Raw genomic sequence first — 57,671 nt, forward strand, 5'->3', positions numbered from 1 at the left:
GTTACGCTGTCGCTAACGCACCCTACGTATCTTTTCAAAAATCAAATACTAGTTCTATAGAAGCTGAACTTGATAAATTAACTTATGACATGCCATTGTGAGTGAAGCAAAGCAATCCCAACATTCTTGTGATTGCTTCGCCTCGCTCGCAATGACAAGCTTTTAACTGTACGTGATACAAAAGAATCGTTCACGAGTATCAAAGCTTCGTTCACGAGTATCAAAGACTCGTTTACGAGTATCAAAGCCTCGTTCACGAGTATCAAAGACTCATTTACGAGTATCAAAGACTCATTTACGAGTATCAAAGACTCATCTGAGCTTAACTATTTGTCACCCAGTATTTTTATTTACCAAAGCGACGTTCTATATCATCTGCTTGGGAACCGCCGCGAACTGAGTTAATCCGTAACGAAGTTTTATCTTTAGAAATGTTATACGTTAAAGGCTTTGTCTTAGATATTCGTGCTTCACCCTCTTTAACCAAAGTCTGGGGTGGATACTTAATAATTAAAGCTTTAATTGCCTCAATCCGTTTGGGTACTGCTGGATGAGTTGTATCAAATTCAGAACCAGGAGTTTGAGCCAAAACCTGCATGACTCTCAAACATCCTTCTGGTTCAAAGCCTGCTTTCACGGAAGCTATGTAGCCAATTTCATCAGCTTCAAACTCTTGTTGTCGTTCTTGTTCTGCTAACCGCTGTTCTAACTCTTTTTTCTTTTTCTCGACAATCTCATTGATGCGTTGCTGTGATTCTACTTGTCGTTGAGTACCTTGATTGCCAAGAACGGAACCTAGGAAACCACCGACATTTCCCCCGATTACACCACCCAAAACGGCACCGCCAACAGTAGCAGCTGTTGACTCTTGGTTTGCAGTTTCTCTTTCTCCCAGTACTTCTTTGGTTGCTTCTTCCTGAATTTTGGCAATCAACTCAGTTCTTTGAGCTGCGCCAACAGCGATGTGACGCTTGGTGTGATGTCCCATTTCATGAGCAACTACACAAGCTAATGCTGAGGAATCACCAGCTAACTGGTCAAGTATGCCATCGTAAATCGCAACCAAATTAACGTCACTTGCAAATGCATTGACATCATACTTGGGAACAGCCACAACTCGCCAAGGACGATTATCTAATTCGTTGGCACGTGCTATTCTATCTATGACGCGATAGAGAGTATAAAAATCTTCAGGTAATTCTTTTTTAGCTTGCTGGTAAAATGTTGTGGCTGTGGGTGCTGGTTTCTTCTGTTGGACTGGTTTAGCCTGGACTGGCAGCATTGCAGAGAACAAAAGTAGGCATAAGGAACTAGTAGTTAGCAGTGTTCTGTCCCAGTTAAGCATTATTGTTGATACCGCTCTAATACAAGGATGATTTTTATACAATAATGCAAAATAGATTTTGTGTAAATTTAAGATTTACAAAGGTACTACAAAACAAAGTCCACTCAGGAGGACTTCGGTCTGTTGGCGTTAGCGACGGTAGCCATGTCAGTGGCACAGCGTAGGCATAGCCTGTCGTAGACATCGCTACTCAGAGATAGAAGTTAGAATACACTTACATCAGACTTAGGTAGCTATTTACTGCTTGTGCAGGCGTAATTGCTCTACTATATAATCTTCTAGTTCCTGCCTTTCTCTCTTACTGGCATTTCGTTGATAAGTTCTTCCGGTTTCTTGCATAAACCTGCGTTTTTCGCTTGGAGAAGATTTGAGTTTACCTCCGGTTCCTTGCAGCTTTTGCTGTAATTCTTCCCAAGTCTTTTCCCCCACACTTTCACCTACTTTGACTAGTACCTTTGGTAGTAATATTTTTGCCTCTCTTTGAAAATCTTCTTCTGTCTCAAGGGAAGCTAAATCTATATTGCTGAAGTCGATATCAATTTGAAACTTACTCATAGAATTGTCTTTGTTCTTCCAACGATTATTACTACAATTGGGGTCTATTGAGATTACTTTCTAACTTTATTATTGTCAGATTATAAGTATCAGAATCGAAATATAGCGGTTCTCGTTTACGTGAAGTAAACCCGTAGGGGCACGGCAGTGCCGTGCCCCTACACCTAGCGATATAATGTTATACCGCATCTGAATGGGAACCGCAATATATCAAATTAATTATCAGTCTGCAATTCACCAAAATCCTCAAAATTACTATTTTTGCTTTGTGTATCTTGGCTCAAATCATGGTTATATCTCAGATAATCATTGATTTTATCGATTTTTAAAGAATGATTTAAGACTTTTATATCCAAAGGAATATATATCTAGTTAATGCGAGCTTAAGCAGGTTACGAGTATTAAAAATGCTATCTTAAGGGCAAAGGTCATTTGCTCAATTTTTGAGGAAAACGCTATGACTACAACGCTCATAGAGGCTACTTCTATAGAGTCATTGCTAGGTAAAGAGGCAGAAGACCTGCTTACCTACAAAGCAAAAGTTTCTCGTGATTTACTACATTTGCCTGGGCCAGACTTTGTAGATCGCATCTGGATCAACAGCGATCGCAACCCTCAAGTATTGCGTAATCTCCAACTACTTTATTCTACTGGTCGTCTTGCATATACTGGATATCTGTCTATTCTACCGGTGGATCAAGGGATTGAACACTCAGCAGGTGCGTCTTTTGCACCCAATCCGATTTACTTTGACCCAGAAAATATTGTCAGGCTAGCGATCGCTTCAGGTTGCAATGCAGTTGCTACCACTTTGGGGACATTAGGTATTGTTTCGCGTAAGTATGCCCACAAAGTTCCCTTTATTGCCAAAATCAATCACAACGAGTTGCTGACTTTCCCTAATCAATTTGACCAGGTATTGTTTGCTGATGTGGAACAAGCTTGGAATTTAGGGGCAGTGGCGGTAGGTGCGACAATTTACTTTGGTTCAGACCAGTCTACTAGACAAATTCAAGAAATTAGCAAAGCTTTTAAACGCGCCCATGAACTGGGGATGGTCACAATTCTCTGGTGCTATCTGCGGAACAACGCTTTTAAACAAGATAAAGATTACCACGTTGCTGCTGACCTCACCGGACAGGCAAATCATTTGGGTGTAACCATTGAAGCCGACATTATCAAACAAAAGTTAGCTGAAAATAACAATGGTTACGGTGCAATTGCCAAAGCCAGTGGTAAGAGTTACGGCAAAACAGATGAGCGGGTTTACACAGAGTTGACAACTGACCACCCAATTGATTTAACTCGTTACCAGGTACTAAATTGCTACTCTGGGCGGGTCGGGCTGATTAATTCTGGTGGCGCGACTGGTAAAAATGACTTCGCTGAAGCAGTTCGCACCGCTGTAATTAATAAACGGGCTGGTGGTTCGGGATTAATTTCTGGGCGAAAAACATTCCAGCGTCCCTTTGAGGAAGGTGTGAAGCTATTTCACGCTATTCAAGATGTTTACTTGTCGTCGGATGTGACAATAGCTTAGGGAATGGAGAGTGGGGAAGAAGCAGGGGAGCAGGGAGCAGGGAGCAAGGGAGAAGAATTTTCCCCTCTGCCCCCTGCCCCTCTGCCTCTTCTCCATGCCCAATGCCCACCTTACTTTTTATATATAGATAACCAACCTAGGGGAAGACGTTCACTCCATAACAGTTCTCTAATATTTAATCGTTTGTTAAATATTGAGGAGCGAATATCTCCAATGTTGGAAATCCAGAGAATATTTAATCAATTGCGCCGCAAAATTGCGATAGTCATGCTGGCAAGTTTAGTGTGGCTCATTAGCTTACCTGCTACTTCAGTTCAGGCGGAGGGTTATTATTCGGAAAAAAACCACAAGGTAGAAGTAAATAAACCTTATTACACCACCAAAGACCGACGGGTAGCACAAACTGAATCTTCCAAACCTTATTACGCCACCAAAGAACGTCAGAAGGTAAAAGTTAATATACCAGCAACTGGCGATGATTATATCGATAGTGGAAGGCGTGCAACAGAAGGGATTCCTAGAGACTCGGAAAGTGAAAATCGGCCAAGAAATTCCAGAAGTTATGCTGAACCGAGGCGGTGAGGAAGCAGTTAATTTAGAGCGAAAGGCTACGATCGCAGTAATTTTGAAAAAGAAATTACCCAAAATAAAGCCGAGCCGCTAAAGGGGATTTTGATTGAGTCACTTAACTTCGCTACAATCCAAATCCAACAAAAATAATTATCCTTACACTCTACCTCCAAAGAAGGCTTGGTGAGATTGATGAGCCTAGCTGTGTGCCCTTGCATCTATAGACACTTAGCTGCTATGTAAAATTGCAAATCTTGGTTAACTAAACCAGCGAAGGAATTCTGAGAAAGCAAATCTTGGTAGGGATTCTGGGATATCCTTAGATAAGTGAAAGATTTGCCAAAAAAAAGTAAGAATGAAGCTGGCAGCAAGAGTAAGTCAGGTAACACCTTCATTAACCTTAGCGATCGCAGCCAAGGCTAAGGCACTGAAGGCAGAGGGAATAGATGTTTGTAGTTTTAGCGCTGGAGAACCAGATTTTGATACCCCAGCGCATATTAAAGCCGCAGCAGTCAAAGCTTTGGATGAAGGCAAAACCAAATATGGTGCAGCAGCCGGAGAACCAAAGTTAAGGGAAGCGATCGCCCATAAGCTTAAAATTGATAACGGTCTTGATTACAAGTCTGAGAATGTCATCGTCACCAATGGCGGTAAGCATTCTCTGTACAACTTGATGGTGGCGCTGATCGATCCAGGTGATGAGGTAATTATCCCCGCACCCTACTGGCTAAGTTATCCCGAAATGGTAACCTTGGTCGGTGGAGTTCCGGTGATTGTGCCTACAGATGCAACGACGGGTTATAAAATTACTCCCGAACAACTCCGTAAAGTAATCACCCCCAAGACAAAGTTATTTATCCTCAACTCCCCATCTAATCCCACTGGAATGGTGTACACGCCAGATGAAATCAAAGCACTGGCGCAGGTAGTAGTTGATGCAGATATCTTTGTCGTCTCTGATGAGATTTACGAAAAGATTCTCTACGACGGTGCAGAACATATCAGCATCGGTTCGCTTGGGAAGGAAATTTTTGACCGCACTTTGATCAGTAATGGGTTTGCAAAGGCTTATTCCATGACTGGGTGGAGACTTGGTTATTTAGCAGGGCCTGTGGAAATTATTAAAGCAGCCAGTACCATCCAAGGGCATAGTACATCTAACGTGTGTACCTTTGCCCAATATGGTGCGATCGCGGCTTTAGAAAGTTCTCAAGATTGTGTCGAAGAAATGCGCCAAGCTTTCGCCAAGCGGCGACAAGTTATGTTAGACAGACTCAACGCCATTCCCGGATTGAGTACCGCAAAACCAGATGGCGCTTTTTATCTGTTTCCTGATATCAGCAAAACCGGTCTAAAATCCTTAGAATTTTGTGACGCTTTGTTGGAAAAACATCAAGTTGCAGTCATTCCCGGAATTGCTTTTGGCGCTGATGACAACATTCGCCTTTCCTACGCCACAGATATGGCGACGATTGAAAAGGGAATGGATAGATTAGAGAAATTTGTCAAGTCGCGTATTTAGTTAGTTGTCATTTGTGAGGAGAATTTATCAACTCTTCAACTTATTAGCTCCACCTTTTCAACTCAGAACGGGTGGAGTTCATTTTTAAACCTGAAGTTCCGAGTTCTGAGCTAGAAGTTCCGAGTTCTGAGTTAGAAGTTCCGAGTTCTGAGTTAGAAGTTCCGAGTTCCGAGCTAGAAGTTCCGAGTTCTGAGTTAGAAGTTCCGAGTTCTGAGTTAGAAGTTCCGAGTTCTGAGTTAGAAGTTCCGAGTTCTGAGTTAGAAGTTCCGAGTTCTGAGTTAGAAGTTCCGAGTTCTGAGCTAGAAGTTCCAGACGCTTTTAGTAAAACATCACTTGTTTAATTGGCTCTAATCCATCTAAAGACAACTCACGGGATTCAAGATAATATAAGATTGCTTCAATAGGGTCTAGTGCTTCAATTGGGTAATGCCTATGCTCGTATGCTTCCACAAGCGTAGTTAAAACTTTCAAGCGGTCAAACTCTGGTGTATTTAGTTCTGCATCAAACAATCTTTCAATTTCATCAAGTGCAGCACGATAATCAGCTTTGGTGAGGATCGGACAGGGTTCAAGCATAGTTATTACTGCCTCAAATATTTATTAAATCTACCTTGTCGGATTTTTTCTGTTTTTAATATAGATTTGACTGGTAACTTTGATGCAATATAAAAAAATAAGTATATTTTGTTCTCAAAATACTTCTATTTAAAACTTATCAAACGTGGAAAAGTCCTGACTAGGACAACTCCTCCAACCAAGGCAAAAATTGATCCTAAACTGGTAAACATAATAGGTAAAAACCATAAACTTAACCAAGAGTTGATCATGGCAGAATTTGGCTTTTCAGGACTGTATAATATTTCTACCTGCTGACCTTTAGTAAATTCTGGTGGGTTGCTGCCTGAATTTGCTTCAAAAACTGTTGGTTCACCAGAACGAGTGGTAAATTCCACCACTGGATAGTAGACATAAGAGGAACGGCCCTTACTATCAGTTGATAAACGTTGCACCAAATCGATTATTGTCCCTTGTGCTGGTACTGCGGTGCCCACAAAGGAACGAGTATTCAGCCCAATTATTATGCCCGTGACGGCAATTATGCTGCCAACACCGCCGAATATTGAACCAAATATCCGAAAGAACTTTGTATCTTCATTCATAAAATTTTCAAAAGTTCGATATAGCCAAAAGTTTTGATTTCAACTTTTAGGTCGATATTTTTAGATTAGGTAACAATCGGGTAGAACTAGGGGAGACAAGTCTTGAAACTTTTGTTATTCTCCCCAATGCCTTCTTAAATCTACATCAACTCCATCTCCCGCAACCCCTGGCGTAGTCTCTTCGCCTCATCGGGATTATACCTTTCATGAAGAGCGATCGCTTTTTTAAAAGCTGTTAAACTATCTTGATGATTGCCAGCTTTGAGCAACACTACGCCTAAATTTTGATACGCTTCGGCATAGTTGGGATTTAACGCGATTGCATTTTGGTAACATGCGATCGCATCTGTAAATAAACCCAAAGCCTTAAATATCATCGCCAAATTATAATGTCCAACAACAAAAGTAGGGTCAATTTTCAAAGTTGTGGCGTAAGCAGCTTTTGCACCGTTTAAATCTCCTGCTGCTTTGAGTAAGTTACCCAAATTATTGTATGCTCCTAATTTGAGCATGGGGTAAATTGGCAATTTGATGGCAGTTTTATAGTGAGAAATAGCTTGTGGAAATTTTTGCAACCGACTGTAGGCAATGCCTAAATGATAGTGGAGTTCATATAAAATATCGTAGTTTTCTTCAGCAGCGCTGATTCCTCGTCTCAGCAACTCCATACCTTGGGAAACTTTCCCAGTTTCCACATACAATGCCCCTAATTTACTGCAAACATAGGGATCATCAGGATGAGTAGCGAGAAACCCTTCCATCGCCGTAGCTGCTTTGGCATATTTGTTATTTTGAGCGATCGCACTTTTTTGATATCCTACGTGTGAAAGTGCCACCCCTGGTAAATAGCCCACTTGCCAATGAGGTTCTTTAGTTAAAATTTCTGACACGCTATCATCTACCAAAGCATGATAAGGACGGTCAAAATGAATATCTGGATGATTGCGGAACAGCCTGGAAACCAGAGAATAGGGAGATTGTTCTGCACCAATTTCGTGGCGGACGAGGTTGATGAGCAGGTATTCGTCTCTTGCGATCGCCTCTCGCACTTGCGGTACAATTCCTGGTGTCAGAGTTTCATCAGCATCTAATACCAGAATCCAATCTCCAGTGACATATTTGAGAGCCGCATTGCGGGCAGCACTGAAGTCATTACACCATTTAAAATGATGGACTTTTGCACCGAGTTGTTGGGCAATATTGGGAGTGCGATCGATTGAGCCTGTATCTAAGACTACCATTTCATCGACTACTTTTCTGACACTGTTCAGGCATTTAGGCAGTGTTGCTGCTTCATTTTTCACAATCATGCACAGACTGAGTTTCATATTGCCAATAAATTCTGGATTCAGATTTTTTTGCTTGCTTTAGTGACCAACTTTTATTTTGTGCCGATATAGCATCAAATCATCATATGGCGAGTTTTTAACAAAGCACAGCATAAGGATACTTGATTTGCCATCAAAAATCCTCAAGTTGTACTTCTTAGACAAGCTTACTGAAACTAACTCAAGATATATACATCTTAGGACTTCCGCAGAACACATCCCCCAATCCCCTAAATAAGATCCATCCCTTTTTTAGGGGTGCGCTCCCTTCGCGCAGCGTCTGGGGTCTCCCCCAAGTCGTGGATTAGGAGCGATCGCGTTAAATCTCTCAAGAGCGATCGCAGCCAACTCTTACTTTTATGAGTAATTTTAACCAGCCCCGCCACAGTACCTGGATACCAACGGGTTTATTATGTCGATGTTCTAAGTAACCTCTATATCAAGCGATGTCTAGCGACAAGCCGCTTCTCTAGGAGACGCTCTGCGAATGCGTCTACACTTCCATAGCCCAACTAACTGTTAAGTTCATATAAACTAATTCCTCAGATCACCAACTCCAAAGTGGCTATCGTATACACTGGATACAAAAATGCCATAATTTTTTCAGAAAATTACTTAATTCTTGAAGAAGGTTTTGTAGCTCAAAATGACTAAAATATGCACAACCAAGTAACATTAATTGAACATCCATTGATTCAGCACAAACTAACGCTGATGCGTAAAGCTGAAACCAGCACAACTAAATTTCGTACTCTCCTTAAAGAAATTAGCCTTTTGTTAGCTTATGAAGTCACAAGGGATTTACCACTGAAATATGAACAGATTAAAACACCATTAGCCCCAATGAATGCACCAATGCTTGCTCCTGATAAAAAGTTGGTGCTAGTTTCTGTGATGCGCGCAGGACAAGGAATTTTGGATGGTATACTGGAGTTGATGCCATCAGCACGGGTAGGGCATATTGGTTTATACCGTGACCCAAAAACCCTAATTCCTGTTGAGTATTATTTTAAAGTTCCTCATGATGTTGACCAGCGAGATATGCTAGTGGTAGACCCAATGCTGGCGACTGGTAATTCGGCTGTGGCAGCTGTGGAACGGCTGAAATCAACTAATCCCTTATCAATTAAGTTTGTCTGCTTACTCGCTGCACCAGAAGGTATCGAGCATTTTCGTGATGTACATCCTGATGTGCCGCTGTATACTGCCGCCATTGATGATCATTTGGATGAACATGGTTATATTATTCCTGGATTGGGAGATGCAGGCGATCGCTTATTTGGCACAAAATAAGCTGATTAACCATGAGCAAATGATGATAAATGCAGTAATTAACTGGACACTGCACGAATACTTGATTCACAACTTTTACATTCGTAAAAGTTGATAAATTTCTAAAATAAAATCATAGCAAATACATCAAATTGATAAACTAACTTCATATAAAATATTGATTTTCTCGGACTATATAAGCATCTATATAGTATTGGATATTTAAACTAATAGACTCGAACGTTAAATATTACATTGTAGATGATTATGGAAAAATCGACTTTTGGACAATTAGAAATAGAAATATCACAGCAAATCATAAAATTATATAGTGAGAGACTAGGCAAGTCTCCTAGCCTAATTATTTGCCATTTTTTTGATACTGAAATTGTAATTTCTATAGAAAACTCTGTGACCCAAGCAGAACAAACTCTACTGAAGGGAGGTTATGCGATTTTAGCTGAACAAATACGATTATATTTAGACAAAATAATTAAACCAGAATTGAAAAATTTGATTGAGGAAATTATTGGTCAACCAGTCCTAGAACTTATGTCCAACACAAATTTAGCAACAGGTCGTACTGGAATTATTGTAGTTTTCAATCAATTACCTGATCTGTGTAATGTTGAATTTATTCCCAAGGGGAATGTAAAGAACTTAGCTGACTGATGTGGCGACTGATTACCACTTCTAATTGAATAAAATCATAGGGTTTAGTAATGCAATCATCAAATCCTGTGAGCATCGCAGATTCATAATGTCGCGCCATTGTTAGAGGTGTTATTGCAATGATTGGGATAGTAGCGGTTTTTGAGTCGTGTTTGAGGTAATTAATAACTCGGTTCGCACTCAAATTAGTTAGCATCATATCTAGCAGGATTAAATCTGGTTGATGAGTTTGTGCCAATATCACAGCCCTCACCCCTTGCTTGGTACAAATGCATGAAAAATTTAATCTTCGTAGATGAGAATTAAGTAGTTCTAAATCATGTAGACTCTGTTCTACAACCAAAATTAAAGGCTGTCCATTCATCAGCAGTTAGTCCTGTCCAAGAAAGGCTAGGCATAAAGACTCCGCCCATCAGGAAAACCTAGAGGTCTTTTTTTATTATAAATGCTTAAGCAAATGTACTTAGGTAGTTTCAGGCGACTAACTAGGACATGAAATGAATAGGCTGATGTATAATCCATTAGGTTGTTTATCTGCGCTAAATTTTAGGTAAGAGCATAAAGTCATGATAGCAAGCAGATAGTAGCATATTTGCTACAGTATACTTGCAATAATTGACCCAATGATTTGTATCTGGCGTAGCGCGTCTCTAAACTTACACTAAAGTTTTCCTTTTATACTTACTTACCTGCTGTCCTCTGTTGTAACTGACGTGCAAAAGCGATTGCCTCTGTTGGTGTTGAGACTTTCCCCTCAGCTTGTGCTACGCCAATTTCTGTCAACATTTGGCCGATGATTGGCGAAGCTGGAATATCTAATGCTATAATCAACTCCTTCCCGCTTACTAGTGGAGTGGGATGAGCGACCAGATCATCAGGGTTAAGGTAGCGGTTGATCAAAGGTGCCCAAATAAGGCAGCATCTTGCTTTGGTTTCCACTGCTGTGTGTAGTGGCTTGTCACCAGACATCGCCTCTACCAAATTATCAAGTGCTACAGCGAGTACTACCGTAGCGGGAAAGACAATATCTGCGTCATGGAAAAAAAAGTATTGTTCTCGCAAGGACATATCGACTACTTGAAGCTGCGGTAACAGTTTTAAAGCAGTGGTTACACCCCGGATTTCGGCACGACTATAAGTTAGTTGATGTAGCTCTATTTCTGCTAATTCTGGATCTGGGTTGACAAGACAAGCAAGTTTGGCAATACCTAACCAAGTAGTTTTGATACTATCGCGGACATATTCTTGCAGTTGTGCCCCTAATTGTTGCCAATTTTGGGTGAGCAAGGCAGCTGCATTGTCAACTGCTGCTAGTTTGATCAAGCTTTCACGGGTGGTGTTTTTGAAGAAAGGGGCAAGTAAACCATCTTCCCAAGCACTTGTGATCCAGCGAGTACCCTGAGAATTTGCCAGTAGATAGCCAATTTCTACCCTAACTCGTTCGGCTGCAACTTTGCTGATATGTGATGCTAAAGAACGAATTGCGGCTTGGGTAGCTGGCTCAATAGTAAAACCTAGTTGGGCGGCTTGGCGATAACCTCGCATTAACCGCAAAGGATCGTCTTCTAAGTTCGCGGGTGATACCATTCGCAAAATGCCCTGTTGTAAATCTGCATAACCTTGCAGAGGATCAATGATTTCTTGGGTATGGGGATTATAGGCGATCGCATTTACTGTAAAGTCCCGTCTGTGCAAATCAACTTCTAAACTATCTCCTTCCTGTTGGGCAAAGTCAGCTGTGGCGTGAGGAAAAACCACACGAGCAATTTGCCGTTCGGCATCGAGCAACACAAAACCAGCTTTGTAATGATGAGCGATCGCTCTTGCTACCTTTACCGCCTTGGATGGTATAACAAAATCTAGATCCAAATATTCGCGAGTTCTGCCAAGGATAGCATCTCGGACAGCGCCACCTACCATGTAAGCAGGTTGTGGCAGTAATTCCAAGCTAAAAGGCCAATTTTCGGGAGCTAGGGTAGAAGGAATTGATTCGTGCATTGTAATAAAAATCAACCCAGCAACTCATGAATAACAGTTGGGCTTAAGTTAGATTAACAATAAAGGCCCCTGGAGTTGGTTCTATTATGTGTATTTGCGTGAACTGCCACTATGTAGACCGATGTGTTACCTATCATGCCGTCGAAGGACAGCACCAACAGCCTCACTTGACCGAAACACCAAATTTTGACCCGAATGAACCTTCTATCAATGTCAACATTCGGACTAAAGAGGATGTAATTGAAATGGAATGGGATGTTGTTGGTTGTCTGAGCTTCAAACGGGAAACGGGTAAGTGGTCGAAGTTGCGTCCTGGTGAATTAGTGCCGACTTGATAGAAAATGATTGGTGTATCTTACAGCTATTTTCTGGTAAATAGACCACTCGGTAGGGGCACAGCATTGCTGTGCCCTTACGACAGATGTGCTTCAAATACATGATTTCTGCTGTAATGAGATTTTGTTTATCTAAACGATCGCGAATTTATGGTATGGGGAAGAACAGAGAAAGTGAACAGCAAGGGAAGATTTGCGATCGCCTACGGCCGGCGCTTGCGCCATCGCGTTCTGATTTTGCTCAAACAGTAAAACATTTACCCTAAGACTTCTGTGCAAAGCATAAGAAAAGAAATGTAGTCTATTCAATTAAGAACCGCTATGTTATATGCTTGAATAAATCACGTTAACTTTATAAAAATAGATATTTTAAGTAACTTTGACAACGGAACTAGAAGACCTTGTAACAAATAAATACGCTTTGGCACTACATACCACCACACCAGAATTAGGTTTGGGAATTAGTAATTTTGCTGGTGAAACTCGCTCTCAGGTTTGGAATTTGGGACGTGATTTATCTAGCTTAGTACATCAATATTTAATTGAATTTATCAAACCGCAAACTTGGGGAGATTTGTCATTTATCGCAGTTGCAAAAGGGCCTGGCGGCTTTACAGGAACTCGGATTGGTGTTGTTACTGCTCGTACTTTAGGGCAACAGTTAGATATTCCTGTATTTGCGATTTCAACTTTGGCTGCGGTAGCTTGGTCAGAAGCAAGCAAAAGTCAAAATCCAACAACGATTGCTGTGGAAATGCCAGCCCAACGAGGTCAAATTTTCGCTGCTATTTATCAGTTTGAGCCAGATGCTTCTAAACTCAAAGTGTGTTTGCCAGACAGAGTGTTCACACCAGAAGCATGGCAAGAAACTTTAGCGAATTGGAACACTAATTATCAGTTGATTCAAGCCCAATCTGGTCTAGCAGCGACAGTGACAAGTATTTTGGAACTAGCTAATCTCGATTGGCAAGAGGGCAAGTGTCCTAATTGGTCAGAGGCTTTGCCATATTATGGGCAACATCCTGTAGAACTTTAACTGATATGCGTCAATTCCTTCGCGTCACAGTACATAAATCTAAAATTAGAACAGCCACAGCCAAACTGGGAGAGTAACCAACAATACTATAGCCCCAGTAGCTAAAGCAGTAACCGCCAAATCGCGGTCGAGATTGAATGTCTCAGCAATTACCAGTGTGCCGAAAGCTGGGGGCATAGCCATTTGTAAGAGAATTACCTTTGCTGTGGAACCAGTTAATCCAAACAGTGGCAATATACTGCCCAATATCAAGGGAACTAACAACATTTTGATTCCCAAACTCATCCCTGCTTGTGGTAGGCTACGCCAAGATTTGAGCAGTCCTATTCGCATTCCTATTAACACTAGAGATAAAGCTACACTACTCCAAGCCAATTTCTCTAAGCAGAATTCTACTACTGTGGGAATTGTTGCTTCTCGAACCAACAAGCCAAATCCAAAACTCCATAGCGCAGGATTAATTAAGATGACCCTCGCAGTCTGCCAATGATTCTGGACACCGCCGCCAAAACGGGCTGCTAGTAGAACACCCAAGCCATAAGTTCCTGGGAATGAACCTAATAAATCGTAAAATAACGCCCAAGCAAAGTATTCTTTGCCTAATATTGCTAAGGTGATGGGAAAGCCAAGATAACCTGTATTACCCAGCGTTGCCGCTAGGATCAAGCTAGCCTGGGTTGGTGCTTGGGGGACAGTCTTTCTAAAATAGGCTTGTGCTTTAATCCCTAACCAAGCTAAAAATGCTCCGAGTAAAATGGCTAGGTAAGCTATTCCAGGTGCAATCCAAATTTGCCCTGATAAACTAGATTGACGCAAAAAAGATACTATGCTTATGGGTACTCCCACCCAAAAAAGATACTGTCCCAAACGTGTAGGAACTGTTACAGGTAGTTTGCGTCCGAGAATAAAACCTACCAGTACTAATCCTCCCAGCTTGACGTATAGTTCTAAAAGGTTTGTCAAGATTGCGCCTAAGAACCACAGATGTAAAATGCTACCTGTTACGTTTACTTTTGTCCAGTGCAAAATCTGTTATGGCTATCCCACAAAAACAGGAGTTTACCCTTGAATAAGGCTGGGTTTTCTGGAAAACCGCAAAACTCATCGAATGACCTTGGTGATGATATTCCAGTGGCTGTACGCGATACCCCTGTTGCAGCACCTAACATCTGGTTGCAACCCCGAATTATCCTTATTGGGGGAGTTGCGGGATTTGTCTTACTGGCTTTAATTAGCGGTTTTTTGTTTTTCGTCACTGCACCCAAAAAAATCGCTGATTCTCAACCCTCGGTCACTAGTTCTGCACCTACATCAACTACAGAATCTGATAATGTCAATACTTTGTTAGGACATCTGGCATACCCGGAAGCGCCTGAGTCAGAACTAGTAACCATCTCCGCAAATAGGGGCATTAGAATGCGAAAATCTGCTGCCCAAAAGTTTGAGGAGATGGTAGCAGCAGCGCGGAGTGCAGGTGTAATTTTAGTACCAATTTCTGGCTTTCGCTCAGTCAAAGACCAGGAGCCATTGTTTTTTGGTGTCGGTGCCCAGCGAAATCAAACACCAATAGAACGAGCTGCCCTCAGCGCTCCTCCTGGTCATAGCGAACATCACACAGGTTATGCTGTGGATGTTGGAGACGGATCAGTACCAGCAACTAATCTCCAAACTAACTTTGACAATACCAAGGCTTATCGGTGGCTGCAAGCAAATGCAGCACGTTTCAGCTTTGAAATGTCATTTCCTAAAAATAATGCTCAAGGTGTGAGTTATGAGCCTTGGCACTGGCGTTTTGTAGGCGATCGCAATAGTTTAGAAATGTTCTACAAAGCCAGAAATTTGAAACCCGCTCAAATATCACCATAGGAGACTGGAGTCAAAATAATTCGTAATTCGTAATTCGTAATGACGCTCCTGCGTCGCTCTAAGCGTTGGCGCAGCCTCTCGTAGAGAAGGCTTTACGCTGCGTTAACGTAATTCGTAATTATTACCCCAGGCACGCCACTTGCTGTACTTGGGGAAATCCCAAGACCGCAGTCGCTTATAAATGTGCTTGGTCTGTAATATGCGACTAATCATAGCGGTTGCATCAAAGATAGTAATGTCGCTCTAGCTGATGTTAATTAAGGCAATATACAGGTTAGATTTAAGATTAATTAAGTCTCAGATTTAAGAGCTTAAAAAACGGTAGATTGTTGATTTATCTACCGCTTTTTATGTATGTTGAATACGGTACTCAAAAGTCAAGTAATATTTTTCCTTGCTTTCATATCAAGGTGAATTTTGAGTATTTATTTCTCCACAGGTGTTAGTTTTAAAGGGTACAATGGCTCAGATCCATTTAATTGCCAAATTCTAAATACCAATACAGCAGCTACAGTTAGCCATACACAGGAAAATGATAAAGTCATTCCCGCTATAGGATTAGTTTGCCAATAAATTGCCGTCACCACTACAGCAGATAACCAAGGGCCGAAAATAACTACAGGTACAGCAGCACCTAATCTCCGTTCTACAGTAAAAATCGTATTCCAAGTATCACCTAAAGCCAGATGAACCACAAACAAAATTAAAGGCAGCACTAAAAATTGGTGATTCATTTGCTGCCAAAGCAATACAGAAGAAATTACCCGCAAAACGGCAATTATCATCCAAACTATGGGAAATACTAAAGGTGGAGGAGACCAGCTTGGTCTGATCACCTGGTCATAAGTCTGACGAGAACGAGTATTATCTAAAAGAGAAAAAATTCGTGAACGGATACTTAATATAGCAAAAAACAATCCAGTCAATAAAGTGCTAAACCAACTGGGAAAAGAAGAATTGCTATCAATCAACATTACTAATTTTTCCATTCCCAGCAACACAAGAATCATAACTACTATTTGTAGGATAGTCCCTAGTGTATAAACTAAAACTGCTCTGATATCTAGTTCTTGTGTAGTAGCTATTGATGTATGTGGAAACTGTTGTTGATTAAGAGTTTTTACCCCCATCACTGTATTGACAAACTGTTCAAGTATTCCACTATTATTGGATTGATTCATAATTAAGAGATTGTGCGTAGTTTGTAATTAGTACTGCGATCGCTTCTTCTAGCGAAATGCTCCATTGCTCCACCAGCATGATTATCATAGTCGTCAATCACGATTGACCTCATTGTTATTTGGCGATGGGAAGAAGCAAGGGAGTAGAATTTTCCTCTCTGCCCCTTACACCCCGCCCCTCTGCCTCTTTTCAATGCCCCATGACCAATTTCATCTGCTGTTTCCTGGGTTCACAGGCACTGGTTTCTGATACTTACCTGGATACTTGCGCTGAAAATATTCCTCCATAATTTGTAAGATCATCGGCGCAGCAATGCTACCACCACCACCGCCGGAATGTTCAGCAAATGCCACAATCAGAACTTCTGGTTGATCAGCAGGTGCATAGGCTCCAAACCAAGCGTGATTTTGCTTAACACGGCCCTTCCACGCTTCAGCAGTGCCACTTTTACCAGCGACTGGGGGAACTGTTGGCTGCTTCAAAGCCTTACCCGTGCCTTCAGCTACTACTTTTCGTAGTCCCTGACGGAGAACACTTATGGTTGTCGGCTTCATATTTAAAGATTCTCGCCAGCTTTTTGCTTCTTCGTTGTCTTTAAGCAAATGTGGCTGGACTCGATAGCCACCATTAGCAGGCACGGCAAACATAACGGCGACTTGTAAAGGTGTAGTTTGTAAAGCACCTTGACCAATTGACATATTAATGCTGTCACCTACAGTCCAAGGTATCTTCCAAGCTTTCTGCTTCCATGCCTCATCTGGCACTAAACCTTTTGCTTCTTCGTTGCCAAACTCAAAGCCAGTTCTTTTACCAAATCCATACTTGCGAGTCCATTCAATTAAAGTTGGGCCACCGACTCCCCGACCAATTTGATAGAAGAAAGTATCACTACTCCATTGCAATGCACCGACAAAACCCAATGGGCCAAATCCAGCGTGATTCCATTCACCAAATCGGGTACCGCCAAAAGTTAAGGAACCGTAGGTTTGCAAAACTGTGCTAGGAGAGAATTTACCTGATTCTAGACCGGCTGTGGTGGTGACAATTTTGAAGGTGCTTGCAGGTGGAAAAGCGCTGAGGGCGCGATTTACCAAAGGATGGTCGGCACCTTGGACAGTTTCCCAATCTTTTTGGGTGAGTTTCTGCTTCGAGAAAATATTTGGATCAAAGGTGGGGTGAGATACCATTGCTAAAACGGCACCATTCTTTGGATCAAGTGCCACGATCGCACCGTCGCGATCGCCCAAAGCTTTTTCTGCTGTCTTTTGCATATCCACATCTATAGTTAGGTGCAAATCGTTACCAGCTTTTGCCTGCTTTTCACCTAAAACCCGGAGCGGGCGACCTGCACCATCAACTTCTACCTGCTGACCGCCCCATTCGCCCCGCAGATTTTTCTCATAAGCTTTTTCAACTCCCATTTGACCAATCACATCACCCAATCTGTAGCCTTCCTGCTTCTTTTCTTTTAACTGGTCGGCGGTTAGTTCTCGCGTATATCCTAATACATGTGCTAATTGCTTACCGTGGGGGTAGTAGCGAACCGCTTCTGTATGAATTTCTACGTTTTGGAGTTCAGTTTCATACTCTTTCAATGCGGTAATTTGTGCTTCGTTCAAGTCACGGGCAATCCTTATGAGTGAAGAAGAGTTAGCGCCTGCTTCTTCTAGTTTCTTTTCCATTTCTTCTTGAGGAACGTCAAGAATTTCAGATAGACGTGCTCCCACAACCGACCACGCAGGTTTAGTATGTGCCATCGGCCACAAATATACAGAGCGAGGATAGCGAGTACTGGCTAAAAGTTTGCCATTGCGGTCAAAGATGTTGCCTCGTTCTGGTTGTTTAGGGATCATCCGAATTCGATTTGACTCGGCTCGTTTTCGGTGGCTTGCTCCTTCAGTAATTTGCAAATATGCCAAACGAACACTGATCCCAGTCATCATCAGTAGAGTAAATATAATTAAAAATATCGGCTGGAAACTCCGTCCGACTGTACGTGTATTTTTTTGTCCGCCAAGTGGAGATGGGTTGAATAAAGTCATAAGACAAAGAGGATTTCAAAATTAAGATTATTTGTAAACAATTCTGCTAAATTCCTAGCAGGGATTTGATAGCAAATTAATCGAGAGTGATTAATTATTTTTAATAGATACCATAAGCTCATATCTTCGATTTCGTCACCCAAAGGCTTTTTGAATTTTAAACTCCGCACACTATTACATAACAGCAGAAATAAAAATAGCATTGAAAATGCTTAAAATGCCTAGAAATAGGGAATTTTTAATTTTTAATTTCCCACGCTAGTAGTCCCCCAAAGAAACTTTACGGGGTTTATGGTAAGAAAATTAATTTCTTTTCTCCCCTTGTCTACTTTCACTCATCATTTTTGGGTTGGTCGAGTACTAGTCTCCAGTGCCATGTCCTGAATTATGAGTTTTTGCTTCTGATGGCTCAGGCTGAGGTTTTTGATACTTACCTGGATATTTATGCTGAAAATAAGCTTCTAGCACTTGTAAAACCATCGGCATGATCGCCGGAGTTTTCACCAAAAGCCACAACCACAATTTCTGGTTTATTACTGGGAGCATAAGCACCAAACCAAGGCTGAACTCGATACCCGCCATTAGCAGGGACAGAAAACATAATCGCTGATTGCAGGGGTGTCACTTGCAAAGCACCTTGACCAATTGACATATTTCTTTTCCATTTCATCTTGCAGGATGTTGAGAATTTGTGCTTGACGCGGGTCAACTACAGACCAGAAAGGCTTAGTATGTGCCATCGACCACAAATATACAGAGCTAGGATAGCGAGTACCAAGAGCGGTATTATCTGTATACAATTACCCTAAACTCATGCCCAATAATGGGTATAAAAGAATCGGGCAAGTATATTCTTGAACAATTGTTTTTGGCGGATACAATAAACCAAAGTGTCAAATCTAGTCTGCCCAAAAGACTACTGACAAAATTACGTAATATCACGGCATTCTACTCAGAACTATGGCTCAAATTGTCATGCAGAATCAGAGGGGGATAACAACTTTTCAGCCACTTGATGTTGAACTGCGTAACGTGTTCAAGTTTTTTAACCAAGAACCAGCAGTACATGGAATAGATTTGGATGTCAGACAGGGAGAATTTTTTAGTATTTTAGGCCCCTCCGGTTGTGGTAAAACAACAACACTGCGCTTAATTGCTGGGTTTGAAATCGCTGACGCTGGCAAGGTTCTGATTCAGGGCCAGTCTATGACTAATGTGCCGCCTTACCGCCGACCCGTCAATACTGTATTTCAAAGTTACGCTCTATTTAACCACCTGAATGTTTGGGATAACATCGCCTTTGGACTACGGTTAAAAAAAATCCGCAAATCGGAAATTGAAGCTAGAGTTCAAGAAGCTTTAAAGCTAGTAAAAATGGAAAGTTTGCGATCGCGCTTTCCCAATCAACTTTCTGGTGGTCAACAGCAGCGAGTCGCTTTAGCAAGGGCCCTAGTCAACCGTCCCACCGTCGTACTACTGGATGAACCTTTAGGGGCGTTAGATTTGAAACTACGTAAGGAAATGCAGGTTGAGTTATCAAATTTACACAAAGATTTGGGAGTGACCTTTGTGATGGTGACACACGACCAAGAAGAAGCATTGTCTTTGAGCGATCGCATTGCCGTGATGAACCAAGGCAAAATTGAACAAGTTGGCACTCCCAGCCAAATTTACGAACGTCCTCAGACATCTTTTGTTGCTGATTTTATTGGCGATACTAATTTATTCAGCGGTGAAATCGTAGCGGTAGACTCGTCTAATGTTAGAATTTCGACCAAAACGGGTCTATCAATTGTCATTAGCCGCGCTGAAGATACACCATCTGAATTATCGCAAGCGGTGGTAGTCAGCATCCGCCCAGAAAAAATACAGCTTTCGCTTTATCCACCCAATTTGCCAGCTAACTGCTTTGAAGGACGGCTGATCAATGTTATGTATTTGGGCACACACGTTAATTATGTTGTGGAATTAACAAATGGTATTAGCATAAATGTGTTGCAACCTAATACTTTTGGCCCTTTAGCAGACCGCAACACGCCTATCTACGCTTGGTGGGCAGAAAATGATTGTTTGGCTATTAGTCAGTAGAGTTATCAGAATCTGCCCTAAAGGTTTATCAACCAACTATCCCATCGTACCAAAAGGGTAAAATATCCTTGTGCGATCGCTACTGATATGATCTCAATTAAATTGTTTAATTGTTTGTTCTGCTGACAAACCACATTGGCTATTCTTAATTACATTATTGATGGGTAAAGTTTAATGGTAACTATGATTAGCTAAATAGGTAAATATAATGGAAGGTAAAAGATTTATCCATACCTTGCGATTAAAAAACTTCATTTCCTATGGAAGTGAGGGTGAAGAAATTGAACTGCAACCGCTCAATGTTTTAATTGGGGCTAATACTTCGGGTAAATCGAATTTAATTGAAGCAATGGGTATTTTACGCGCAACACCCACAGATTTACCAGCACCTTTTCGTCAAGGGGGAGGCATTAGCGAGTTTCTGTGGAAGGGTGGACAGGAAACTCCGGTAGCTAAAATAGAAGTAACTTTAAATTATCCTCAAAGACTCCAAAATTTGCGCTATTACGTTAATTTGACTTCGATTGGTCAAAGACTAGAGCTAGTAGACGAAGCTGTAGAAAATGAACAAAGATATCACGGTGAAAGCGATGTCTATTTTTACTATCGTTACCAAAGTGGTCGTCCAGTTTTAAATATCACCAAGATAGAGAACGATGGAGAACCATTCAAACGCTCTCTTCGCCGAGAAGATTTGATTCCAGATCAGTCAGTTTTATCTCAGAGAAAAGATCCAGACCTGTATCCAGAGCTTTCTTATCTCAGCACACAATTTTCTAATATTGGTTTATATCGTTACTGGCAGATGGGGCGATATTCAGAACCAAGAAATGCTCAAAAAACTGACTTACCTGAACATCCTCTACTAGAAGATGGCAGTAATTTAGGTTTAATGTTAAATAACTTACAACACCAAATAGGGAATAGAAGAGTTATTGAAAAACTGAAAAAGTTTTATGAAGCAGCCGAAGAAGTGAGTGTAAGAATATATGGTAGTACAGTACAGATATTTATTCGTGAAGAAGGACTTCTTGAACCAATTCCTGCAAATCGTTTATCTGATGGTACACTCCGTTATTTATTTTTAATGACTTTACTGCTTGACCCAACTCCACCACCACTTATATGTATTGAAGAACCAGAGATTGGTTTACATCCAGATATTTTACCTACTATTGCAGAAATGTTAATCGAAGCATCAGGGCGAACTCAAATAATAGTTACTACCCATTCTGATGCTTTAGTTTCTGCTTTGAGTGAATATCCTGAATCAATACTGGTGTGTGAACGCAATGAAAAAGGATCTCATCTCCGCCGCCTTGAACCTGATAAACTGAAAAATTGGCTTGAAAATTATACTCTTGGCGACCTCTGGCGGATGGGTGAAATTGGGGGCAATCGATGGTAGTAGAGGTTAGAATTTATATAGAAGGTGGTGGAGATGGAAAGAATACGAAAGCTTTAATTAGACAAGGATTTAGTAACTTTTTAAAACCACTTGTAGAAATAGCTAAAAGTCAAAAAATTAAATGGAATATTACTATCTGTGGTTCTCGTAATAACGCTTTCCGTGATTTTAGGAATGCTTTAAAATCTCATCCAGAAGCCTTTAATGTGTTGCTTGTTGATGCAGAAGCATCTGTTACCACACAGTCTCCTTGGAAGCATCTGAAGTTTAGGGATAATTGGGATGCACCATCAGGTGTTGATGATAGTCATTGCCATTTAATGGTACAAGCAATGGAAGCTTGGTTTATTAGTGATATAGCAACCCTAAAAAAATTTTACGGGCAGGGATTTAAAGAAAATGCTATTCCCAAAAATGCTAATGTGGAGATTATTGACAAAGATAGTTTAGAACCAAGCTTAAAAGCTGCTACTCGTTCTACTAAAAAAGGTGAGTACCAAAAAATCAAACATGTCTCGAAACTTTTAGAATTATTAGATGTGGACAAAGTACGCAAGGCTTCGCCACACTGCGATCGCCTATTCACCACACTAACAACAAAAATGGGTGTATCAACCAACAACCCTAATGAAGAGTAAAAAATTCTTGAGCGATCGCAATTCACCTCTAACATCAAGCTATCATCGGATATTGTGGAATTTCTGTGCGTAACCCAATAGCATCTATGACCGCTTCTCACTCTGAAACTCCATCTACTAAACCCGACGCGAGTACTTTTATTTCCGACCATCGACAGGTAGACCGCAGCAAGTTAAGTCAAATGTATCTGCACTATGTCGAGACGAAGGATAAATATCCTCACGCAGTATTGCTGTATCGGGTAGGAGATTTCTTTGAATGCTATTTCCAAGATGCTGTCAAACTAGCCCAAGAATTAGAATTAGTCCTCACTAGCAAGCAAGCTGGGGAACAGGGACGAGTGGCGATGTCTGGTGTTCCACACCACGCTTGGGAACGCTACACCACAATGCTGGTAGAAAAAGGCTATGCAGTGGTAATTTGCGACCAAGTGGAAGATGCTTCAGAAGCTGCTGGTAGATTGGTACGCCGGGAAGTAACGCGCATCTTAACTCCTGGCACTTTGCTAGAAGAGGGAATGCTCAAATCTAGTCGTAATAATTACCTTGCAGCAGTAGTAATTGCCGCAAATCATTGGGGTTTAGCTTATGCAGATATCTCCACAGGGGAATTTCTCACCACTCAAGGTAGCGATTTAGAACATTTGACACAGGAATTAATGCGCTTGCAACCTTCAGAGGTGTTAGTTCCGACAAATGCGCCCGATTTGGGTAGTTTGCTGCGTCCAGGAGAAACTTCGCCACATCTCCCCCAGTGTTTGCCACCATCATTTTGCTATAGTTTGCGATCGCAAGTACCCTTTTCCCAAGGCGAAGCTAGACCTAGATTATTGCAGAAATTTAAGGTGCGATCGCTCGAAGGACTCGGTTGTGATCATCTTCCCCTCGCTGTTCGTGCGGCTGGTGGCCTTCTAGAATACCTGGAAGATACCCAAAAAGAAAACCCAGTTACCCTCCAAAGACTCCGCACCTACACTGTCACCGACTACCTAATTGTTGACAATCAAACCCGCCGTAACCTGGAAATTACCCAAACTGTCAGGGATGGAACTTTTCACGGTTCCCTACTCTGGGCATTGGATAGAACTAGTACAGCGATGGGTGGGCGTGCTTTGCGGCGGTGGTTGTTACAACCATTACTCGATATTAAAGGCATTCGGGCACGTCTTGATACCATCCAAGAATTGATGGAAAATACGCCCCTACGTCAAGATTTACGGCAGTTGTTACGCCAAATTTATGACCTAGAACGCCTGACGGGAAGGGCAGGTTCTGGTACAGCTAATGCCAGAGATTTAGTAGCTTTGGCAGATTCCCTCTCACGTTTACCAGAATTATCCCACTTAGTAACTGAGGCGCGTTCTCCATTCCTCAAGGCTTTGCAGAAAGTTCCAAGTGTATTGGAAGAATTAGCACAAAAGTTACATGCGCATCTTGTGGAGTCGCCACCCATACTAATCAAAGAAGGCGGATTGATTCGCCCTAGTGTAAATCCCCTCTTGGATGAAAGGAAGGCGACTGTAGAAGCTGACCAACAATGGATTGCCAACTTGGAAGTTGATGAGAGAGCTAAGACCGGAATTTCGACACTGAAGGTAGGATTTAACAAAACTTTTGGTTATTATATCAGTATTTCCCGCAGCAAATCTGACCAAGTACCTGCTAATTACATCCGCAAGCAAACCCTGACAAACGAGGAACGTTACATTACCCCAGATTTGAAGGAAAGAGAAGCCCGGATTCTCACGGCGCGGGATGATTTAAATCAGTTGGAGTATGAAATTTTTACGTCGTTGCGGGAAGAGGTAGCACAAGAGGCGGAAGTAATTCGCAATCTTTCTCGCGCAGTGGCGGCGGCGGATGTGTTGTGTGGTTTGGCTGAGTTGGCGGTGCATCAAGGTTATTGTCGTCCAGAAATGTTGCCAGGAAGGGAGATAAATATTGTTGATGGCCGTCATCCGGTGGTGGAACAGTCTTTACCTGCGGGTTTCTTTGTGCCGAATTCGACTCAATTAGGAAGTAGTGAAGAAGAAATTTCCCCACTCCCCGATTTGATTATTCTCACCGGGCCAAACGCTAGTGGCAAAAGTTGTTATTTGCGTCAGGTGGGATTGATTCAGTTAATGGCGCAGATTGGTAGTTTTGTACCAGCTAGGTTTGCAAAATTAGGAATATGCGATCGCATTTTCACCCGTGTAGGTGCAGTGGATGATCTGGCAACTGGTCAATCTACCTTCATGGTGGAGATGAATGAAACGGCAAATATTCTCAACCATGCCACATCTAGGTCGCTGGTTTTATTGGATGAAATTGGCCGGGGAACGGCAACTTTTGATGGTCTTTCTATAGCTTGGGCGGTGGCAGAATATATAGCAGTGGATATTCGGGCACGAACGATTTTTGCTACTCATTACCATGAATTGAATGAACTAGCTAGCATTTTGCCGAATGTGGCTAATTATCAAGTGACGGTGAAAGAATTACCCGACCAAATTATCTTTTTGCATCAAGTTCAACCGGGAGGCGCTGATAAGTCTTATGGAATTGAGGCGGGAAGATTGGCAGGTTTACCAGCCGTAGTTATTCAACGAGCAAAACAAGTGATGGGGCAAATTGAGAAGCATAGTAAGATTGCGATGGGGCTGCAAAATCTGGATTAACTTGTGTCGGTTGCCAAATTATTTGTCTGCGTTGACAGATTTTAAAGGATAAGGAAGCCCGTGCTTTATTCAGAAAATGATTAAGATTTGAAGAGCGAATTCTGATTTCCACCTCAAATGTCCATGCGACACCAAATAGGTATAGGTGTTGTCCTACTTTGGCCAAGCTTGCAACGCTGTCTCCACAACCCGCAATAGTTCCGTCCGAGTGGCTCCGGTCGCCGCCAAAACTGACATTCCACAATTGACTGTCACCACCAAACGGGCGAGAGCGGCTGGGTCGGAATCGGTCGGCAAGTCGCCCTCCAAAATCGCCCGCTCGAAACGCTTACACAGGTCGGCTTCGCTTGAGGCTCGGCGTGCAGACAATTCCTGCCGGAGCGGATTGGCCGGATCTCCGCATGAAAGTGTGCCATGAACCCAGAGACATCCCGGTGGATTGCCCGGATCGGTTCCCAGTTCAACGACCCCGTGCATCATCCGCTCGGCGACCTGGCGCGCGGTCGGCTCTTTCAAAGCCTCACGAATATAGGCTGACGGCCCATCGGCATAGTGATCAAGTACTTTGCGGAACAAAGATTCTTTGTTGCCAAAGGCGGCATAGAGACTTGGGCGATTGATGCCCATAGCCTCAGTCAGATCGGAAAGGGATGTCCCCAGGTAGCCTTTGCGCCAGAACACATGCATTGCCTGATTCAGCGCGTCATCGGTATCAAACTCGCGGGGTCGGCCCATGGCCGCAGTGGTTTTTTCCTGTTTCATACTTATCAGTATAATAATTTCTTGACAGGCTTGCCCCCATGCTTTATATCTATGCCAGACGATACAAAATTGTATTGTAACGACAAACTCCAACGACAAAAAAATATTATGAGCACCAAAAAACTCACAGGTAAAGTGGCATTGGTCACTGGCGGCTCACGCGGTCTGGGGGCAGCGATCGCCAAACGTCTCGCGGACGATGGTGCAACTGTTGCTCTCACCTACACCACCTCGCCGCAAAAAGCCGACGAGGTGGTGCTTGCCATCGAAGCGGCAGGTGGGCAAGCCTTGGCTATACGCGCCGATAGTGCCAATGTTGAAGCGGTGAAAAACGCTGTCGCCGAGACTGTGAAAGCCTTTGGTCGCCTCGACATCCTCGTGAACAATGCAGGGGTCGCCGCTTTGGCCCCGATCGACGAGTTTTCAATGGAGGATTTTGATCGGCTGATTGCGGTTAACGTGAAGGGTGTCTTTGTGGCAACTCAGGAAGCTGTCCGCCATATGGGCGAGGGCGGACGGATCATCATGATTGGCAGCGTCAACAGCGACATCATGCCTTTTGCTGGCGGCTCCATCTACGCTTTGACTAAGGGTGCGATCGCCAGCTTCACGCGCGGTCTTGCCCGCGATCTCGGCCCTCGTGGCATCACGGTGAACAATATCCAGCCCGGCCCGGTAGACACGGACATGAACCCAGCGGAAGGCCCCTTTTCCGACACCATGAGAAGCATGATCGCCCTCCAGCGCTATGGACGAAGCGAAGAAGTCGCCGGCATGGTTTCCTATCTCGCCAGTGCGGAAGCTGATTTTGTCACCGGTGCGAACCTGAAGATTGATGGCGGCTTCGCAGCCTGATTCGGCGGCAATAGTAAAACCAAGAATCCGATCATGCAAATCTGTCTGACGACGATCCCAGCACCAAGGCAAAGCTGGGGCGCATCCTTAAAATTGGCTTCGCCGCCGTCGATCTCGGCGGCTTCGTCTCTTCTTCCGGTAATATTAGTACTTATCAAGAAGTTTTAATAAAAAAGAGATGTCTTCAATTCCTCTAACATTGAACCTAATTGAAGGTTCTGTCTCCTTTAGTTTTTCACCCCAAGCAGCACGAGAATTAAAGACAGCGACGGATCAACTGATGGAGCGCCTGAAAGCTGTCGCCTCTAAACCCACTCCTGGCGGCGGTAAAGTCACTCCCCAACCACCCCTGGAATATCGTTATACGGGTGAAGTATTTTTAGAAATTTTCTGTAATCCTAATATCTGGCCAACGCCCTTTGCAGCCAAAGTTTTACTGACTGTCCGTAACGTCAACATCCGCTTGACTACTGAAGCTGAACTTACCCGCATCATTGAAGATATTAATCAGTATTTAGAGCAAGTAGGTTAATAATTTACCAAGGCGGCGGGAAGTCCACCTCTTCTCTACGAGACGCTGTGCGAACAAGGGGTGTCCGGGATAGCCGCCCCGTCGCCGTTGACTGATGACTGATGACTGTTAACCGTCATCAGTCATCAGTCAACGTAAAATCCCATCCCCTTTTAGATAGTGAAGTTCCTACACTTATCTATCGGATAAATGTAGGAACTTCACGGAATCTACATACTAGACTCAAGCTCTAGCACCAGATATACAGAACAATTAATTCCGATGCCTTCTTTCACTTGAAAAGTTGTATAAATCCAGACTCCAATGCTTCTGTGTTAATGAAAAACGCAAGATTCTGTATGGGGCAATGCTCATCAAAAACCAGAGATTATCCCCTAGATTGAGCGTTCAATGGTTGATTGTGACATCCACACATCGAAAATAAACTCCCAATCCCAAATTTGAAATCAAACATTGATTAGTCGTTGTCCCACTGTTCACGACCAATTAGGTCGCCAATGCGATCGCGTAACAAAAAGTCACATTTTTCTAATTCACATTCAACGCAAACCCACTCTCTCGCTGGAATGTATTGGCAGAGGGTATATATTGGCTGTTGTCTGCTAACCATTCCCTTTTGCACCAGTCGGCGTGCTTCGTCTTGAATCACATCGAGAGAGTAGTAATTGATAGAAGGCACCGTATTCACACTCATGGTTTTTACTCACAAATTAACACTTACGATAGTGTTCCCGTTAATAATTAGGAACAAACATTACAGAAATTAGACTTGTGGCTAGGATTTTGTAGTTTGCTATACGGAACTATTTTTATTTTGACGCTACATATCCTGAAATTATCTCAAGAAATGTTAAGAAAGTCAACGAATCCTGACATTTCTCGAAAATTCGCTTTACAAAAAAAATTCCGAGTAGTTAACTTAACCTGCTAGGGTAGCTGTATGACTTTTATTCCACAAGTCTGAAAGTCTTGCCATTACTGTATTTAAGCAAGATTTTGTGGGTGGGAAGAATTCACATTAAGATCGCTTACATATCAAATAATCACCTTAAACCCGGATCTAGAACTGCTGGTATTTATCTAAGGGTAAACAACACAAGAATATTTGTCAGATACTTGGGTATAAAGTGTTGCAAAACATAACGGCTAAAGTACACTACGAAGGCTTTTACCCAGGATCTGTTAACAATTTCTTAAGTAAAACCGTAATATCTTGGTTATTTTCGGCACTAATGTTACACAGCTTTCTTTGGATAAACATCTGTACAAGGGTAGAGTAAGGGATTTCCAAATAAAACAATATCCAATTGCAGGCGAAGCAGAATCTGATAGTTGGATTGGATGCAAGAATTGGATAATTGGATTTTTGGAGTTCCCTTAATAGGACGTGAGTTCGACGAACCTCTCCCTGCCTTGAACTTTCGTTCGAGTCTGTCCCTCTCCGAGTCGGAGAGGGACGGTTTTGCGTAGTAAAACCAGGGAGAGGTCTTTTTTGCAGCTAGTTAGGCAGACATCTGAATGAGCCATCGAACTCACGTTAATAGGATTTCTCTTAAAGGTCATTACAAATAGGCAAGAGGGGGTAGAGGGAAAGAGGAATAGTAGAGTAAGGACGAAAGCCAAGGCAAACAAAAAGCGTATATATGCAACTAGCGATCGCTGATGTAGGTTATGGTCACATTAAAACAGACGCGATCTAGTCACGTCTGTAAACTGTTTGGCGGATTTGCTGAGATTAATTGTTCTGAAGTTACATTGTTATTTAAGTTACTTATTCACTAAATGATTCATCATCTTGATCTGTGCTGTCTTCTACTGGTAACAGATTTTCTGGAGGACGCTCATGGTTAAGTTGGCTTAGTAGTGCCAGTACTTTATTACCGCGTTCTATGGAGCGATCTTCCAGAAACAGCACTTCTGGTGTACGACGTAGCCGCACCCGCGCCCCAAGTTCACTACGGACGTAACCCGTAGCTGACTTTAAGCCTGCCATTGTTTCTGCCTTAGCTTCATCTGTACCATAAATACTGACGTAGATTTTGGCGTGTTGGAGATCACCAGAAACATCAACATCAGTAACACTTACCATTCCTGTACCCACACGGTCATCCTTAATGCCGTTGAGCAGCATTTGGCTAACTTCCCGTTTGATCAGTTCAGCAACGCGGGAAACCCGGCGATTTGTAGCCATAAAAATTTCGCCTCCTCACAGAGGTTGTACACAAAAATATATGCAAGTTGGTTTAGACAGTACTTAGCGGGAGCAACGCCAAGAGCAACCGTCTGTGGGGCACAGCCCCGATATAGCGCTAGTCTAGATTGTACTCAAGCCCAGCATTGCACGTAGGGTGAGAGTAAGGAAGACTAGGCTGCTCACAAATAAACCCAAGAGGGCGATCAAGGTAACTGGGCGCTTTAACAGTGGCATTAATGGCGCAAAGGTGTTCAAAAACAGGCCTAAGACGATACTAATTAAGTACCGGGGGTAGCGAAAGACGTTATCCCAAAATCCGTCAAACATCTGAATGTAAACTGCCTTGTTATATACTTACGTTTGTTTTGATATGTTGATCTACTCAATTGTAATCTATGCGGCTGGAAAATTACCCAGTTAATATAAAATATGCTTCGTCGCTTATATTGGCTTTATTTAGTCAAGATTATTTTCAGTTAAATCGGAAGTAAATGGTAATTCAAATCCCCAAAGAAACTAGCCCGCGTCCATTTTTGAAGTGGGCAGGGGGTAAAAGTAGGTTGATACAGCAATATATTCCTTATTTTCCCAAGAGTTATAAAAATTACTATGAACCATTTTTAGGTGGTGGTGCTGTTTTTTTCTATCTCCAACCAACCGCAGCAATTTTAACTGACATTAATGCCGAATTAATTAACACTTATTGTTGTGTTAGAGATCATATTGAAGAATTAATTTCTATATTGAAAGAGCATAAAAACCGACATGATAAAGATTATTATTATAGTGTCAGGAATAACTCTGGTGGTACTGATATAGAAAAAGCTGCTCGTCTAATTTATCTGAATAAAACTTGTTTTAATGGTCTTTATCGAGTCAATTCACAGGGTAAATTCAATGTGCCTTTAGGCAGATACGAAAATCCAAATATTTGTTCGGAGGTTTTACTGCGAACAGCTTCAGAAGCACTTTCTACATCTGAAATTAAACAAACACACTTTGTTGATGTACTAAATTATGCCACAAGCAGTGATGATTTTATTTATTTTGATCCACCATACTATCCTGTAAGTGAAACTAGCTATTTTACAGCTTACAGTAGCGATCGCTTTGCTGAAGAACAGCAAGTTCAACTCAAAGATATATTTGAAAAATTAGCTGAACGTGGAGTAAAAGTCATGCTATCTAATTCAGATTGTGAATTTATTCGCAACCTTTACAGCAGTTTCAATATCCACACTATATCAGCATCTAGGGCAATTAATTCTAACGCCAAAAAGCGTGGAAAGATCACAGAAGTTTTAGTAACTTCTTATTAAATATTATTGTTAGACCAAGCAATAAATGAACTTAAATTATGAACAGAGAGAAGGTTTTGATTGAGAAGAACTTGTTTATTTAACCACGATACAGCTTGCGGTTTCATACCTCCACCGTCAATTAATACAACTGCTTGTGCAGGATAGCAATTTTGAATATTTAAGTTAAGGTAAGGAAGTTTTTCATCAACTGAACCGCTAGTTTGCTGCCATTTACACTCAATAATCAGCCCGGAAGAAACGGATGCAGCGCCAATAATGTAAAAGTCTACATATATATAGCTCCCATAAATTCCTGCTCCGATATAAACCTGCCTTGCATATCTTTTTGGTATAGTATTCAAGCTTAAAAGACATCCTAGACGCTGTTTCTTTGGTAAATCAAAGCCCACTTGCACATATCCATGACCCAGTAAAGTCCCTTCTACAGCTTTTTCCAAAACATTGCCAGAAGTAACTGCTCTTGCACCTTGAGTCATTTTTATCCTGATTATTTTCCAAAAGATTTCCTGATTTTAGGATTCCCTGGAAGCAACAGTAAATACTTAGGTCATATAAATTTTGAGAGATTTCCTCGTTTCCAGCCTCTAGCTAGAAACGAGGTTTTAATAAGGTTTTGGCTTAAGTTGACACGTATAGGCAGTGCCGTGTTATCTCACCGTAACTCCTATATACTTATTTTTGAAGGTTCATCCTTTTGAATTCATGCGTCCTCGCCAGAACATCTCGGAAATATTTTCGACTTTCATCCAATTTGAAGCCGATCGCTTCAACTGTTGGATATATGATGCCAAACTACGGCGCAGTATCCAAAATTGCTTGGTACAGATATCAGAAACGAAATACTCAGAAAATTTTTGGGCGATTTACTGGCATAAGAACTGGCAAAATCAGCCTAACTCTCTAGCTGAAGCGCATCTATCAGCTTATTTGCAAGAGACTTGTTATTGGTCAGCGCAAAGGACGATCCCTCAAATTATTAGTGTGCAGTGCACCTTATCTGACTGTTTTCAAATAGCGATCGCAGAAGTGCCAAAAATTCTCAAAGCTTGCGATCCTGACCAAAAAGCCAGCCTGAAAAGCTACAGTAATGTGGCTTTTGGCAATGTGATTCGGGATGCTTTGCGGCAAAAACAAGAAATAGATTTTTGTAACGATTGGGCATTGCTGCTAAAGTTGAGCCGCAAGCGACTACAGCAATCATTACAAAATGCTGGGCTAACAGATGAAACTATTACCCGTTACCTGTTAGCTTGGAAATGTTTTGCAGATGGTTACATTCTGGGTAAATCGCCAGGAGTGCGGAAGTTACAAAGACCTGATCAAGATACTTGGGAAGCGATCGCTCAACTCTACAACCGCGATCGCTTAACACAACTCAACCCATCAGGGACAGAATGCAACGCCCAAACTCTCGAAAAATGGCTACTGTTATCCGCCAAACACGCACGTTCTTATTTATATCCTGTGGTTTCTTCACTCAACGCCCCTAAAACAGGTCAAGCCGATAGTGAATTACAAGATGATTTACCAGATACTACTCAAAATGAATCTTTACTCGCAGATTTAATAGCCAGAGAAGAAGCAGAGACTCAAAAAAACCAACAACAAGAAATCCATAATCTATTAATTAATACTCTGGCAAAACTCTCTCCTCAATCACAACAATTGCTGCAACTCTACTATCAGCAAGGACTTACTCAACAACAAATTGCTAAACAACAGCAAATCCAGCAATATCAAATATCACGGCAATTGGCTAAAACAAGAGAATCTCTACTACTGGCGATCGCCAAGTGGAGTCAAGAAACAATGCATATTTCTCCAACTTCCAACGTGGTTAAACATATTAGTGCAGTATTAGAGGAATGGTTACAAAATTATTTCAGTAATTTGGAACCTCACTCCTCAAAGGAGCAGTAGCTATGTCATCTTTTTGTGTTCCTCCAACTCAACTGTGGTTAGAGGTGTCTCCTGAAGTTCAAGACAAATCTTGGCAGCAAAGCCAGTCTAGTGTTAGTCCCTGTGGTCGTTGGAATGCTTTTCTAAATCAAGTATGCCTCAGTACTTTTCTGCCTTGGTTGCAAGCAGAATATGTACCAGAAGCTACTATTAATACACTTCCAATAACTTGGGAACTTGTCAACGGCACTGCTATAAATCTAGATACAAAACGCTTGATTCTAATTCCAGATAAAAGCTTAGAAACTAGAGAATTTTCTGTACCACAAGAATGGATAGATATTCCTCAATGGGCAGGAGATTACTACTTGGCAGTACAAGTCAGTCCTGATGGTGAGTGGATGAGAATTTGGGGCTATACCACTCATGAGCAATTAAAAAATCAAGGTAGCTACGATTCCCAAGAACGGACTTACTCTTTAGATGCTAATCAAATGGTTGAGGATCTAAATGTGCTTTGGGTAGTACGTCAACTGTATCCTGAAGAACAAACACAAACTGTCATCGCTCCTTTGCCTGTTTTATCAGCTGCTCAAGTAGAAAATTTGTGGCAAAGATTAGCAAGTCCCACAATTACTAATCCTCGCCTGGAATTGCCCTTTGAAATCTGGGGAGCATTGTTAGATAGGGAAGATTGGTCACAAAGATTTAGACAGAAACCAGCACTTGTCAACTTGCGTCAGTGGTTCCAAAATATAGTTGCAGATAGTTGGCAAACAATAGAAAACTTCCTGGGTACACAGCCAGATTTCGCCTTTAGCTTTCGCCAAAATGATTCGGCTCAACAATCAATCCAACGAGTTAAGGAAATTGAGTTACCAACTAGAAATCAAGATGTAGTGTTAATGTTGACATTAACCACAGAAATAGATAATAAAGTAGGAATCCGTGTCCAATTGTATCCCAAGGAGCGCAATTTCTATTTACCTCTAAATATTAGCCTGGCATTGATTTCTGCTTCTGGAGAAATTGTGCAATCAGTACAAGCACGAGAAACAGATAACTCGATCCAACTCAAAGGCTTCCGATGTCCTGAAAATACAAGTTTTAGTCTTCAGGTTGGTTTAGATGATTTCAATTTCACACAAGAGTTTATCAGTTAGTTTTAGAAATTAATCGCCATGAGTAAACTGATCGTCCTAAACTTAGGAAAAGGAAACTTACAGCAAGGGTTTCCCACGGTCATTGCTCAACTTTGGCAAACGGATGTTCCTACTCCGATGCAATTTACAGGTGGATTACCTGCTGCACCACAATTGGAACATCTTTATCAACGTTGGCAACAAATGTATACAGCTTTGTATACTAGTTTGGGTTGGCGCAGTCGCAACATTGCAGACTTTGAAATTGATGAAGAAGACGTTACCCATATTTCCCAAACGGAGTTTGACAACCTCTCTCAAGAATTACAACAAAATCTGAACACATGGCTGAATAGTTCCCTGTTTCTGAATATTGACCGGAAGTTGCGGACTCAACTCTTACCGAACGAGGAAATTCGTTGCATTATTACTGCTGAATCAGATCAAGTTTTGCAGCTTCCCTGGTGTCTGTGGCATTTTTTTACTGATTACCCCCAAGCAGAAATTGCCCTGAGTCCGCCAGAATATACCCGTTCTGTGAAAACAAATCCTCAAAAAACTCAAGGTAAAGTCAGAATCTTAGCAATTTTAGGCGATCGCCAGGGCATCGATCTCGAAAAAGACCAAAATTTACTTCGCCAATTACCTAATGTTGAACTCAAGTTTTTAGTCGAACCCAACCGTTCCGAACTCACAGAACAATTATGGAAGTCAGGTTGGGATATTCTTTTTTTTGCGGGGCATAGTTCCAGCCAAGGTAAAGGACGAATGCTGCTGAATTCTGGCGAAACTTTAACTATTGACCAATTAAAGTATGGTTTACAAAAGGCGATCGCTCAAGGGTTACAGCTAGCAATTTTTAACTCTTGTGATGGTTTGGGATTAGCACAAGATTTAGCTGATTTGCATTTACCCCAAGTGATTGTCATGCGCGAACCCGTACCAGACCGGGTAGCACAGGAATTTTTGAAGCACTTCCTGGCACTTTTTTCTCAAGGAAAAACTCTGTATGCAGCCGTGAGAGAGGCCAGAGAAAGATTACAATCTCTAGAACATGATTTTCCCTGCGCTACTTGGTTACCTGTCATTTGCCAAAACCCAGCAGAAATTTCGCCTACTTGGCAGGATCTGTGCGGTCAGAGGTTGGGTTTATATCTGCCACGCCCGAATTTAAGGCAGTTACCACTGGTTTTTTTAAATAGCTTAAGTGTTACTTTAATTATCGGATTAATCCGGTTATTCGGTGGGCTGCAACCCCTAGAACTAGAAGCATTTGACCAATTAATGCGACTACGACCCAAAGAACAGCCAGACTCGCGGCTTTTGGTAGTAACTATCACCGACCAAGATATTCAAGCCCAAGGACAGGAACCGCGCCAAGGTTCCTTATCCGATAAGTATCTCAATCTTCTGCTAGCCAAACTGGAACAATATCAACCAGCAGCTATTGGTCTAGATATATACAGAGATTTTCCAGTGAGTGCCAACCAACCAGAACTAGCCAAGCGGATGCAACAAAGCGATCGCTTAATTGCAATCTGTAAACGTGCTGACCCAAAATACGACCCCACAGGCATTTCGCCCCCACTGGAAATACCAGAAACACGGCTAGGTTTTAGCGATTTTGTTGAGGACAATGATGGTGTACTCCGCCGTCATTTGTTGGCGATGACTCCCAACCCGATTTCGTCAAGTTGTACTCCGGCTTCTGCCTTTAACGTGCAGCTAGCATTTCTTTATCTGAAAAAACAGGGAATTCTAGCCAAATTTACCCCAAATTGGGATTTGCAACTAGGAAATAAGACTTTCCCACGGTTACAAAATCGGACTAGTGGTTATCAGTCGATAGATGCCCAAGGCAGTCAGATTTTACTAAATTACCGTTTTTCGCCCTCAGTGCAAGCGATCGCACCCCAAGCTACCCTCAGCCAAGTCTTGAACGGACAAATAAACCCAAATGCCTTAAAAAACCGGATTATTCTGATTGGTGTCACTAGTAATAGTAGTAGCGATTACTGGTATACACCCTATGGTAAAAACCCTTCAGAAATCATTCCAGGCATAATCATTCAGGCACAAATGGTCAGTGAAATACTCAGTGCCGCTTTAGACCAAAGACCCATGTTATGGGTTTGGAGTCAATGGGGTGATATTTGCTGGATTTGGGGTTGGTCTTTAACAGGTGGTCTACTAGTTTGGTATCTTCGCAAAATAGCTTATGTCAGTATTGCTGTAACCGTAGCATCAGGTACGCTGTTTGGACTTTGTTTAATCCTGTTCACTCAGGGCGGCTGGATACCCTTAGTACCACCGATGATGTCTTTGCTACTTAGTAGCACTATATTTATCTCTATCAGCAAAAAATTACAGAAATTGTAGAGAACGGAAGTGTAGTAATAAATTAGGTATTAATCTTCAAGAATCAAAAATCCTAATAAATTACTTCTGCGATCGCTAATTAATTTCTTTTATGAAAAAATTACTTTGGTTTCACACTGCCACCCTCATCCCTGCACTGACCTTAGGCATTTTTGACATACCTGGAAATTTGCCTGTACAGGCTGAAACCTTAACATCAACAAGTGAAATCAGGTATGTTGCACCAAGAGTGCAGGAAAAGCCAGGAGAACCGACAGGAAGGCGTAGAGGTGGAGGTAGTCGTGGTTCCTGTAAGCAGTATGAGACTTTGACAGCTTTAGTACCTACAACTAAAACAGGTACAAAAGATTTAGTTTGGGGACAGTCAGCATCTCAAACCCCAACATTTTGGTTCTTTGTGCCTGATAAATTAACTGCAAATGTTCCTGTAGAGTTCGTGCTTCAGGATGAAACAGACAATTATGTGTATCAGAAAAAATTTAATCCTTCACAAACATCGGCAGGAATTATCAGTTTAGCAGTACAACCTACATCAACTCTAGAGGCAGGTAAAACTTATCGTTGGACTTTTTCGATTTATTGCGATCCTCAGAAGCCCTCTGCTGCCGTTTATGTTCGAGGCTCAATGACACAAGTGGCCCTCAACCCATCATCGCAACAACAACTTGAGGCAGCTAAAACACCGTTGGCAAGAGCTACTTTTTTTGCCAAACATGGTGTCTGGTATGATGCCTTAACAACTTTAGGAGAACATTTACAAAGCAATAAACGCAAAGATCCAAAAATTGCATCAGCTTGGGTTGAGCTACTCAAACAGGTAGATTTAGCTAAGTCTAATACAGATGCGATCGCATCCTGCTGTATTACCAAATAATTGATCGGCATCTGCCAATAAACATTTCGAGAAAAGTTTGCCATATATGCTTTCATACTTGCGGAAGAGGTAATGTATCGCCAAGACAATTGTCATGGCAATAGGGTAATGTACAAGCGCTCCGAGATAGTTATGGAAGGAACTAACGAGCTTAAAAGAAGTAGGGATGTCTACATAAAAAACACACAGGGGAACACAGTCAGTTCTGAAATGACTGATGAAGATTGGTTTAGCTTAGGAAAATCTGATGCCTGGGCTGGAAAACCCAAAATTTCACCAGAACAAGATTCTCAAGCGGCGAGTATGTATGACTTAGGTTACAGCGAGGGCGAAATTCAACGTTCACCAACTGAAACTAGAAAGGCTCCTTAGTAGTCACAAATCTTCAGAAGGCAGGAGACCGCGAGGACATGGAAGAACCTCTCCCCCAACCCCTCTCCGAACCGGAGAGGGGAGTTTGGCTCCCCCTTCCCTAGCAGGGAAGGGGGAAGGGGGGTTAGGTTTTTGATTACTGAATCGATGCTCTAGGAGCAGCATTTCCAGCAAGAGGCTGGAAACGAGATTTGAAAAGGGTTTTAGCTTAAGTTGACACGTATGGGCAATGCCATGTCCCTACGAGTATCTGTGTTCATCTGTGGTTAATCATTTTTTTCTCGCTATATACCAATTTGAACAACGATTGGGACAGATAAAATACTCAAAGAGATTATCAGTAAATCTTTGACAATCTAAAATCCAAAATCAGAAATGGTATTATCCGTAGTTCTATATAAAAAATTACTACTTTGTCTTGGCAATTTTCTTCAGGAAATTAAAATAGCTCTAGCAGTTTTGCTAGAGCTAATTCTATTGGCTATCGCATCAATTCTAATTTATTAGAGTTGTTTGCCATTAAATAAACCTTCAACTTTTTTGTCAGGATAGCTTTTCTTATTAAATTCTAAGTTAGCGATCGCTTGCTCTTGTGACCAACCCGGTTCAAAGCCAACTCTCGTTCCATCCCAGATTAATTCATATCCGACTTTTTGACCGTTGAATAAACCTTCAACTTTCTTGTCGGGATAGCTTTTCTTATTGAATTCTAAATTAGCGATCGCTTGTTGGAGTGTCCAACCCGGTTCAAAGCCAACTCTCGTTCCATCCCAGATTAATTCATAGCCGACTTTTTGACCGTTGAATAAACCTTCAACTTTCTTGTCGGGATAGCTTTTCTTATTGAATTCTAAATTAGCGATCGCTTGTTGGAGTGTCCAACCCGGTTCAAAGCCAACTCTCGTTCCATCCCAGATTAATTCATATCCGACTTTTTGACCATTGAATAAACCTTCAACTTTCTTGTCAGGATAGCTTTTCTTATTGAATTCTAGGTTAGCGATCGCTTGTTGCAGTGTCCAACTGGGTTCCATGCCAACTTGGACTCCATCCCAGAAAAGTTGGTATTTACCTAAAGCGTTTGGATTTTGGGTTGGTTGAGAAGCAGTATTGCCTGAATTGGGTAAATTGATGGCAAAATTGTCACCTTTGCAACGGCGAAATGCACATGCTTCTGCTTTCCCTTCAAATCTTAGTGGACTTCCCTTAACACAACCTTGTACTTGGGCGTAAGAGCCAGCAAAATCAACAGTACCAAAAGTCGCACAACCACCATCACGACCTATATATTGTTTCTGACTGGTGATTGGCCCAAGCTTGGCATAAAATTCGTAACCAGCACCTTTTTCTTCAACACATACACCTACACCTTTAACATCTATGCAATTAGCCTTATCTTGTGCCATTGCAGGTTGAGCAAAATTCAATGAAAATAGTGGCGCACCGACGCTGATAAGTGCTGCAAGTAGACCTAATGGTTTACGGGACATAAATTTTTCCTTACGAGTAGATTGGTGAGACGAAAAAGCAGATTTAGAGGTGTAATTAGTAGTCATGGTTTACGTTCCTTTGTTGAGTAGTTAACGGTATGATTGTTTATAAGTTGATTTGCTGTTGAGCTAGGCAAAATTAACAGGGCAAATCGCTCATCATGCTGATGATTTGCTGCCACTGTACAAATCTGCATTGGGCAGAAATAATGACTACCTGGCTTCAACTTCTGTGGAGAGTAGTTAAAGTAGTTTGGATTATCGCAACCTCGAATTTGTTGGTTGGCGTTACTTACTTCACCCTCCACAGAGTTACACGTTTAACTTTTGAGGTTTATGCACTCAAATAAGAACAAAGCCAAAAAATTTTTTAACAACCCACTAGAGCCAATTTCCCAGCAAGACGTAAGATGCCCAATGTAAAGGATGGCGGTAATCTGGGTCTTTTAAAAGAGAGAGTTGAGCTTGCCGCAGTGCTTCTGCTTTTGTCACCTGCTTTGTTGCCAATTCTTTATAAAATTGACCAATGAGGCGAGCACCAGATTCATCATCCAAACTCCAAAGAGAAGCTAAGGTACTGCGTGCACCTGCTTGAATTGCCACCCCAGCCAGTCCTAAAGCTGCTCGTTTGTCTCCCTCGGCAGTTTCGCAAGCACTGAGAACGAGTAATTCAATTGGCTCAGGTGTAGTTTGCTCTCTGCTGCGAAGCAAATCTTTTAGTTCGTTGAGTTTAATCGGTTTATCCCAAGCCAGCACAAAGGTTTCATCAGCATTGGAACTAAATTGACCATGAGTTGCCAGATGCACTACAGAGAAGGGCACAGAGTCAATCTGTTTTCGTAATTCTGAACTAGTAAATTTCTGATTCACGAGAACTTCGCTAGGGACTTCCGACTCAATTGCTTTTAATTCGTCACTGACATTTGGTAAGGAACTAAACCCATGTCGTGCTTCTGTGAGTCCAGCGACCAAAGTTTTTAGCCTACCTTGGCGTAAAGGACGGGGCCCTAATAGCTCTAACCCAGGCGTAAGGGCAATACTGTATTTCTCTACCAAATACTGTTTGCCATCATACAAGGCTGCGATCGCCACATTCCGCAAAGCACCATCTAAGACGAAAACTAATGTTTTCACCTGACTTTCAGACAGTTCTGCTTCCACAGGGCGAATTAACCAGTCATAAACTTTTGCAGATAATAATTTCCCTTCAGGGGTTGTGAAAGGCTTTTCTAAATTTTCTCTAAGTTGCTCTATAACTTCTTCTACTTCGTGTTGAGTTATTTTGGTGGCATAGTGGCGTAGTGGCTGCTGAGGTAAACTCAGAATTACTTCTAGTCGGTCTGGGAGAATAATGGGATAAATTACCGCTGCTTCTGATTGTTGAATCTGCTCAATCGGTACTATCTGTCCTTGTAGACAAGCTGAACGAAAGAAGTTGTCGAGTTCTGCTAGTTGTAGTGATTCAATTACTTGACGAGCTTGTTTTAGTTCCACCTGACTAGGTTCTACGCTTTCGCCCGGATTTAACAGTAATTGTACATAGTCACGATATACAGGCTCTACAGCTTCACGGAAGGAAAATTGAATATCACTGTTAATCGCCACCAAATCGCTACGCAGAGATTTTAATGTTGTGAAAGCTACTTCGTAGGCAGATGTTGCTGGCTTGATTTCCCCTTGGGCTTTTAAAATGCGTCCTAATTGCCATTGCCACTGATAACTAATATGTGGAGCATTAATGGCTTGAGCTATTTGCAAAGCCTGCTGGGTTAAATCTTGAGCATTTGACCACTGCTGAGTTTGTTCATATAGTCTACCTAGATAACCCAAAGCATAAGATTCTGCTTGTTGGTCACTTAAGTTTTGAGCTTCTTGAATTGCGATCGCCAGTAGTTTAGCAGATTCAGCGTTTCCTTTAGTTCCCAGTTTCACCAAACTTTTGGCAAGGTTGATGCGAGAGTAAATTGTTGAGCGACTGGGAGGTAAATTACTAAACTTTGGCTGGATTTTTAGCAAGAGATTCTCGGCTTTTTTCGTTTGTCCAGTTGCTATCAAAAGCTGGAGTTGATTGATTTGAGACTGAATCTGCGTCATGCTGCTTGCAGAGGCAGTAGTTGCAGCCTGTTCGTAGTATGCCAATGCTGCATCTGTATTGCTTTGGGCATAAGCTGTGTTACCCAGGCTGAGTAAGGTGGCACTCAATTCTTGTTGTGACGCATTAGCGCCACCCTGTAGCATTTGCAAACTTTGCTGTAAAACTCTGCGAGAATCAGCGAAAGCGCCCACTGATTTAAGAACGTTGCCCAGGCTACGCAATCCTGTAGTTTTTAACTGCCGGTCTGGTTGATTCTCTAGTGTTTGTTCTACTTCTGCTAGGGTTTTACGAGCTTGGAGATAAAGCCCTAGAGCTTGTTGGGCTTGAGCTTGATTAATTAAACTGCCAATTCTGCCTTGTGTATAGCCTGCTGTGGTATAAATGGCAGTTGCCTGTTGCCAACTATTGAGAGCTTCTTCTGTTTTACCTTGAGCTAATTGCAAACTTCCTTGAGTGTTGAGCGCTTGGGCAAGGATAAGTTTTGTTTGTGCTGTTGTCTGTTTGGAGTTTTGGATTAAATTCAAGCTAGAGCTAATTGTCTTAGTTGCCTGCTGCCACTGTCCCAACTGCTGGTAAGCCAAGGAGAGATAATTTAGCAACATAGCTTGAGACGATAAATTCTTTTCTGCTTTGAGTGCCAATTGCCAAATATTTACAGCTTCAGCATATCGTTCTGCTTGGTACAGTTCTCTACCTTGTTTAATTAAATTTGAGTTCGATAAATATTGTGTTGATCTCTGCTCTATTTTCTCTTCTACAAGCAGAGGTTGAACAGAAGAGGCTGTAACTTGCCTGAATTTGAGCATCAGAGTTAGACTCATCCCCGTTAGCACACAAAGCAGAAAAGCTAGAGCTTTACGCAAAAATCTTGGCTGTTTTTTTGCCATCTGAGAGTCCAACATCAGTTTTGGGCAACTGGACAATTAATAGGTGTGAGTGAAGAGTTGTGAGGAGTAGTAGTGGGAGCTTGAGCTACAAGGGTAATAGTACCATCAGCATTAGTTACCCATCCTTGAGCTTCGGCGATCGCAGCAGGTGTTTGTGAAACTAAGCTTACCTTTTGTTGAGAGCCACTGATCTGTTCATTAAGCAATGCGTGGGGTTGCAAGTCTTGCCAGATGGCATCAGTGCTAAGTGGCTCAATGGGGTTAGGTGGCAAACCACCTCGCCCAGTGACTATAAATTCACTTTGTTGATTGGCTATTACTCCCCCAGCACTCTTACAGGTTTGGGCAATGAGTGTGGAAGCATCTACTATATTTGTGGGCAAATTCGCTAGTCCGCGACTGGGGTCGACATCGGGTGTGTTAATGTCTACAACTCCATTAATTCCCAGTTCTGAACTGGCGTTGATGTCACTGAGGGGTGTTAAAGTTTCACGGAATTGCAATCCAAAAATACCCTGAGCGGTAATATTAATTTTGCCTCCCGAACCCTCGAAGGCGTTGGCAATGATGTCGCTATTTTCATTGGGGACAGCGACCACAAAACTTGTATCAATATTGATATTGCCGCCATCACCTTTGTCGAAGGCTTGGGCACTAATTGAACTATTATTCCGCAATACTACCAAATCGGATACTCTAAGCTGAATGTTAGCTTCACTACCAGAGGCTGTGGTAGCAGAGAGCGCTCCTTCGTTCAGTAAGATAGCCTTGGCGGTGATATCTAAATTACCTGGATTGCCTACTCCCAAACCACTAACAGTAACTTGACCTCCATCTCGCACAACCAAATTCTTTGTAGCAATTGTGAGATTGCCAGAATTTCCGAACCCTTGTGAACCAGCAGACAATATACTATTAACTCTACGAATACTAGAATTTCCCAACCCAGTATCTCCTATTCCAGAACCAGATACTTCTATAGATTCCAAGGCATTCACAGTCACCTTTCCCCCTAAACCCTCATTAAAAGTGCTAGCGCCAACTTCTCCCCCGTTTTGAATCAGTAAATTCTCTACGTTGAGAGTTAATGTTCCTCCCGCTCCTCTAGCAAAAGTATTAGCTTGGATTTGTGCTCCATCTTGAACTACTAAGCGACTAGTGTTGATTGTTATATCTCCTCCCTTGCCAGTCGGTTGTGTAATGTCTGGTCGCCTTCCAACTGAACTGAATATGCCGCTACTTACTTGAGAACCATCGCTTCTTATGGCTGTACCGTTGGCTTCCACAGACTTAGAGGCATCCACAATCATTGTTCCGCCATTCCCTGAAGAGAAAGTGGATGTTCCTATCTGTGCGCCGTTACGGATAACTAACTGCCCAGTTTTAATTGTTAAATTTCCAGCATTACCTGTAGCACCTATATTAGATTGAGCAAACAAGCCGCTGGAATTCCGTCCACCCCCGTATATTCCACTTAGCTCTACAAATTCTTTCGCAATCACTGTCAGTTCTCCTCCCTGACCCGTGTTGAAAGTAGAAACCGATACGACTCCTCCATCTTTAACGATTAACCGTCCAGTATCAATCGTTATATTGCCGCCTCTTCCCTGGGTCTGAGTTGTGGCAAAAAGACCAGTAGAAGACCCATTGAATGAAGTTCCAAAGAGTTCTACAGAATTCAAGGCATTCACAATTATTCTTCCACCTTGACCTACACCTCTGGTGTTAGCAAAAATACCTGAGCCATCCCCCATAATCAATCGGCTAGTGTTAATAATTACGCTGCTTCCCTCTCCAGAACCAGAATTAGCGACATTGATTAGACTGTTCTCGTCAATCGGGGAACCTCCACTCATTTCTACCAAATCTGTGGCGTTGATAATGACACTTCCTGGCTTTCCAGAACCTCTATTGCGGTTAAAAACTCCTGATTCTTCGCTGAGAGTGACTCGCCTACCTTGGAGATGAACGCTACCTATACTTTGACTAATGGTGTCAGAATTAGCAATGATTTCAGCCCTACGAGACAATTGGATATCCCGATAATTTTCAATGCCTTCATAGCTTAATGTCAGAGGAATAGCATCAGAGGCAAATGACCAGTTCAACTGGACAAGACCATTACCGAAGACAGATCCCAATTCTATCTGTCCCCCATCTGCTTTCATCCTCCCTTGTTCTAGAAAAATATCGCCTCCCACAAGTGCAAGGGTTCTTTGCGGTTGCACTTGGAGTCCGACAATTTCACCATTACTATCCTTAACAGTGGATTGGTTAAGGATACTACCTGGATTTGCGGCAAATTGTAAGCCAAGAGGTACATTGACAGTCAACAAGGGAGGAATTTGGGGATTACTAGCACTAAAAGCAAAATTGTTATCAAATCTCAAACTATCAGCTGTACTCGCTACAAAAGAACCTGCAATGTCTAATCTTGAATTGGCTCCAAATACAATACCATTGGGGTTAATTAAAAACAGATTTGCATTACCTAAAACCCCTAATGTCCCCAAAATATTGGAGCGGTTATTACCTGTGACTCTCGTGAGGATATTCTCTACTCCCGTGGGGTTAGAGAAGTAAACCCGTTGTCCATCACCAATGCTAAATTCGCCAAAGCTGTGAAATAGGTTTGCTCCTCGGACTGCACCACCATCGATGCGTAGGCGTAGCCCGTCGTAGACATCGCCTATTGCTTCTTTAACCTCAACCTCTTGGATTAAGATTGATGATTCACTTCCCAAGGTGGTATCAGTTTTAATTTCGGCGAGGACATGGTTTTTTCCAAAAATAAAAGAACTCAGCGCCGAAAGGGCTAATGTAAAAAGTAACAGTTCTCTTAAAAATTTAAACAATTTTTACAAAATAAATATTAATTGTTGTTATAAATAATAACACTCTTTGATTTTTTTAGGTTTACCAAGAATGGAGATTTTGTCCAATTGTAAAAAATTGTTGAAGACAGAATCTCTATATAAATCCAAATTCCATTATCGTGCTATCGCACTCATGTTTTATTTGTTAATTTATTTGTACTAGCAAGAAAGCTTTTACTAAACCTGAAAGGTCAGTGTCCTTGATGAATTGACACTCGATTGCATCCAATTCCAGAGACGCGGCTTTAAGGGACTCCATAACTGCCCCACTCTCACGATCATCGGCATCGGCTGCATCTATAACAGTGTATCCATCTGATAGTTTAAATCTAGGCGATCGCGTTGCTAATCTCTTGACTGCACACATTACTGACATCTTAATGTTAGATTAGATTATCCTAATTTGATATCTTTCTAAGTGCCAGTTAACCAGAAGAATAAATAAACATGAAAATTCAAAAACTAATTACAGAAGCACTTAGCTTACCTAATGATGCTATTTCCTATCATGTTAGTCAGCAGTTAGCAGCTATTTACCCAAAAAAAACATTGCTAGGAAGTAATGATAGTTCGTTTAATTTAGAAAAGTACGCTGAGGCAAACCTCTGCAAAATTCAATATGATACTCATATCCATAACCAAATCCTCACTGGTTGGAATGGTATGGAGAACGAGATTTACAATTTTACTGAAAATGCCAGTTTTGAAGTTTCATGGCAAGGAGAAAAACTTAATGTACTTTTAATGAGTTGGCATGAAGGTTATTGCAAAACTCGCCATTTTTGGATTTTAGCTAACAGCACAAAATTAGCTAAAAACTTTTTCGCCGCAGTTTGTGATTGGAACTCAGAAATTCGTGATGAACTTTTAGTTTTTGAAGATGGGTACTGGAATAAAAACCCAGAGTTGTTTCAATCTATTCAAAGCGCAAATTTTGATAATCTCGTCTTGCATAGCACTCTGAAACAAGACATTCAAGATGACCTGATAACCTTCTTTGCATCCCGCGAAACTTACACAAATTATAGTGTTCCTTGGAAACGTGGTATTTTATTAATTGGCTCGCCTGGGAATGGTAAAACCCATACAGTTAAAGCATTAATTAATCAAATGCAGCAGCCTTGTTTATATGTTAAAAGCTTTAAATCTGAGTATGCAACTGATAGCGAAAATATCCGTAATGTATTCAAACAGGCACGGCAGTCAGCCCCTTGTATTTTGGTATTAGAAGATATTGATTCTCTATTGAATGATGAAAATCGCTCTTTCTTTTTAAATGAACTTGATGGCTTTGCCTCTAATGAAGGAATTGTGACCATTGCAACCACTAATCATCCAGAACGTTTAGATTCAGCAATTAGCGATCGCCCCAGTCGCTTTGACCGCAAATATCATTTTGACTTGCCAGCTATCCCAGAACGAGAAGCCTACATCACATTATGGAATGATAAATTAAAAACTGCTATGGGCTTGTCTGAGCCGGCTGTGAGTCAGATGGTTGCATTAACCGAAGGCTTTTCTTTTGCCTACCTCAAAGAACTATTTCTCTCGTCAATGATTCGTTGGATGGGAGCAATGGAAGATGGTGCGTTAGAGAAAATCATGATTTCTCAAGTTGCAATTTTGCGAGAACAAATGATCAGCACAACTGTTAGCAGCAAAGATTTAGAAAACTAAAATCAAAGGAGAATTCAGGAGCGGAGCCGGAGACGCTCCGCCTCCTGTCAGAATCAATATTGCTGATACTTGAATTCTGAACAACTTTAGCAAAATCGGCGGCAGATTTTCTTGCAATACAGTTCAGTTAAGCATTTCTTTCTTCTCTTTCTTCTCTTCCTTTGCGCCTTACCCTTCTCTCCCAACTCTCAGGCTCTGGCAGAGTGGGATAATTCACTTCCTTTACCCTTGCGTCCTATAGGTAAACACATCGGTGTCCCCACAACTGGGTCAAGAATAATTCGACACTTCAATCCAAAAACCTCCTGAACCATTTCTTGAGTCATGACTAGCTCTGGTTCGCCAGCAGCAAAAATTCGACCATCTTTAACTGCAACTAAGTAATCAGCATAACGACAAGCCTGATTTAAATCATGCAGCACCATCACAATTGTTCGCCCCTGAGTTTGGTTCAACTCATACAACAAATCCAAAATCTCTATTTGGTGGGTCAAATCCAAAAAAGTAGTCGGTTCATCTAAAAGTAAAATATCTGTATCTTGCGCTAGTGCCATTGCAATCCAAGCTCTCTGTCGTTGTCCACCAGACAAAGTATCTAATCCTCTATCTGCTAATTCCAACAAATCTGTAATTAAGAGTGCCTGCTGTACGATTTTTTCATCTTTTGCCGACCACTGCTGCAACCAATTTTGATAAGGGTAACGCCCTTGTGCTACTAAATCTTGTACTGTTAACCCTTCCGGTGCTACTGGCCCTTGGGGTAAAATACCTAACTGCTGCGCTACTTCTTTAGTGGAAAGATTAAAAATAGACGTTCCATCAAGATAGACATTACCGCCACAGGGTTTAAGCAATCTTGCCAAACCTCTTAACAACGTTGATTTACCACAACCATTAGCACCAACTAAAGCACTAATTTGTCCGTTAGGGATTGCCAAATTCAGGTCACGGATAATCAGCGCACCATCGTAGGCTAAAGACAGATTTTTGGTTGACAGTCCTTTCATAGGTGATATTTCTCAGCTTTATTTTTTGCGATTACGAATTAATAAATAAAGAAAATAAGGAGCGCCAACAGCAGCAGTTACCACCCCACAAGGAAGTTCAATAGGTGCAAATAGCGTTCTTCCTAGCAAGTCTGCCATAACAACAATCACTCCCCCCAACAGTGCGGAGGTAGGAACTAAGCTTTCATGGGTTGCACCTACCAACTGTCGTCCTAAATGGGGTGCGATTAAACCAACAAAACCAATATTTCCGGCGGTGGCAACTCCTGCACCTGCTAAAGCTACACCCACCAGCACCAGTAAACCACGTTGCCATTCCACCTGGCTACCTAGACTTTTGGCGACATCATCTCCTAAGTTAAGAGCGTTCAAATGCCTTGCTAGTGTCAAAGCCATAGGCACAAAAACAATTAACCAAGGTAGTAAGGAAAAGACTTGCTCCCAAGTCCGGCCGTAGACGCTCCCAGCTAACCAAACCAAAGCATTACTAACGTCATAAATTTCGCCAAAGGTAATCATCAAGCTGGTTATGGCACTGGCGATCGCAGATAAACCAACACCCATTAAAATTAATAGAATCGGGGAACTACCGTTATTCCAAGCTAGCGAGTAAATTAAAATTGCCATTAGCAAAGCACCAGCAAAGGCTGATAGAGGCAATGTGTAAATTGGTGCTGATGGAAATAGTACAATTACTGTAACTGCCGCCAGACTCGCCCCAGCATTGATGCCAATAATACCAGGGTCTGCCAATGGATTGCGTGTCAGTCCTTGAAAGATAGTCCCAGAAATTGCCAGCGCCATCCCTACCATAAAAGCTACAAGGGTGCGGGGTAGACGGAGATTCTGAATCACGAATGAATGGTCTGGATTTCCTGTATCTAAACCCAATATAGTTTTCACGATATCTAAAGGCGAGATTGGATATTCACCCCGCCCTACATTCATCACTATCGCCGCTGCGATCGCTACTGCCAAACATAGCAGTATGATTGGTACACGTCGGTCGATGCGGAAAGATATCGCTTGGGAACGAATGACTAGCCAATCAAAACTCATTTTTTCACCTTTGATTTAGCTAGGTATACAAAAAAAGGAGCGCCAACTATTGCTGTCATTACACCCACAGGTAACTCCTGCGGTTTGAGCAATACACGGGCGGCAATGTCTGCAACCAAGAGTAAAATAGCACCCAAAACTGCACAATAAGGTAATATCCAACGGTAATCGGCTTTAATGTAAAATCTCACTATATGGGGAACGACTAAACCAATGAAGCCGATTGGCCCTGCAAGAGCGACGGAACTTCCTGCTAGTAAGACTACGCTGATAGCGGTAAATATTTTTATCCAAGCTGTCTGTTGACCCAACCCTTTGGCGACATCTTCACCTAAACTCATAGTGGTAATTTGTCTGCCGAGGGCAAAAGCTATTACTAATCCGATGCCGACGAAAGGTAGTAGTTGTAAGAATAAATTAAAATCTCGACCAGATAACGAACCAGCTAACCAAAATCTAACTTGTTCGAGGGTTTGTTGACTGACAATGAGGATACCGGTGGTGAAGGAAGAAATCAGAGCAGTTAACGCCGCTCCTGCTACTGTCAGATTCAGTGGGGTGGCTCCTCCCCGTCCCAGAGAACCAAGGATGTAAACTAACACCGCTGTTACTCCCGCGCCCAGAAATGCCACAAGGGCGTAAACACTTAGGGATGAGCTGCCAAAAACAAAAATTGCCACAACGACAAAAAGGGCGGCTCCCGACTCAATACCTAAAATACCTGGATCTGCTAAGGGGTTTCGCGTCAAACCCTGCATCAATGCTCCCGATACAGCAAGGGCTGAACCTACAAGGATAGCAATTAGCGATCGCGGTAATCTCACAGTCTGAATAACTAAGTGATCATAGGAACCATCAAAGGCTATAAAAGATGTCAAAATCTTGCTAACAGGTATTTCTGCTGCACCTAGCGTCACACTGTATACTAAACAAATTAGCAGCATACACAGTCCAAAAACCAGACCAAATAAGGCTGTAATTGGTGGCTTTTTCAATTCTCTAAGTGATACTGTGGTCGCTTTTATCATTATCCTGCCATTATTTGAAAATATTACGCTCTGCTGGTAGGTTGTTTTTTCAATAGGCACTCTCAATATTTAACAGCTTTTTAATCATTGGAGTTGATAATCTTTCTTGATAAATATATAGATTACACGATCGCGTAGTCTTTTCCAGATTTTTTAAACGGAATAAAGGATACCGTTCCAGCTTTGATATACTTTCTCAACAAAGTGGTATTGTTAGATCAACTTAAATCTGCTTTGTCAAAGTCACTTGCGTGCAGCTTTACCTTGTTATCAAGAGGCTGCTCTAAGGATTACCAAGAAATAAATCACTACTACTTGTGGGGCGGACAAGATGTCCACCCTTATTGAGGGTCTGGCTCTTTGGCCTACCCCACAAAAAGAGTTGGATGTTTTTTTATTTGGAAGTTCCTTTGCAGATGTGCAGAAGGGCAAAGGGAAAACTCTTCTCCCCTGCTTGTTCTTTGACCAATAGCAGTTTCAGTCACCAGGCGTTACATCTGTAAATGGTGGTGTTCATGAGGATTGATCTTTTACTTAGGGTTTACAAAAGAAAATCAATACGCGTTTTACCCTTAATACTCAGTTTCATAATGGTTTTGTTTGTCGGAAGCAGCACCGTAGCTGTACCAACAAAATCCACAGAGATATTATGGGATACCTATGGTGTGCCGCACATCTACGGCAAAGATGAGCGGAGTGCATTTTATGCCTTTGGTTGGGCACAAATGCAAAGTCATGGAGATTTGCTTTTGCGTCTCTATGGTCAAGCACGGGGACGCGCCGCCGAATATTGGGGAGAGGAATACCTAGAGTCAGATCGTTGGGTACAGACTGCGGGAGTACCAGAACGCGCTCGTTCTTGGTACAAAGCACAGAGTCCAACTTTTCGTAGTTATCTTGATGCTTTTGCCACTGGGATCAATGCTTATGCAAAACAAAATCCTAACTTGATTGATGATCAAGTTGAGGCGGTGCTACCAGTCAAGGCAGAAGATGTCATGGCTCACTTACATCGGGTGCTCAATTTCACCTTTGTAGTCAATCCAGAGGAAGTATTAGATCTGAGCAAAGAAAAATTGCAAGCAGGATCTAATGGTTGGGCGATCGCACCAAGTCATTCTGCTAATGGGAATGCAATGTTGCTAGCAAACCCACACTTACCTTGGTCAGATTTATTTTTGTGGTATGAAGCCCAAATCACCGCACCAGGAATTGATGCTTATGGAGCAACACTTGTAGGTATTCCTGTATTAGCGATCGCCTTTAACAACAACTTAGGTTGGACTCACACAGTTAACACCTATGATGGTTGGGATCTTTATGAACTCACACTGGGAGGTAATGGGTACCGCTTTGATGACAAAGTTCGTAATTTCCAGACAAAAACCCTCTCCTTGAAGGTGAAACAGAAAGATGGCCCCTTGCAAGAGCAACCATTAGTAGTAAAAAGTTCTGTTCATGGGCCTGTAATAGCTGAGAAAGCAGGTAAAGCCGTGGCGCTGAGAGTTGCAGGTCTTGACCGGCCAGGCGTACTCCAGCAATGGTGGGATATGGCACGAGCAAACAACCTTAGCCAGTTCCAAGCCGTACTTAAGCGCTTGCAACTACCAATGTTTACGGTGATGTATGCAGATCGAGAAGGGCATATTATGCACCTATTCAATGGTCAAGTTCCAGTGCGCTCTAAGGGTGATTTTGAATACTGGCAAAGCATAATCCCAGGCAATACATCTAAAACCTTGTGGACAAAAATTCATCCTTACCAAGATTTACCGCGCATAGTTGACCCTAAGAGTGGCTGGTTACAAAATACAAATGATCCACCTTGGACAACTACCTTTCCAGCCGCCATTAAAGCAGATAATTACCCACCTTACATGGCACCTCGTTTTATGGATTTCCGCTCCCAACGTTCTGTAAGGATGTTGGCTGAGGATGACAAAATCTCTTTTGATGAAATGGTTGCATACAAGCACTCTACCCGTATGGAACTGGCTGATCGGATTTTGGATGATTTAATTCCAGCTGCACGCAAGTACGGTCAGGACGTAGGGCAAAAAGCAGCCAATGTCCTAGAAGCCTGGGATCGGCAAGCCAATGCAGATAGTCGCGGGGCCGTATTATTTGCCTTTTGGGTACAACAGATGGACTTAGATAAGGCCTTTAGTAAACCCTGGAATGAAAATTCTCCACGCACCACACCCGATGGTTTAGCTAATCCTGAAAGTGCAGTTGCAACTCTGCAAGCAGTCGCAGCAGAGGTAGAAAAGACCTATGGGGCGCTTGATGTACCGTGGGGACAGGTTTTTCGGCTAAAATTGGGTGATAAGGATTTGCCTAGTAATGGTGGGGATGGCAACCTGGGAATTTTCCGTGTACTGAATTCTGCTCCAGGAGAAAATGGTCAGTTCCAAGCCTTTGCAGGTGATTCCTATGTGGCTGCAATTGAATTTTCTAACCCTGTACGGGCAATGGCACTCACCAGCTACGGTAATGCATCTCAACCCGGATCGCCTCACATTGGCGATCAGTTACAGATGTTTGCTAACAAAAAGTTGCGTCCTGTATGGCGATCGCGCTCAGATATTCTTGCTCATCTAGAAGAACGTAAAATATTCTGAGGATTCTGGGGAGACAGCTATGAAAGATCAGATTACCAAATATCAGGCTACTGAGCTACTACTGTTTCCCCAGAATCTTATTCTGTCTGTACAAGAGTTGAAAAATTGAGAGATATCCACGTTTCATTTCGGATTGCTATAGTACTAATTGCTAGTTTTTCGTTTTCTCTGGAGGTTATAAGAAATGTCAAAAACTGATTTATTACCCATCACATAGTATTGAATTCGACGTTTGATAATATTGTTAAATCGGGAAAGAAAATCATAAAAAAAGGATGGGTTTTTCCTCATTTGTGTTAATGCCTTTAACCATTTTCCTTGTTTGATAGGCTCTACAACTTGAGAATAAGCTAGATTTTTTTTATAGACTTCAAGATTATAAAAAAGAGCACGCATTAAAGCTGGATTGTTTTTCACAGCTTCTTGTTGCATGAAAGAATTAGTAGCTTTGCAATATTGATTTAGACGTAACAATGGGCTTTTATATACAAGAGAACCGGGGCGTGAACGGTAGAAATAATAGGGTTTTGGCACAAGAAAAAAGCGAGCACCATTGATTAAGCATTTCATGTCAAGCCAAAAGTCCTCAGCTATGCTGACAGTTTCGTCGTACAAAATGCCATGCTTAATCAGAAATTTTCGTTTAAATATAGGCTTGCTTAAACCAAGATGTAACCCTGGTTTTCCATAGACATCAGTTTCTACAAAAGAAACTATATCTATTTGGAGAATTTTATCTATATGTTCTCCACTTTCTTCAATCAATGTACTCCAAGGAGATGTTGCACCATCTTTAATTAAATACAGATCATCAGCAATCATATCTGCATTTGTTTCATCTGCCAGCAATACAAGCTTTTCTAATCTTTCGGGATCATACCAGTCATCTGAATCAAGAACAGCAATCCATTCTCCTTGGGCTGCTTTGAGGGCACGATTACGCGCAGCAGAAACCCCAAGGTTTTGTTGATTAACTATTTTGAGACGTTGGTCTGTAAAACTTTTAGCTACTTCTACAGTTTTGTCACTTGAACCATCATCGACAATGATAACTTCAATATCTTTGAGCGTTTGCTCCAAGGCTGACTCTATTGCCTTCGCAATATAAGCTTCAGTATTGTAAGCAGGGATAATGACAGATACTTTAGGATTCACGACATTGAATTCCAGACTATGTAGGTGAGTGGGAAAATTTCAAAATATGTAACGAAAAGTTACCTCGACTGATTGAGTATCCTTTTTGACTCTCCCCCAGTAAAAAGGGATATTGTTACAAAAGGAATAACAGGATATTTTATACCTCTAGGAGCCTGAATAATAAGCATACAAACATAACTCTAACTATTTTTAGTTCCACCTTACATGGATAAAAAGTTGGGTTTTAACGCTTCTTTCATAATTTCCAAGTGCATTATTTGATAATAATGCACTTGGAAATCATGCAAGCCTTTTCTTGTAAGCTTTTTAAGCTATTAAGCAATAAGTTTCAAGTATCAGATTCCCTAAAAGAGTCGATAGAACAATGTTTATTTACTTAGGCTCACTTCAACTATCGTACTTTTGTGTGATAAAGATATTACCAAGCTATGTGAAAGCTGTAACTTACTCGGTTGTAAATCTGACTTTTTTCCTTAAGTCTTAAAAGGGTTGGTCACAAGAGATTATAGAATAAGCACATCATATAGGCAACACCTTTGCTAATTTACCAGGGATCAACGCCTGAAGAACCTGGGTAAATATGACCTAAAGGAGGAGGCTTGGCAAAATCTGGGCTAATAAAATAGGCATTTTTGGATCGGAAACTGCACTTAATGCGAGAACTTTTCGGTTAACTGACAAAGTGTATTTACCAAAAAATCTCTCTATGTGATGAAGAATTCAATATTAATGGTGAATTAAGGTTCTTGAATACACACGAACCTAGAGGGTTTTTACTATGGCTCTCAATGTATTCGAGTTATCAGCACCACCTGTTAACTCTATTGTTGGACATTTATTTGAACTTGGACAAGACCCATTAGGATTTCTTACCCGTTGTCGTGACTATGGTGATATTATTCCCCTACAGTTAGGGTTAACTCCGACTTTTTTAGTAACTAATCCTGAATACATAGAAGAAGTTCTAAAAAACCGCAACGATTTTATTAAAAGCCGAGGCTTACGCGCCTTAAAAACCTTACTAGGAGAAGGGTTGTTAAGCGCAGAAGGAGAATCCTGGTTTTGGCAACGTCGTCTTGCCCAACCAGTATTTCACCAAAAACGGATTAATGGATATAGCCAAATAATGGTAGAGTACACCAACCGAATGCTTCAAACTTGGCACGATGGTGAAACTCATGACGTTCATGCAGATATGATGCATTTGACGCTGCAAATAGTTATGAAGTGCATATTTAGCACTGATGTAGATGCAGGAGAAACAAAAGTTGTTGCCAATGCACTAGATGTGGCAATGCAGTGGTTTGAAAGTAAGCGACGGCAGAATTTTCTGGTGTTGGAGTGGTTGCCAAGACCTGAAAACATCCGTTATCGTCATGCCATTGCCCAAATGGATGAAGCTATCTACAAACTGATTCAAGAGCGTCGCAACAGTGGGGAAAAAACCAATGATTTGTTGACAATGCTAATGGAAGCGAAAGACGAACAAACTCTTCAGCAGATGGATGATAAACTGCTGCGAGATGAAGTCGCTACCTTGATGTTGGCAGGGCATGAAACTACTGCAAATGCTTTATCCTGGACGTGGTTGCTCTTGGCACAAAATCCCGAAGTGCGTGAAAAATTAGAATTAGAGCTAAATCAAGTTCTGCAAGGAAAGTTACCAACACTCGAAGACCTTGGGCAGTTAGTTTATACACAGCAAATTATCAAAGAATCAATGCGATTATATCCTCCAGTCCCTCTCATGGGGCGGGAAGCAGCAGTAGATACCCAGATTGGTGAGTACGAAATTCCCCAAGGCATGGCAATCATGATTAGCCAATGGGTAATGCACCGTCATCCAAAGTATTTTGAGAATCCTGAAGCTTTTCAACCAGAACGTTGGACACAGGAGTTTGAAAAAGAACTTCCTAAAGGAGTATATATACCTTTTGGGGATGGACCAAGGATTTGTATTGGTAAAGGTTTTGCTCAGATGGAAGCGGCTTTGTTATTGGCGACTATTGCTCAACGCTTCCAAATAGATTTAGTGCCAGGATACCCAATCGTGCCACAGCCTTCAATCACCTTACGCCCGGAAAACGGGCTGAAGGTGCAACTCAAACAGATTGTGTCAAACGCTTCTAAAGACGGGAAACCTCAACACGTACATACTTCTAATTAGCAGTAGCGAAAAAGATTTTAGGCAGTTATTGATCTCTTCCTCTAACCCACGCCACTTGCTCCAGTTCGGGGTTTCGCCCAACTGGAGCAAGTGGCGTATTGAAATATAAGAGGATGAATCACATCTCGTGGGATCTCGTGGGAAGATCAGGGTAAAATACCGCGGTACGCGACACCTGCTAAATTGGCTATACGACCTTAGCAGATGGGTGTTTAATTTATTTTGATTGTTTGAAATTATAATTTCGGGTTAACGAGGAATCGCAAACTTGAAATGTCTCGTGTATCATGCTGCATACCATAGTCAGTTATGGCATATTCAAGTTGTAATATGAGACGGTCTCGATTAATTGGAGTTTTGCTTTTATGAAAACAAAATGTATCTTCAACGAATCCAAAGCCTGCATTACCACAAATAGTCACTAATGAGCCTTTAGTATAATAATTAATAATTTCTGCATCAGTTTCTGATTTAGGTAGCAATAAATGTGAGAGTTTCTTTTGTTTATGACTACCTCGAATGCAGATATGAGCGCCGCTATTTGCATCAACATCTGTCAAATAAAAGAAAAATTTTAAAAATCGATAATCATCCATATCATAGTGAAACATTTGAAATGTTTGTCTCCTTTGTTCATCTGTTACCTCTCCAGAAAAACTCCACCACAGTTGATTACATTGATGTGCAGGTTCATGTTCTAAAAATTTGGCAGCTATTGCCAATAATTTAGGATCGTTCTGCAGTTGCAAAATAGCAGGACAAAGCAAAGCTGTGTTGAAGTAACCAGCTAAAGTCAACGGTTCACCATAAGCAATTTCTGCTAATTCCTTCTGAGAATAATAGAATCCCAATCTGCATTGGCGATGGATATAACAAGGATTAGAGTGTGCAAAAGAGACTATTTCTTCTACTATATTTTGAGGTAGATTGATACCTAAATAAAACCCATCTTTCTTGAGACTTTCAACTACTAAATTTACGTCGATATATGGGAATAAAGTAGGAGATTCACTTACATAAAAATTAGATGATTTAGCTGTAGCTTTTAAGAAAAACTCTCTTAGAAATCGCCCTATACGAAATCTCGCTAATTTCCGCATTAACAGCCATTGGGGATTTCTAACCAATCCTTTATAGTTTTCATAGCAAATATCATATAGTAACGGAAATTTTTTTTTAAAATAATTTCGAGTCAATATACTAAGTTGTCCATTATTGTCATTCATTATTATTTAAACTTTAGCAGTTAATACGTAATATTCTGTTACATTAATGTTGAGAAAATGAGTTTCAGTAGATTTATTTTACGACTCCCGTTTTTCTAAACAATAGATATTAATAAGTTTTTAGTAATTCTAACTTTAGGCATTTTATAGGCTATCTTCTAGTGAAAAAATTTACTGTACATTGACTTTAATCTCATGAAATCCTTAGCATTGATATTTGAAAAACTTATATTTTGGGTAATTTTTAGAATTATCTTTAGCTTGATTTTGCTTATAATTGAGTTTTTAGATTTTATCACTAAAACTGTTTTAATGATTACTCCCAGTGAGGATAATGGCAGGAATATGACTAGCGGCGACAATACTGCTCGGTTAAGGGGAAATAGAGGGTAAAACAAAGAAAATAGTGTTCGCGTAAGAACTACGTGAACAACAAATCGGATAATTAGACTTACTTTTTCTCTTTGAGGCTATCGTACAAGTCCACCCAATTTTGACGAAGAGAGTCGATGCACGAAGTTAAGTGATTGATTTGAGTTCTTCTAGCTACGGAGAGGACAGTATCAATATGAGCAAGGCCTCCAGCCTTACCCAAATGCTTATATTTGCTCAATTTGTTGGGTTGAGTTGTGGAAAAATTGGTTTGGTAGCGTGTAATTTATACCACCAATAAGCTTGCTTTTTTCGTGTGCTTAGTAACGCAAAATACAACAACTAAGTAATGCTACTTCCCCTGAAGCCTGAATTTGTTGAATCATTTTGTTCGCGTATAATTTACATGAACAAATTATTCTTGATTCTACCATCTATATTTCCTTTAACCGAGCAGTAT

General features: G+C 41.6%; 49 protein-coding genes and 1 pseudogene. 25 read left to right on the plus strand and 25 right to left on the minus strand.

The annotated features are described in order from the left end of the window. Positions 1-346: 346 nt before the first annotated feature. Both H6G92_RS09980 and H6G92_RS09985 read right to left on the minus strand, forming a co-directional pair. Positions 347-1,345: a M48 family metallopeptidase gene (locus tag H6G92_RS09980; RefSeq protein ID WP_190893314.1), complete on the minus strand. Its 999-nt coding sequence runs from the start codon at positions 1,343-1,345 to the stop codon at positions 347-349. A gap of 237 nt (positions 1,346-1,582) precedes the next feature. Then, a complete protein-coding gene (locus H6G92_RS09985) occupies positions 1,583-1,900 on the minus strand; it encodes a hypothetical protein (protein ID WP_190893316.1) in 318 nt (105 codons plus the stop codon). A 457-nt stretch (positions 1,901-2,357) separates the two neighbouring features. On the opposite strand from H6G92_RS09985, the gene H6G92_RS09990 reads away from it, so the two are divergent. From H6G92_RS09990 to H6G92_RS10005, 4 genes are all read left to right on the plus strand, one after another. Then, complete coding sequence (locus H6G92_RS09990; protein ID WP_190893319.1) at positions 2,358-3,440, plus strand: class I fructose-bisphosphate aldolase; 1,083 nt, start codon at positions 2,358-2,360, stop codon at positions 3,438-3,440. 3 nt (positions 3,441-3,443) lie between these two features. After that, on the plus strand, positions 3,444-4,022 hold the full coding sequence (locus H6G92_RS39310) for a hypothetical protein (RefSeq protein WP_242059080.1): 579 nt from the start codon (positions 3,444-3,446) through the stop codon (positions 4,020-4,022). Positions 4,023-4,365: 343 nt separating this feature from the next. Next, positions 4,366-5,532 carry a pyridoxal phosphate-dependent aminotransferase gene (locus tag H6G92_RS10000; RefSeq protein WP_190893320.1) on the plus strand — a complete coding sequence of 389 codons (1,167 nt, stop codon included), beginning with the start codon at positions 4,366-4,368 and terminating at the stop codon, positions 5,530-5,532. A 71-nt stretch (positions 5,533-5,603) separates the two neighbouring features. Then, a complete protein-coding gene (locus H6G92_RS10005) occupies positions 5,604-5,873 on the plus strand; it encodes a hypothetical protein (RefSeq protein ID WP_190893323.1) in 270 nt (89 codons plus the stop codon). Here the strand turns inward: H6G92_RS10005 and H6G92_RS10010 are convergent. The 3 genes from H6G92_RS10010 to H6G92_RS10020 all read right to left on the minus strand — a co-directional run bounded on the left by H6G92_RS10010 (position 5,851) and on the right by H6G92_RS10020 (position 8,020). Then, positions 5,851-6,108 carry a helix-turn-helix domain-containing protein gene (locus H6G92_RS10010; RefSeq protein ID WP_190893325.1) on the minus strand — a complete coding sequence of 86 codons (258 nt, stop codon included), beginning with the start codon at positions 6,106-6,108 and terminating at the stop codon, positions 5,851-5,853. The two genes, H6G92_RS10005 and H6G92_RS10010, sit on opposite strands and share 23 nt — an antisense overlap. A 125-nt stretch (positions 6,109-6,233) precedes the next feature. Continuing rightward, a complete protein-coding gene (locus H6G92_RS10015) occupies positions 6,234-6,692 on the minus strand; it encodes a DUF3592 domain-containing protein (RefSeq protein WP_190893327.1) in 459 nt (152 codons plus the stop codon). A gap of 140 nt (positions 6,693-6,832) precedes the next feature. Further along, positions 6,833-8,020 (minus strand): tetratricopeptide repeat protein, encoded by a 1,188-nt coding sequence (locus H6G92_RS10020; RefSeq protein ID WP_190893329.1) that lies wholly within the window; start codon positions 8,018-8,020, stop codon positions 6,833-6,835. Between the two features lie 657 nt (positions 8,021-8,677). On the opposite strand from H6G92_RS10020, the gene upp reads away from it, so the two are divergent. Together upp and H6G92_RS10030 are read left to right on the plus strand one after the other, a co-directional pair. After that, positions 8,678-9,313 carry a uracil phosphoribosyltransferase gene (upp, locus tag H6G92_RS10025; RefSeq protein ID WP_190893331.1) on the plus strand — a complete coding sequence of 212 codons (636 nt, stop codon included), beginning with the start codon at positions 8,678-8,680 and terminating at the stop codon, positions 9,311-9,313. A 246-nt stretch (positions 9,314-9,559) separates the two neighbouring features. Next, entirely contained in the window at positions 9,560-9,964 is a 405-nt protein-coding gene (locus tag H6G92_RS10030) for a DUF2294 domain-containing protein (RefSeq protein WP_190893334.1), read from the plus strand. On the opposite strand, the gene H6G92_RS10035 is transcribed toward H6G92_RS10030, so the two are convergent. After that, positions 9,927-10,328 (minus strand): response regulator, encoded by a 402-nt coding sequence (locus H6G92_RS10035; RefSeq protein WP_190893336.1) that lies wholly within the window; start codon positions 10,326-10,328, stop codon positions 9,927-9,929. The two genes, H6G92_RS10030 and H6G92_RS10035, sit on opposite strands and share 38 nt — an antisense overlap. Before the next feature lie 317 nt (positions 10,329-10,645). Then, positions 10,646-11,962 (minus strand): CCA tRNA nucleotidyltransferase, encoded by a 1,317-nt coding sequence (locus H6G92_RS10040; protein WP_190893339.1) that lies wholly within the window; start codon positions 11,960-11,962, stop codon positions 10,646-10,648. Between the two features lie 86 nt (positions 11,963-12,048). On the opposite strand from H6G92_RS10040, the gene H6G92_RS10045 reads away from it, so the two are divergent. Continuing rightward, positions 12,049-12,297, plus strand: coding sequence for a Ycf34 family protein (locus H6G92_RS10045; RefSeq protein ID WP_190893341.1), 249 nt, complete (start codon positions 12,049-12,051; stop codon positions 12,295-12,297). Between the two features lie 379 nt (positions 12,298-12,676). After that, on the plus strand, positions 12,677-13,333 hold the full coding sequence (gene tsaB, locus H6G92_RS10050) for a tRNA (adenosine(37)-N6)-threonylcarbamoyltransferase complex dimerization subunit type 1 TsaB (protein WP_190893343.1): 657 nt from the start codon (positions 12,677-12,679) through the stop codon (positions 13,331-13,333). A 45-nt stretch (positions 13,334-13,378) separates the two neighbouring features. Here tsaB and H6G92_RS10055 read toward each other — a convergent pair whose 3' ends face one another. After that, the gene (locus H6G92_RS10055) at positions 13,379-14,296 is read right to left on the minus strand and encodes an AEC family transporter (protein ID WP_190893345.1); all 918 of its coding nucleotides are present in this window, start codon (positions 14,294-14,296) and stop codon (positions 13,379-13,381) included. Positions 14,297-14,398: 102 nt separating this feature from the next. Here H6G92_RS10055 and H6G92_RS10060 point away from each other — a divergent pair, with 102 nt between their 5' ends. Beyond that, positions 14,399-15,199, plus strand: a complete 801-nt coding sequence (locus tag H6G92_RS10060) for a M15 family metallopeptidase (protein WP_190893348.1) — start codon at positions 14,399-14,401, stop codon at positions 15,197-15,199. 425 nt (positions 15,200-15,624) lie between these two features. Here the strand turns inward: H6G92_RS10060 and H6G92_RS10065 are convergent, their stop codons facing one another. From H6G92_RS10065 to H6G92_RS10075, 3 genes and pseudogenes are all read right to left on the minus strand, one after another. Continuing rightward, a complete protein-coding gene (locus tag H6G92_RS10065; protein ID WP_190893350.1) occupies positions 15,625-16,380 on the minus strand; it encodes a TspO/MBR family protein in 756 nt (251 codons plus the stop codon). A gap of 210 nt (positions 16,381-16,590) precedes the next feature. Continuing rightward, positions 16,591-18,423, minus strand: a complete 1,833-nt coding sequence (gene mrdA, locus H6G92_RS10070) for a penicillin-binding protein 2 (RefSeq protein ID WP_190893352.1) — start codon at positions 18,421-18,423, stop codon at positions 16,591-16,593. Between the two features lie 360 nt (positions 18,424-18,783). After that, a pseudogene (locus tag H6G92_RS10075) lies at positions 18,784-19,078 on the minus strand (hypothetical protein); the annotation flags it as partial. A 305-nt stretch (positions 19,079-19,383) separates the two neighbouring features. On the opposite strand from H6G92_RS10075, the gene H6G92_RS10080 reads away from it, so the two are divergent. The 4 genes from H6G92_RS10080 to mutS all read left to right on the plus strand — a co-directional run bounded on the left by H6G92_RS10080 (position 19,384) and on the right by mutS (position 25,217). Next, positions 19,384-20,511: an ABC transporter ATP-binding protein gene (locus H6G92_RS10080; protein ID WP_190893354.1), complete on the plus strand. Its 1,128-nt coding sequence runs from the start codon at positions 19,384-19,386 to the stop codon at positions 20,509-20,511. Between the two features lie 208 nt (positions 20,512-20,719). Next, positions 20,720-21,919, plus strand: coding sequence for an AAA family ATPase (locus H6G92_RS10085; RefSeq protein WP_190893356.1), 1,200 nt, complete (start codon positions 20,720-20,722; stop codon positions 21,917-21,919). Continuing rightward, complete coding sequence (locus tag H6G92_RS10090) at positions 21,913-22,557, plus strand: DUF4276 family protein (protein ID WP_190893358.1); 645 nt, start codon at positions 21,913-21,915, stop codon at positions 22,555-22,557. Before H6G92_RS10085 ends, H6G92_RS10090 begins: the two co-directional genes overlap by 7 nt. Positions 22,558-22,643: 86 nt before the next feature. Then, positions 22,644-25,217, plus strand: a complete 2,574-nt coding sequence (mutS, locus tag H6G92_RS10095; RefSeq protein ID WP_190893360.1) for a DNA mismatch repair protein MutS — start codon at positions 22,644-22,646, stop codon at positions 25,215-25,217. Between the two features lie 153 nt (positions 25,218-25,370). On the opposite strand, the gene H6G92_RS10100 is transcribed toward mutS, so the two are convergent. Then, positions 25,371-25,979 carry a TetR/AcrR family transcriptional regulator gene (locus tag H6G92_RS10100; RefSeq protein WP_190893362.1) on the minus strand — a complete coding sequence of 203 codons (609 nt, stop codon included), beginning with the start codon at positions 25,977-25,979 and terminating at the stop codon, positions 25,371-25,373. A gap of 108 nt (positions 25,980-26,087) precedes the next feature. Here H6G92_RS10100 and H6G92_RS10105 point away from each other — a divergent pair, with 108 nt between their 5' ends. Both H6G92_RS10105 and H6G92_RS10110 read left to right on the plus strand, forming a co-directional pair. Next, positions 26,088-26,834 (plus strand): 3-oxoacyl-ACP reductase family protein, encoded by a 747-nt coding sequence (locus tag H6G92_RS10105; RefSeq protein ID WP_190893364.1) that lies wholly within the window; start codon positions 26,088-26,090, stop codon positions 26,832-26,834. A 178-nt stretch (positions 26,835-27,012) separates the two neighbouring features. Beyond that, entirely contained in the window at positions 27,013-27,366 is a 354-nt protein-coding gene (locus H6G92_RS10110) for a hypothetical protein (protein ID WP_190893366.1), read from the plus strand. 457 nt (positions 27,367-27,823) lie between these two features. On the opposite strand, the gene H6G92_RS10115 is transcribed toward H6G92_RS10110, so the two are convergent. The 3 genes from H6G92_RS10115 to H6G92_RS10125 form a co-directional block, all read right to left on the minus strand. Then, positions 27,824-28,060: a DUF4327 family protein gene (locus tag H6G92_RS10115; protein WP_062297131.1), complete on the minus strand. Its 237-nt coding sequence runs from the start codon at positions 28,058-28,060 to the stop codon at positions 27,824-27,826. A gap of 1,077 nt (positions 28,061-29,137) precedes the next feature. Beyond that, a complete protein-coding gene (rbfA, locus tag H6G92_RS10120) occupies positions 29,138-29,557 on the minus strand; it encodes a 30S ribosome-binding factor RbfA (protein WP_190893368.1) in 420 nt (139 codons plus the stop codon). 123 nt (positions 29,558-29,680) lie between these two features. Further along, positions 29,681-29,887 carry a DUF751 family protein gene (locus H6G92_RS10125; RefSeq protein ID WP_190893370.1) on the minus strand — a complete coding sequence of 69 codons (207 nt, stop codon included), beginning with the start codon at positions 29,885-29,887 and terminating at the stop codon, positions 29,681-29,683. A gap of 164 nt (positions 29,888-30,051) precedes the next feature. On the opposite strand from H6G92_RS10125, the gene H6G92_RS10130 reads away from it, so the two are divergent. Beyond that, positions 30,052-30,879, plus strand: a complete 828-nt coding sequence (locus H6G92_RS10130; RefSeq protein ID WP_190893372.1) for a DNA adenine methylase — start codon at positions 30,052-30,054, stop codon at positions 30,877-30,879. Here H6G92_RS10130 and H6G92_RS10135 read toward each other — a convergent pair. Continuing rightward, entirely contained in the window at positions 30,876-31,358 is a 483-nt protein-coding gene (locus H6G92_RS10135) for a PD-(D/E)XK nuclease superfamily protein (protein WP_190893374.1), read from the minus strand. The genes H6G92_RS10130 and H6G92_RS10135 overlap by 4 nt on opposite strands. Positions 31,359-31,584: 226 nt before the next feature. On the opposite strand from H6G92_RS10135, the gene H6G92_RS10140 reads away from it, so the two are divergent. The 5 genes from H6G92_RS10140 to H6G92_RS10160 all read left to right on the plus strand — a co-directional run bounded on the left by H6G92_RS10140 (position 31,585) and on the right by H6G92_RS10160 (position 37,548). After that, on the plus strand, positions 31,585-32,802 hold the full coding sequence (locus H6G92_RS10140) for a sigma-70 family RNA polymerase sigma factor (protein ID WP_190893376.1): 1,218 nt from the start codon (positions 31,585-31,587) through the stop codon (positions 32,800-32,802). A 2-nt stretch (positions 32,803-32,804) separates the two neighbouring features. Then, positions 32,805-33,944 carry a DUF1822 family protein gene (locus H6G92_RS10145; RefSeq protein ID WP_190893378.1) on the plus strand — a complete coding sequence of 380 codons (1,140 nt, stop codon included), beginning with the start codon at positions 32,805-32,807 and terminating at the stop codon, positions 33,942-33,944. 18 nt (positions 33,945-33,962) lie between these two features. Continuing rightward, on the plus strand, positions 33,963-36,302 hold the full coding sequence (locus tag H6G92_RS10150; protein WP_190893381.1) for a CHASE2 domain-containing protein: 2,340 nt from the start codon (positions 33,963-33,965) through the stop codon (positions 36,300-36,302). 91 nt (positions 36,303-36,393) lie between these two features. Further along, a complete protein-coding gene (locus tag H6G92_RS10155) occupies positions 36,394-37,176 on the plus strand; it encodes a DUF928 domain-containing protein (RefSeq protein WP_190893383.1) in 783 nt (260 codons plus the stop codon). Between the two features lie 72 nt (positions 37,177-37,248). Next, entirely contained in the window at positions 37,249-37,548 is a 300-nt protein-coding gene (locus tag H6G92_RS10160) for a hypothetical protein (RefSeq protein WP_190893637.1), read from the plus strand. A gap of 503 nt (positions 37,549-38,051) precedes the next feature. On the opposite strand, the gene H6G92_RS10165 is transcribed toward H6G92_RS10160, so the two are convergent. Beyond that, the gene (locus H6G92_RS10165; RefSeq protein ID WP_190893385.1) at positions 38,052-39,104 is read right to left on the minus strand and encodes a hypothetical protein; all 1,053 of its coding nucleotides are present in this window, start codon (positions 39,102-39,104) and stop codon (positions 38,052-38,054) included. A 143-nt stretch (positions 39,105-39,247) separates the two neighbouring features. Here H6G92_RS10165 and H6G92_RS10170 point away from each other — a divergent pair, with 143 nt between their 5' ends. Further along, complete coding sequence (locus H6G92_RS10170; RefSeq protein ID WP_190893387.1) at positions 39,248-39,388, plus strand: hypothetical protein; 141 nt, start codon at positions 39,248-39,250, stop codon at positions 39,386-39,388. 31 nt (positions 39,389-39,419) lie between these two features. On the opposite strand, the gene H6G92_RS10175 is transcribed toward H6G92_RS10170, so the two are convergent. The 3 genes from H6G92_RS10175 to H6G92_RS10185 all read right to left on the minus strand — a co-directional run bounded on the left by H6G92_RS10175 (position 39,420) and on the right by H6G92_RS10185 (position 45,272). Continuing rightward, positions 39,420-42,020 carry a CHAT domain-containing protein gene (locus tag H6G92_RS10175; protein WP_190893389.1) on the minus strand — a complete coding sequence of 867 codons (2,601 nt, stop codon included), beginning with the start codon at positions 42,018-42,020 and terminating at the stop codon, positions 39,420-39,422. Between the two features lie 14 nt (positions 42,021-42,034). After that, positions 42,035-44,875: a beta strand repeat-containing protein gene (locus H6G92_RS10180; protein WP_190893391.1), complete on the minus strand. Its 2,841-nt coding sequence runs from the start codon at positions 44,873-44,875 to the stop codon at positions 42,035-42,037. Between the two features lie 166 nt (positions 44,876-45,041). Further along, positions 45,042-45,272: a hypothetical protein gene (locus H6G92_RS10185; RefSeq protein ID WP_190893393.1), complete on the minus strand. Its 231-nt coding sequence runs from the start codon at positions 45,270-45,272 to the stop codon at positions 45,042-45,044. A gap of 71 nt (positions 45,273-45,343) precedes the next feature. Between H6G92_RS10185 and H6G92_RS10190 the strand changes: the two genes are divergently transcribed. Beyond that, entirely contained in the window at positions 45,344-46,573 is a 1,230-nt protein-coding gene (locus tag H6G92_RS10190) for an AAA family ATPase (RefSeq protein WP_190893395.1), read from the plus strand. 188 nt (positions 46,574-46,761) lie between these two features. Here the strand turns inward: H6G92_RS10190 and H6G92_RS10195 are convergent, their stop codons facing one another. The 3 genes from H6G92_RS10195 to H6G92_RS10205 are packed head-to-tail and all read right to left on the minus strand — an operon-like array spanning position 46,762 to position 49,667. Continuing rightward, positions 46,762-47,580, minus strand: a complete 819-nt coding sequence (locus tag H6G92_RS10195; RefSeq protein WP_190893397.1) for an ABC transporter ATP-binding protein — start codon at positions 47,578-47,580, stop codon at positions 46,762-46,764. Positions 47,581-47,598: 18 nt separating this feature from the next. Next, positions 47,599-48,639: a FecCD family ABC transporter permease gene (locus tag H6G92_RS10200; RefSeq protein ID WP_190893399.1), complete on the minus strand. Its 1,041-nt coding sequence runs from the start codon at positions 48,637-48,639 to the stop codon at positions 47,599-47,601. Next, positions 48,636-49,667, minus strand: coding sequence for a FecCD family ABC transporter permease (locus H6G92_RS10205; protein ID WP_190893401.1), 1,032 nt, complete (start codon positions 49,665-49,667; stop codon positions 48,636-48,638). Before H6G92_RS10205 ends, H6G92_RS10200 begins: the two co-directional genes overlap by 4 nt. Positions 49,668-50,182: 515 nt before the next feature. Here H6G92_RS10205 and H6G92_RS10210 point away from each other — a divergent pair. Continuing rightward, positions 50,183-52,288, plus strand: coding sequence for an acylase (locus tag H6G92_RS10210; RefSeq protein WP_190893403.1), 2,106 nt, complete (start codon positions 50,183-50,185; stop codon positions 52,286-52,288). A 144-nt stretch (positions 52,289-52,432) separates the two neighbouring features. Here H6G92_RS10210 and H6G92_RS10215 read toward each other — a convergent pair whose 3' ends face one another. After that, positions 52,433-53,443: a glycosyltransferase family 2 protein gene (locus tag H6G92_RS10215; RefSeq protein WP_190893405.1), complete on the minus strand. Its 1,011-nt coding sequence runs from the start codon at positions 53,441-53,443 to the stop codon at positions 52,433-52,435. Between the two features lie 781 nt (positions 53,444-54,224). On the opposite strand from H6G92_RS10215, the gene H6G92_RS10220 reads away from it, so the two are divergent. Next, positions 54,225-55,613 (plus strand): cytochrome P450, encoded by a 1,389-nt coding sequence (locus H6G92_RS10220; RefSeq protein WP_190893407.1) that lies wholly within the window; start codon positions 54,225-54,227, stop codon positions 55,611-55,613. A 236-nt stretch (positions 55,614-55,849) separates the two neighbouring features. Here H6G92_RS10220 and H6G92_RS10225 read toward each other — a convergent pair whose 3' ends face one another. Then, positions 55,850-56,839: a hypothetical protein gene (locus H6G92_RS10225; protein WP_190893409.1), complete on the minus strand. Its 990-nt coding sequence runs from the start codon at positions 56,837-56,839 to the stop codon at positions 55,850-55,852. Between the last annotated feature and the right edge of the window lie 832 nt (positions 56,840-57,671).

This window comes from Nostoc foliaceum FACHB-393 (genome assembly GCF_014698505.1).
GTDB classification, from domain to species: Bacteria; Cyanobacteriota; Cyanobacteriia; order Cyanobacteriales; family Nostocaceae; genus Nostoc; species Nostoc foliaceum_A.

Coding starts and splice junctions, on each gene's coding strand:
- H6G92_RS09980 (WP_190893314.1), bottom strand. CDS start 1,345: ATGCTTAACTGGGACAGAACACTGCTAACTACTAGTTCCTTATGCCTA.
- H6G92_RS09985 (WP_190893316.1), bottom strand. CDS start 1,900: ATGAGTAAGTTTCAAATTGATATCGACTTCAGCAATATAGATTTAGCT.
- H6G92_RS09990 (WP_190893319.1), top strand. CDS start 2,358: ATGACTACAACGCTCATAGAGGCTACTTCTATAGAGTCATTGCTAGGT.
- H6G92_RS39310 (WP_242059080.1), top strand. CDS start 3,444: ATGGAGAGTGGGGAAGAAGCAGGGGAGCAGGGAGCAGGGAGCAAGGGA.
- H6G92_RS10000 (WP_190893320.1), top strand. CDS start 4,366: ATGAAGCTGGCAGCAAGAGTAAGTCAGGTAACACCTTCATTAACCTTA.
- H6G92_RS10010 (WP_190893325.1), bottom strand. CDS start 6,108: ATGCTTGAACCCTGTCCGATCCTCACCAAAGCTGATTATCGTGCTGCA.
- H6G92_RS10015 (WP_190893327.1), bottom strand. CDS start 6,692: ATGAATGAAGATACAAAGTTCTTTCGGATATTTGGTTCAATATTCGGC.
- H6G92_RS10020 (WP_190893329.1), bottom strand. CDS start 8,020: ATGAAACTCAGTCTGTGCATGATTGTGAAAAATGAAGCAGCAACACTG.
- upp (WP_190893331.1), top strand. CDS start 8,678: ATGCACAACCAAGTAACATTAATTGAACATCCATTGATTCAGCACAAA.
- H6G92_RS10030 (WP_190893334.1), top strand. CDS start 9,560: ATGGAAAAATCGACTTTTGGACAATTAGAAATAGAAATATCACAGCAA.
- H6G92_RS10035 (WP_190893336.1), bottom strand. CDS start 10,328: ATGAATGGACAGCCTTTAATTTTGGTTGTAGAACAGAGTCTACATGAT.
- H6G92_RS10040 (WP_190893339.1), bottom strand. CDS start 11,962: ATGCACGAATCAATTCCTTCTACCCTAGCTCCCGAAAATTGGCCTTTT.
- H6G92_RS10045 (WP_190893341.1), top strand. CDS start 12,049: ATGTGTATTTGCGTGAACTGCCACTATGTAGACCGATGTGTTACCTAT.
- H6G92_RS10065 (WP_190893350.1), bottom strand. CDS start 16,380: ATGAATCAATCCAATAATAGTGGAATACTTGAACAGTTTGTCAATACA.
- mrdA (WP_190893352.1), bottom strand. CDS start 18,423: ATGACTTTATTCAACCCATCTCCACTTGGCGGACAAAAAAATACACGT.
- H6G92_RS10080 (WP_190893354.1), top strand. CDS start 19,384: ATGGCTCAAATTGTCATGCAGAATCAGAGGGGGATAACAACTTTTCAG.
- H6G92_RS10085 (WP_190893356.1), top strand. CDS start 20,720: ATGGAAGGTAAAAGATTTATCCATACCTTGCGATTAAAAAACTTCATT.
- H6G92_RS10090 (WP_190893358.1), top strand. CDS start 21,913: ATGGTAGTAGAGGTTAGAATTTATATAGAAGGTGGTGGAGATGGAAAG.
- mutS (WP_190893360.1), top strand. CDS start 22,644: ATGACCGCTTCTCACTCTGAAACTCCATCTACTAAACCCGACGCGAGT.
- H6G92_RS10100 (WP_190893362.1), bottom strand. CDS start 25,979: ATGAAACAGGAAAAAACCACTGCGGCCATGGGCCGACCCCGCGAGTTT.
- H6G92_RS10105 (WP_190893364.1), top strand. CDS start 26,088: ATGAGCACCAAAAAACTCACAGGTAAAGTGGCATTGGTCACTGGCGGC.
- H6G92_RS10110 (WP_190893366.1), top strand. CDS start 27,013: ATGTCTTCAATTCCTCTAACATTGAACCTAATTGAAGGTTCTGTCTCC.
- H6G92_RS10115 (WP_062297131.1), bottom strand. CDS start 28,060: ATGAGTGTGAATACGGTGCCTTCTATCAATTACTACTCTCTCGATGTG.
- rbfA (WP_190893368.1), bottom strand. CDS start 29,557: ATGGCTACAAATCGCCGGGTTTCCCGCGTTGCTGAACTGATCAAACGG.
- H6G92_RS10125 (WP_190893370.1), bottom strand. CDS start 29,887: ATGTTTGACGGATTTTGGGATAACGTCTTTCGCTACCCCCGGTACTTA.
- H6G92_RS10130 (WP_190893372.1), top strand. CDS start 30,052: ATGGTAATTCAAATCCCCAAAGAAACTAGCCCGCGTCCATTTTTGAAG.
- H6G92_RS10135 (WP_190893374.1), bottom strand. CDS start 31,358: ATGACTCAAGGTGCAAGAGCAGTTACTTCTGGCAATGTTTTGGAAAAA.
- H6G92_RS10140 (WP_190893376.1), top strand. CDS start 31,585: ATGCGTCCTCGCCAGAACATCTCGGAAATATTTTCGACTTTCATCCAA.
- H6G92_RS10145 (WP_190893378.1), top strand. CDS start 32,805: ATGTCATCTTTTTGTGTTCCTCCAACTCAACTGTGGTTAGAGGTGTCT.
- H6G92_RS10150 (WP_190893381.1), top strand. CDS start 33,963: ATGAGTAAACTGATCGTCCTAAACTTAGGAAAAGGAAACTTACAGCAA.
- H6G92_RS10155 (WP_190893383.1), top strand. CDS start 36,394: ATGAAAAAATTACTTTGGTTTCACACTGCCACCCTCATCCCTGCACTG.
- H6G92_RS10160 (WP_190893637.1), top strand. CDS start 37,249: ATGTATCGCCAAGACAATTGTCATGGCAATAGGGTAATGTACAAGCGC.
- H6G92_RS10165 (WP_190893385.1), bottom strand. CDS start 39,104: ATGACTACTAATTACACCTCTAAATCTGCTTTTTCGTCTCACCAATCT.
- H6G92_RS10170 (WP_190893387.1), top strand. CDS start 39,248: ATGACTACCTGGCTTCAACTTCTGTGGAGAGTAGTTAAAGTAGTTTGG.
- H6G92_RS10175 (WP_190893389.1), bottom strand. CDS start 42,020: ATGGCAAAAAAACAGCCAAGATTTTTGCGTAAAGCTCTAGCTTTTCTG.
- H6G92_RS10185 (WP_190893393.1), bottom strand. CDS start 45,272: ATGTCAGTAATGTGTGCAGTCAAGAGATTAGCAACGCGATCGCCTAGA.
- H6G92_RS10190 (WP_190893395.1), top strand. CDS start 45,344: ATGAAAATTCAAAAACTAATTACAGAAGCACTTAGCTTACCTAATGAT.
- H6G92_RS10195 (WP_190893397.1), bottom strand. CDS start 47,580: ATGAAAGGACTGTCAACCAAAAATCTGTCTTTAGCCTACGATGGTGCG.
- H6G92_RS10200 (WP_190893399.1), bottom strand. CDS start 48,639: ATGAGTTTTGATTGGCTAGTCATTCGTTCCCAAGCGATATCTTTCCGC.
- H6G92_RS10205 (WP_190893401.1), bottom strand. CDS start 49,667: ATGATAAAAGCGACCACAGTATCACTTAGAGAATTGAAAAAGCCACCA.
- H6G92_RS10210 (WP_190893403.1), top strand. CDS start 50,183: ATGAGGATTGATCTTTTACTTAGGGTTTACAAAAGAAAATCAATACGC.
- H6G92_RS10220 (WP_190893407.1), top strand. CDS start 54,225: ATGGCTCTCAATGTATTCGAGTTATCAGCACCACCTGTTAACTCTATT.
- H6G92_RS10225 (WP_190893409.1), bottom strand. CDS start 56,839: ATGAATGACAATAATGGACAACTTAGTATATTGACTCGAAATTATTTT.